General features: G+C 60.8%; 35 protein-coding genes (1 of these 35 only partly in view). 21 read left to right on the forward strand and 14 right to left on the reverse strand.

The features are described from left to right. Window positions 1–50, reverse strand: the beginning of a protein-coding gene (locus AB1462_RS21585; RefSeq protein ID WP_367247895.1) for a LysR family transcriptional regulator. The gene continues 865 nt to the left of window position 1, outside the view; only the first 50 of its 915 coding nucleotides appear in the window; the start codon lies at window positions 48–50; its stop codon lies off the left edge, out of view. A gap of 175 nt (window positions 51–225) precedes the next feature. Between AB1462_RS21585 and AB1462_RS21590 the strand changes: the two genes are divergently transcribed. Genes AB1462_RS21590 through AB1462_RS21600 form a run of 3 tightly spaced genes read left to right on the forward strand, consistent with a single transcriptional unit; the run spans window position 226 to window position 2,572 of the window. Then, entirely contained in the window at window positions 226–966 is a 741-nt protein-coding gene (locus tag AB1462_RS21590) for a 5-oxoprolinase subunit PxpA (protein WP_259193615.1), read from the forward strand. Then, entirely contained in the window at window positions 963–1,667 is a 705-nt protein-coding gene (gene pxpB, locus AB1462_RS21595) for a 5-oxoprolinase subunit PxpB (RefSeq protein ID WP_090407811.1), read from the forward strand. Before AB1462_RS21590 ends, pxpB begins: the two co-directional genes overlap by 4 nt. Then, window positions 1,664–2,572 (forward strand): biotin-dependent carboxyltransferase family protein, encoded by a 909-nt coding sequence (locus AB1462_RS21600; RefSeq protein WP_259193614.1) that lies wholly within the window; start codon window positions 1,664–1,666, stop codon window positions 2,570–2,572. Before pxpB ends, AB1462_RS21600 begins: the two co-directional genes overlap by 4 nt. 149 nt (window positions 2,573–2,721) lie before the next feature. On the opposite strand, the gene AB1462_RS21605 is transcribed toward AB1462_RS21600, so the two are convergent. The 3 genes from AB1462_RS21605 to AB1462_RS21615 form a co-directional block, all read right to left on the reverse strand. Next, complete coding sequence (locus AB1462_RS21605) at window positions 2,722–3,900, reverse strand: VWA domain-containing protein (RefSeq protein WP_367247896.1); 1,179 nt, start codon at window positions 3,898–3,900, stop codon at window positions 2,722–2,724. Further along, window positions 3,900–4,745 carry a MoxR family ATPase gene (locus AB1462_RS21610; RefSeq protein WP_003210690.1) on the reverse strand — a complete coding sequence of 282 codons (846 nt, stop codon included), beginning with the start codon at window positions 4,743–4,745 and terminating at the stop codon, window positions 3,900–3,902. The genes AB1462_RS21605 and AB1462_RS21610 overlap by 1 nt, the downstream gene beginning before the upstream one ends. A gap of 184 nt (window positions 4,746–4,929) precedes the next feature. After that, window positions 4,930–6,006: a DUF748 domain-containing protein gene (locus AB1462_RS21615; RefSeq protein ID WP_367247897.1), complete on the reverse strand. Its 1,077-nt coding sequence runs from the start codon at window positions 6,004–6,006 to the stop codon at window positions 4,930–4,932. Window positions 6,007–6,132: 126 nt separating this feature from the next. Between AB1462_RS21615 and cysK the strand changes: the two genes are divergently transcribed. Together cysK and AB1462_RS21625 are read left to right on the forward strand one after the other, a co-directional pair. Further along, entirely contained in the window at window positions 6,133–7,107 is a 975-nt protein-coding gene (cysK, locus tag AB1462_RS21620) for a cysteine synthase A (RefSeq protein ID WP_027604255.1), read from the forward strand. Window positions 7,108–7,234: 127 nt separating this feature from the next. After that, a complete protein-coding gene (locus AB1462_RS21625) occupies window positions 7,235–8,173 on the forward strand; it encodes an aspartyl/asparaginyl beta-hydroxylase domain-containing protein (RefSeq protein ID WP_259193612.1) in 939 nt (312 codons plus the stop codon). An 80-nt stretch (window positions 8,174–8,253) separates the two neighbouring features. Here the strand turns inward: AB1462_RS21625 and acnA are convergent, their stop codons facing one another. Beyond that, on the reverse strand, window positions 8,254–10,995 hold the full coding sequence (gene acnA, locus AB1462_RS21630) for an aconitate hydratase AcnA (protein WP_259193611.1): 2,742 nt from the start codon (window positions 10,993–10,995) through the stop codon (window positions 8,254–8,256). 196 nt (window positions 10,996–11,191) lie between these two features. Between acnA and rlmM the strand changes: the two genes are divergently transcribed. Both rlmM and tusA read left to right on the forward strand, forming a co-directional pair. Next, on the forward strand, window positions 11,192–12,268 hold the full coding sequence (rlmM, locus tag AB1462_RS21635) for a 23S rRNA (cytidine(2498)-2'-O)-methyltransferase RlmM (RefSeq protein WP_046490414.1): 1,077 nt from the start codon (window positions 11,192–11,194) through the stop codon (window positions 12,266–12,268). A gap of 27 nt (window positions 12,269–12,295) precedes the next feature. Further along, a complete protein-coding gene (tusA, locus tag AB1462_RS21640; RefSeq protein WP_027604251.1) occupies window positions 12,296–12,547 on the forward strand; it encodes a sulfurtransferase TusA in 252 nt (83 codons plus the stop codon). Here the strand turns inward: tusA and AB1462_RS21645 are convergent. Beyond that, window positions 12,544–13,938: an MATE family efflux transporter gene (locus AB1462_RS21645; protein WP_090407797.1), complete on the reverse strand. Its 1,395-nt coding sequence runs from the start codon at window positions 13,936–13,938 to the stop codon at window positions 12,544–12,546. The genes tusA and AB1462_RS21645 overlap by 4 nt on opposite strands. Window positions 13,939–14,107: 169 nt before the next feature. Here AB1462_RS21645 and pdxB point away from each other — a divergent pair, with 169 nt between their 5' ends. Then, the gene (gene pdxB, locus AB1462_RS21650) at window positions 14,108–15,253 is read left to right on the forward strand and encodes a 4-phosphoerythronate dehydrogenase PdxB (RefSeq protein WP_367247898.1); all 1,146 of its coding nucleotides are present in this window, start codon (window positions 14,108–14,110) and stop codon (window positions 15,251–15,253) included. A gap of 54 nt (window positions 15,254–15,307) precedes the next feature. On the opposite strand, the gene AB1462_RS21655 is transcribed toward pdxB, so the two are convergent. Next, entirely contained in the window at window positions 15,308–15,481 is a 174-nt protein-coding gene (locus AB1462_RS21655; protein ID WP_027604248.1) for a PA1571 family protein, read from the reverse strand. A 248-nt stretch (window positions 15,482–15,729) separates the two neighbouring features. On the opposite strand from AB1462_RS21655, the gene AB1462_RS21660 reads away from it, so the two are divergent. Beyond that, window positions 15,730–17,517, forward strand: a complete 1,788-nt coding sequence (locus tag AB1462_RS21660; RefSeq protein ID WP_367247899.1) for an ABC transporter transmembrane domain-containing protein — start codon at window positions 15,730–15,732, stop codon at window positions 17,515–17,517. 144 nt (window positions 17,518–17,661) lie between these two features. On the opposite strand, the gene AB1462_RS21665 is transcribed toward AB1462_RS21660, so the two are convergent. After that, window positions 17,662–19,590 carry a transglycosylase SLT domain-containing protein gene (locus tag AB1462_RS21665; RefSeq protein ID WP_315335424.1) on the reverse strand — a complete coding sequence of 643 codons (1,929 nt, stop codon included), beginning with the start codon at window positions 19,588–19,590 and terminating at the stop codon, window positions 17,662–17,664. Between the two features lie 213 nt (window positions 19,591–19,803). Between AB1462_RS21665 and AB1462_RS21670 the strand changes: the two genes are divergently transcribed. Then, window positions 19,804–21,723 carry an ATP-binding cassette domain-containing protein gene (locus AB1462_RS21670; RefSeq protein ID WP_315335423.1) on the forward strand — a complete coding sequence of 640 codons (1,920 nt, stop codon included), beginning with the start codon at window positions 19,804–19,806 and terminating at the stop codon, window positions 21,721–21,723. A gap of 137 nt (window positions 21,724–21,860) precedes the next feature. Here AB1462_RS21670 and AB1462_RS21675 read toward each other — a convergent pair whose 3' ends face one another. Next, window positions 21,861–22,301 (reverse strand): universal stress protein, encoded by a 441-nt coding sequence (locus AB1462_RS21675; protein WP_090407779.1) that lies wholly within the window; start codon window positions 22,299–22,301, stop codon window positions 21,861–21,863. A gap of 105 nt (window positions 22,302–22,406) precedes the next feature. Between AB1462_RS21675 and AB1462_RS21680 the strand changes: the two genes are divergently transcribed. The 7 genes from AB1462_RS21680 to AB1462_RS21710 all read left to right on the forward strand — a co-directional run bounded on the left by AB1462_RS21680 (window position 22,407) and on the right by AB1462_RS21710 (window position 30,882). Next, window positions 22,407–22,844, forward strand: coding sequence for a hypothetical protein (locus AB1462_RS21680; RefSeq protein ID WP_367247900.1), 438 nt, complete (start codon window positions 22,407–22,409; stop codon window positions 22,842–22,844). Between the two features lie 494 nt (window positions 22,845–23,338). Further along, the gene (gene fadB / locus AB1462_RS21685) at window positions 23,339–25,486 is read left to right on the forward strand and encodes a fatty acid oxidation complex subunit alpha FadB (RefSeq protein ID WP_065947397.1); all 2,148 of its coding nucleotides are present in this window, start codon (window positions 23,339–23,341) and stop codon (window positions 25,484–25,486) included. A 29-nt stretch (window positions 25,487–25,515) separates the two neighbouring features. After that, window positions 25,516–26,691 carry an acetyl-CoA C-acyltransferase FadA gene (gene fadA / locus AB1462_RS21690; RefSeq protein WP_026136849.1) on the forward strand — a complete coding sequence of 392 codons (1,176 nt, stop codon included), beginning with the start codon at window positions 25,516–25,518 and terminating at the stop codon, window positions 26,689–26,691. A gap of 97 nt (window positions 26,692–26,788) precedes the next feature. After that, window positions 26,789–27,025, forward strand: a complete 237-nt coding sequence (locus AB1462_RS21695; protein ID WP_010212074.1) for a DUF1653 domain-containing protein — start codon at window positions 26,789–26,791, stop codon at window positions 27,023–27,025. Between the two features lie 114 nt (window positions 27,026–27,139). Then, complete coding sequence (gene topA / locus AB1462_RS21700) at window positions 27,140–29,761, forward strand: type I DNA topoisomerase (protein ID WP_027604240.1); 2,622 nt, start codon at window positions 27,140–27,142, stop codon at window positions 29,759–29,761. 247 nt (window positions 29,762–30,008) lie between these two features. Then, window positions 30,009–30,530: a DUF6586 family protein gene (locus tag AB1462_RS21705; RefSeq protein WP_090407773.1), complete on the forward strand. Its 522-nt coding sequence runs from the start codon at window positions 30,009–30,011 to the stop codon at window positions 30,528–30,530. 118 nt (window positions 30,531–30,648) lie between these two features. Further along, the gene (locus tag AB1462_RS21710) at window positions 30,649–30,882 is read left to right on the forward strand and encodes a hypothetical protein (RefSeq protein WP_017254451.1); all 234 of its coding nucleotides are present in this window, start codon (window positions 30,649–30,651) and stop codon (window positions 30,880–30,882) included. An 82-nt stretch (window positions 30,883–30,964) separates the two neighbouring features. Here AB1462_RS21710 and sulA read toward each other — a convergent pair whose 3' ends face one another. Both sulA and lexA read right to left on the reverse strand, forming a co-directional pair. Further along, window positions 30,965–31,438: an SOS-induced cell division inhibitor SulA gene (gene sulA, locus AB1462_RS21715; protein ID WP_259193604.1), complete on the reverse strand. Its 474-nt coding sequence runs from the start codon at window positions 31,436–31,438 to the stop codon at window positions 30,965–30,967. Window positions 31,439–31,448: 10 nt separating this feature from the next. Beyond that, complete coding sequence (lexA, locus tag AB1462_RS21720) at window positions 31,449–32,057, reverse strand: transcriptional repressor LexA (RefSeq protein ID WP_003172575.1); 609 nt, start codon at window positions 32,055–32,057, stop codon at window positions 31,449–31,451. Window positions 32,058–32,320: 263 nt separating this feature from the next. Between lexA and AB1462_RS21725 the strand changes: the two genes are divergently transcribed. The 3 genes from AB1462_RS21725 to AB1462_RS21735 all read left to right on the forward strand — a co-directional run bounded on the left by AB1462_RS21725 (window position 32,321) and on the right by AB1462_RS21735 (window position 37,609). Next, a complete protein-coding gene (locus tag AB1462_RS21725; protein WP_090407767.1) occupies window positions 32,321–33,028 on the forward strand; it encodes a TetR/AcrR family transcriptional regulator in 708 nt (235 codons plus the stop codon). A gap of 136 nt (window positions 33,029–33,164) precedes the next feature. Further along, window positions 33,165–34,175, forward strand: a complete 1,011-nt coding sequence (nagZ, locus tag AB1462_RS21730) for a beta-N-acetylhexosaminidase (protein ID WP_090407765.1) — start codon at window positions 33,165–33,167, stop codon at window positions 34,173–34,175. A gap of 140 nt (window positions 34,176–34,315) precedes the next feature. Next, complete coding sequence (locus AB1462_RS21735; protein ID WP_367247901.1) at window positions 34,316–37,609, forward strand: SNF2-related protein; 3,294 nt, start codon at window positions 34,316–34,318, stop codon at window positions 37,607–37,609. 76 nt (window positions 37,610–37,685) lie between these two features. Here AB1462_RS21735 and AB1462_RS21740 read toward each other — a convergent pair whose 3' ends face one another. The 3 genes from AB1462_RS21740 to mfd are packed head-to-tail and all read right to left on the reverse strand — an operon-like array spanning window position 37,686 to window position 44,416. Beyond that, window positions 37,686–40,379: a DEAD/DEAH box helicase gene (locus AB1462_RS21740; RefSeq protein ID WP_259193601.1), complete on the reverse strand. Its 2,694-nt coding sequence runs from the start codon at window positions 40,377–40,379 to the stop codon at window positions 37,686–37,688. A gap of 9 nt (window positions 40,380–40,388) precedes the next feature. Further along, the gene (locus AB1462_RS21745) at window positions 40,389–40,955 is read right to left on the reverse strand and encodes a CsiV family protein (RefSeq protein ID WP_090407756.1); all 567 of its coding nucleotides are present in this window, start codon (window positions 40,953–40,955) and stop codon (window positions 40,389–40,391) included. Between the two features lie 11 nt (window positions 40,956–40,966). Further along, window positions 40,967–44,416: a transcription-repair coupling factor gene (gene mfd, locus AB1462_RS21750; protein WP_367247902.1), complete on the reverse strand. Its 3,450-nt coding sequence runs from the start codon at window positions 44,414–44,416 to the stop codon at window positions 40,967–40,969. Between the two features lie 340 nt (window positions 44,417–44,756). Here mfd and AB1462_RS21755 point away from each other — a divergent pair, with 340 nt between their 5' ends. Further along, window positions 44,757–46,220: a glyceraldehyde-3-phosphate dehydrogenase gene (locus AB1462_RS21755; RefSeq protein WP_259193600.1), complete on the forward strand. Its 1,464-nt coding sequence runs from the start codon at window positions 44,757–44,759 to the stop codon at window positions 46,218–46,220. Window positions 46,221–46,400 lie beyond the last annotated feature (180 nt).

The following is a 46,400-nucleotide window of genomic DNA, read 5'->3' on the forward strand; positions in this document are numbered from 1 at the left end:
CTCTTGAGCTTGGCCACCCAGACGAAGGTTTCGAGGAACTTCAAATTCATGGGATCAACTTTTTCTTATGCATGGATCGGTTTTTATTAGTTGGACGCCGCACCGGGCAAACGCCAAAAATCGAGCCATTCCACGATAAGCGCCGTTGGGGTGTCAGGACAAGTTGCGAGTTCTGCGTAAAAAATCCCACACTACAAAAAAACAAAGCCTACAGGAGCAACCACCGTGAGCCGTCTGCTATTGAATTGCGACATCGGCGAGAGCTTTGGCAACTGGACCATGGGTCTGGATGCCGAGGTCATGCCGTTTATCGATTGCGCCAACGTGGCCTGCGGCTTTCATGCCGGCGATCCGAGCATCATGCGCAAGACCGTCAGCCTGGCCCTCAAGCACGGTGTACAGGTAGGCGCACACCCGGCGTACCAGGACCTGCAAGGCTTCGGTCGCCGCTCCATGGTCTACACCCCCCAGGAAATCCAGGACCTGCTGCATTACCAGATCGGCGCGCTGGATGGCATCTGTCGTGCCCAGGGCGGGCGTGTCAGTTACGTCAAACCCCACGGCGCGATGTACAACGACATGATGGCCAACCCGGCGCAACTGCGTGCGGTGATCGAGGCCGTGGCCGCGTATGGCGACCTGCCGCTGATGCTGCTGGCGACCCGCGACAACAGCGCGGCCCAGGCATTGGGCGACGAATACGGGGTGATCCTGTGGTTCGAGGCTTTCGCCGACCGTGCCTACGACCCCAACGGCCATCTGGTTTCGCGCCAGTTGCCGGGCGCCGTGCACCATGATCCAGAGGTCATCGTCCAGCAGTCCTTGACCCTTTCCCGTGGCGAACCCCTGACCGCCAGCGATGGCAGCCCGTTGCTATTGCGCGCCAACACCTTGTGCGTGCATGGCGACAATGCCAGCTCGGTCGCCGCCGTAAAGCGTATCCGCGAGGCATTGAAGCCAGCATGAAGCCACGGATTGAAGTGGTGGCCATCGACTGCCTGATGGTGCGTCTGTTTGAGGTAATCGCCGAAGCCAATATGCCGTGGATGCTCGCTGCCACCCAGCGTTTGCGCAGTTGTTTTGGTGCAGCCTTGGTGGATCTGGTGCCGTCCTACACCACCTTGATGGTGCATTACGACCTCACTGCGTTAAGCCCGGCGCAGGCACGGGGTTTGATTGATCAGGCGCTGACCGACCTGCAACCCCAGGCCCGGGGCAGCGGTCAGTGCCATGTGCTGCCGGTGTGGTACGACCTGAGTGTCGGCCCTGAACTGACGTTGCTCGCCCAACGCAGTGGCCTGGCCGTCGACGAGGTGATCCGCCGCCACAGCGCCCACGAATACCAGGTATTCGCCCTCGGCTTCGCCCCCGGTTTTGCCTTTATGGGGCTGGTGGATGAAATCCTCGCCACACCGCGCCTGAGCACCCCACGCAAACGCGTGGCGGCCGGCAGCGTGGGCATCGCCGAGCGGCAAACCGCCGCCTACCCGGTGGTGTCCCCTGGTGGCTGGAACCTCATTGGCCGCACGCCGGCCAAGCTGTTTGACCGCGAGCGCGACGGCTACAGCCTGATGCAGCCTGGCGACACGGTGCGCTTTGAGTCAGTCAGCCACGCCGAATTTATCAATCTGGGTGGCGATGATACGCCGTTGGAGGCGCAGGCATGAGCCGCTTGATCATCGAGGCCAGCACGCCGCTGTGCCTGTTGCAGGACGCCGGCCGTTTTGGCGTGCGCCACCTGGGCGTGACCCAGGGCGGTGCGCTGGATTGGGTGTCGATGTCCTGGGCCAATTGGCTGCTGGACAATGCGCTGGATGCGCCGGTGGTGGAAATCACCCTCGGCGGCTTCACCGTGCAGGCCGAAGAGTATTGCCTGCTGGCCTTGGCCGGTGCGGATCTGGGCGCGTATATCGACGAGCGCGCCATCAGCCCTGGGCGCAGTTTTATCCTGCAAAAGGGCCAGCGCCTGCGCTTTACCCAGCCGTTCAGCGGCGCGCGGGCTTACCTGGCGGCGCCCGGCGGGTTTGATGCACCGCCAGTGCTGGGCAGTTGCGCCACGGTGGTACGCGAGGAACTGGGCGGGCCGGACGGTTTCGGCAAGGCCTTGGCCGAAGGCGGGCGCTTGGCTTATTCCGGTACCGGCGGAGCGATGAAAGTGCTGAGCGCGCAAGCGTTGCCAACCAAGGCGCCGCTGGAGGTGATTGTCGGTGCCCAAATTGGTCTGTTCAGCGGCCAGAGCCTGTTCGATGCCTTCAACACCGACTGGGCCCTGGACAGCCGCGCCGACCGCATGGGCATGCGCTTACTCGGTACGCCGTTGCAGTACCAGGGGCCGTCGCTGATTTCCGAAGGGATTCCGTTGGGTGGCATCCAGGTGCCGCCGGATGGGCAGCCGATTGTGTTGCTCAATGATCGGCAGACCATTGGCGGGTATCCGCGTCTGGGGGCATTGACGCCGTTGGCGTTGGCCCGGCTGGCGCAGTGTTTACCGGGAGAAAAGGTGAGGTTGGCGCCGGTGGTGCAGGAGACGGCGCATCGGCAGCATGTCGAGTATGTGCGCCGATTTACATAACACCGCAATTTAAAATGTGAGAGGGGGCTTGCTCCCGATAGCAGTGTGTCAGTCAACACATCAGTGACTGAACCACCGCCATCGGGAGCAAGTCGAATCGTCGCACCGCCCCTCCCACATGAGATCTCCTGCAGTATGGGGATCGGCGTTTATTTGGAGAGGAAGCGCATCCCTTCCTCAAGCCCGCGCAGGGTCAGCGGGTACATCTGATCCTCCACCAACTCCCGCACAATCCCCGTCGATGCCGTATAACCCCACGTATCCTTGGGATACGGGTTAATCCAGATCAGCTTCTTGTACTTGGCCATGAAGCGCTGCATCCACACATACCCCGGCTCTTCATTCCAATGCTCGACGCTGCCGCCGGCCTGGGTGATTTCATACGGTGCCATCGACGCATCGCCGATAAAGATCACTTTGTAATCGGCACCGTACTTGTGCAGCAGGTCCTGGGTGGAGGTGCGCTCCGAGGTGCGGCGCTGGTTGTTCTTCCACACCGACTCGTACACGAAGTTGTGGAAGTAGAAGTACTCCAGGTGCTTGAACTCGGTCTTGCATGCCGAGAACAGCTCTTCGCAGATCTTCACGTGGGCGTCCATCGAACCGCCGATATCGAACAGCAACAGCAGCTTGATGGTGTTGCGCCGTTCCGGGCGCATCTGGATATTCAGCAGCCCTGCATCGCGGGCGGTGTGGTCGATGGTGCCATCGATGTCCAGCTCTTCGGCCGCACCCTGGCGTGCGAACTTGCGCAGGCGGCGCAGGGCGATCTTGATATTGCGCGTGCCCAGTTCCACCTGGTCGTCGAGGTTCTTGTACTCGCGCTGGTCCCAGACTTTTACCGCCTTGCCCTGGCGTTTGCCGGCGTCGCCGACGCGAATGCCTTCCGGGTTATAGCCACCGGAGCCGAACGGGCTGGTGCCGCCGGTGCCGATCCATTTATTGCCGCCGGCATGACGTTCCTTCTGTTCTTCCAGGCGCTTTTTGAATTCCTCGATCAGCTTGTCCAGGCCTCCAAGGGACTGGATCTGCGCGCGTTCTTCATCGCTCAGCGAGCGTTCGAACTCCTTGCGCAGCCAGTCTTCGGGGATCAGCGCCTGCAGGTGGTCGTCGAGTTTTTCCAAACCGTTGAAATAGGCGCTGAAGGCGCGATCGAATTTGTCGAAATGCCGCTCGTCCTTGACCAGGATCGCCCGGGCCAAGTAGTAAAACTCGTCCATGTCGGCGAAGGTCACGCGCTGTTTCAGCGCGTTGATCAGGTCGAGCAGCTCGCGCACCGACACCGGTACCTTGGCGGCCCGCATTTCATTGAGCAGGTTGAGCAACATTAGCGATTACCGCGACGGCTCATGAATGCCAGACGTTCCAGCAGCTGCACGTCTTGCTCGTTCTTGACCAAGGCACCGGCCAGGGGCGGGATGGCCTTGGTGGGGTCGCGCTCGCGCAGCACCGCTTCGCCGATATTGTCGGCCATCAGCAGCTTGAGCCAGTCGACCAGTTCGGAGGTGGATGGTTTTTTCTTCAGGCCCGGCACTTTGCGCACGTCGAAGAACACGTCCAGCGCTTCGCTGACCAAGTCTTTCTTGATGTCCGGGTAGTGCACGTCGACGATTTTTTGCAGGGTGGTGCGGTCGGGGAAGGCGATGTAGTGGAAGAAGCAGCGGCGCAGGAACGCGTCCGGCAGCTCTTTTTCGTTGTTGGAGGTAATGATGATGATCGGGCGCTTCTTGGCTTTGATGGTCTCGTCGATTTCGTAGACGTAGAACTCCATCTTGTCGAGTTCTTGCAGCAGGTCGTTGGGGAACTCGATGTCGGCCTTGTCGATTTCATCGATCAGCAGGATCACCCGCTCCTCGGACTCGAACGCTTCCCAGAGCTTGCCCTTCTTCAGGTAGTTGCGCACGTCGTGCACTTTGTCTACGCCCAGCTGCGAGTCGCGCAGGCGGCTGACCGCGTCGTACTCGTACAGGCCCTGATGGGCCTTGGTGGTGGACTTGATGTGCCAGGTGATCAGCTTGGCGCCGAAGGACTCGGCCAGTTGCTCGGCGAGCATGGTCTTGCCGGTGCCGGGCTCACCCTTGACCAGCAGCGGACGCTCCAGGGTGATGGCAGCGTTGACGGCCAGTTTCAGGTCATCGGTGGCAACGTAGGCCTGGGTGCCTTCGAACTTCATCGGTCATTCCTCGAATTCATCAATGCCCGACTATACCGCGAGCCCCCGGCGACTGTGAACGCAGACGGGTTATTCAGTCTCTGAATGACCAATGTGGGAGGGGGCTTGCTCCCGATGACGGCGGATCAGCCAATGAATCTGTTGGCTGAAACATTGCCATCGGGAGCAAGCCCCCTCCCACATTTTAATCTGCGCTGGGCTTGGGCTGTTCATACCGTGCATTGAACGCCTGGATAAAACCATTGCGTAAAATCGCCAAAAAAGCGGAGAACGCGCTGACATCTTGTTGATGCACGCTGCCACTGAGTTCCACGCGGGTGGCGAACTGGTTCTTCGCCTGGTTTTTCAGCACGGTCTCGCTGGCGCCCACCACTGCCTCCCAGATTGAGCGAAAGATGTTCTTGTCCTTGTTCTCGACGTCCTGCTGCCAGTCGAAGACTTCCACATCGCGCAGCAGCGGCTTGATGTAGCCGGTCAATTGGCCTTTTTCCGCCTGGGCTTCGATTACCACATCCCCGGTGCCGGCCTTGAAGTCGAACTTGCCATAGGCCGAGGCGAAATCATTCATGCGCTTGAGCTGCAAGTCCCTGGCGCGAAAGCGAAACTCGAAGTTCTCGAAATTGCTCAGCGGGTCGAAGGTGGCGGTGGCTTCCAGCGGAGCCTGGCCTTGCAGCAGGGCCTTGCCGTCGAAGCGCGCGTCGCGTCGGCCTTTGACGTCGACCACATTGGTCAGGTTGTAGAAGCTGGCGTTGACGTCGGTCGCGTCGATCTTCACCACGGGCTTGGAGCTGAAGTTGTGGAAGGCGATCTTGCCGTTTTCGATGCGCACTTCATCGAGGGTGATGGGGGCCAACTTACTCAACTGCTCGCGCCAATCGGTGCCCTTACCGGTCTGGGAGGCTTGCTTGTTGGCGCCGCCGTCGACGAAGTTCACTTCGGGGTTGATAAACAGCACTTTGGCCACCACCGCGTGGTCGTACCAAAGAGAATGCCAGCTCACTGCCAGGTCGATCAGCTGCGCCTTGACGAACGGGACGGGCACCTTGCCGTCGACCTTGATGATCTCAAGGCCGTTGATCCGGTACGCGCCACGCCACAGCGCGAGGTCCACGTCGGTCACCTGGCCACGGTAATCGCCCATGTCGGCGAGCTTGTCATTCAGGTAGTTGCGCACCAGATAGGGCAGCGCGATGCTCACGGCGACCAGGACCACCAGCAATCCGGCAACGGTCCATAGTGGCCAGCTGTAGCGACGTTTCATGGGGCAGTTCTCCTTGCAGGTAGGAGATGGACTGCCGGGACACGCGCAACGTTCCTCTGACTGGACGCTTTGCAACACGAGGCATACCCTTGGAACCTTCCTGAAAACCGCCCAATAGGACCCGCCATGAGCCGCATTTTTGCAGACAACGCGCACTCCATCGGTAACACGCCCCTGGTTCAGATCAACCGTATCGCACCGCGTGGCGTGACCATCCTGGCCAAGATCGAAGGGCGTAACCCAGGTTATTCGGTGAAGTGCCGCATTGGCGCAAACATGATCTGGGACGCCGAAGGCACCGGCAAACTCAAGCCGGGCATGACCATCGTGGAACCGACTTCCGGCAATACCGGCATCGGCCTGGCCTTTGTGGCCGCCGCCCGTGGCTACAAGTTGCTGCTGACCATGCCGGCGTCCATGAGCATCGAACGCCGCAAGGTGCTCAAGGCCCTCGGCGCCGAATTGGTCCTGACCGAGCCGGCCAAGGGCATGAAGGGGGCCATCGACAAGGCCGGCGAAATCGTTGCCAGTGACCCGGCCACCTACTTTATGCCGGCCCAGTTCGAAAACCCGGCCAACCCTGCCATCCACGAAAAAACCACCGGCCCGGAAATCTGGAACGACACCGATGGCGCCGTGGACGTGCTGGTCGCAGGCGTGGGCACCGGGGGCACCATCACCGGTGTGTCGCGCTATATCAAGAACACGGCGGGCAAGCCGATCCTGTCGGTGGCCGTCGAGCCAATGGTGTCGCCGGTGATCACCCAGGCCCTGGCCGGTGCAGAGATCAAGCCCAGCCCCCACAAGATCCAGGGCATTGGCGCCGGGTTCGTGCCGAAAAATCTTGACCTGTCGATGGTCGACCGCGTGGAACTGGTGACCGACGAGGAATCCAAGGCCATGGCCCTGCGCCTGATGCAGGAAGAGGGGATCCTGTGCGGTATCTCCTGCGGTGCCGCCATGGCCGTGGCCGTGCGCCTGGCCGAAAAGCCGGAAATGCAGGGCAAGACCATTGTGGTGATCCTGCCGGACTCCGGTGAGCGCTACCTGTCGAGCATGCTCTTCAGCGATTTGTTTACCGAGCAAGAAAACCAGGCTTGATTTATGTCAGCCGGTCAGCCTGGGCCTTCTGCATAATGGCCCAAATGTTTATCATGGCCGGCTGTTACGTCTGGTCTCCCATCGCCGGGAGGCTGTTGGCCAGGCGCTTATTTCCAGGAGTTGCTGCATGACCTTTTCTTTGGCCGCCAAACTGTCGGTGCTGTTGCTGTTTATCGGCAGCACGCTGTATGTGCACTTGCGCGGCAAGGCCCGTTTGCCGATGTTGCGCCAGTTCGTCAACCATTCGGCGCTGTTCGCCCCCTATAACGCCTTGATGTACCTGTTTTCGGCCGTGCCGTCCAAGCCGTACCTGGACCGCAGCAAGTTTCCGGAACTGGACGTGCTCAAGGACAACTGGGAAGTGATCCGCGAAGAGGCCATGCACCTGTTCGACGAGGGTTACATCCGCGCCGCCGAAAAGAACAACGATGCCGGTTTCGGTTCGTTCTTCAAGAAGGGCTGGAAGCGTTTCTACCTCAAGTGGTACGACAAACCCCTGCCATCGGCCGAGGCGCTGTGCCCGAAAACCGTGGCCTTGGTGAGCAGCATCCCCAACGTCAAGGGCGCGATGTTCGCGCTGTTGCCGGGCGGCAGCCACCTCAACCCGCACCGTGACCCGTTTGCCGGTTCCCTGCGTTATCACCTGGGCTTGTCCACGCCGAACTCCGACGCTTGCCGCATCTTTGTCGATGGTCAGGAATACGCCTGGCGTGACGGCGACGATGTGATGTTCGATGAAACCTACGTGCACTGGGTGAAGAACGAAACCGAACAGACCCGCGTGATCCTGTTCTGCGACATCGAACGCCCGCTGAGCAATCCTCTGATGACCCGCGTCAATCGCTGGGTCAGCAAGCAACTGGGTCGCGCCACCGCGCCACAGAACCTGGATGACGAACGCGTCGGCGGCATCAACCAGGCGTATGCCTGGAGCAAGACCTTCAGCGACAAGTTCAGCGGCGTGGTCAAGCAGTGGAAGCGCAAGCATCCCAAGGCTTACCGCATTGCGCGGCCGGTGCTGGCGGTGGTGGTGCTGGTGCTGTTGTGGAAGTGGTTGTTTGGATGAAAACAGCTGCAGGTTTCAAGCTACAAGCTACAAGTTGACACCTCACTTGCAGCTTGAAGCTTGTAACTTAAAGCTCTCCTTTAGGAGCCAATCAACTGCCGCAGCACATAGTGCAAAATCCCCCCCGACTTGAAGTATTCCACTTCATTCAAGGTATCGATCCGGCACAGCACCTCGACCTTCTCGCGGCTGCCATCCTCGCGGGTAATCACCAGTGTCAGGTTCATCCGCGGCACGATCTCCGCGTCCGTGAGCCCGAGAATATCGACCTTCTCCTTGCCCGTAAGCTTGAGCGCCTTGCGGTTCTGATCCAGCTTGAACTGCAGCGGCAGCACGCCCATGCCCACCAGGTTGGAACGGTGAATCCGCTCGAAACTCTCGGCGATCACCGCCTTGACCCCCAGCAGGTTGGTGCCCTTGGCGGCCCAGTCGCGGCTGGAGCCGGTGCCGTACTCCTGGCCGGCGATCACCACCAGCGGAGTGCCGGAGGCCTGGTACTTCATGGCCGCATCGTAGATCGGCATTTTCTCGCCGGTGGGGATGTACAGCGTATTGCCGCCTTCCTCGCCGCCGAGCATTTCATTGCGGATGCGGATGTTGGCGAAGGTGCCGCGCATCATCACTTCATGGTTGCCGCGGCGTGAGCCGTAGGAGTTGAAGTCACGCGGCTCCACGCCTTGCTCGCGCAGGTAGTGACCGGCAGGGCTGTCGGCCTTGATATTGCCGGCGGGGGAGATGTGGTCGGTAGTCACCGAGTCGCCCAGCAGCGCCAGTACGTTGGCGCCCTTGACGTCTTTGATCACCGGCAGAGGCCCGGCAATGTCATCGAAGAACGGCGGGTGCTGGATGTAGGTCGAGTCTTTCTGCCACACGTAGGTCGCGGCCTGCGGTACCTCGATCGCTTGCCACTGTGCGTCGCCGGCGAACACTTCGGCGTATTCCTTGTGGAACATGCCGGTGCTGACTTGCGCTACGGCGTCAGCGATCTCCTGGCTGCTCGGCCAGATGTCCTTCAAATACACCGGATTACCCTGTTGATCGTTACCCAGCGGTTCGCTGCTGATGTCGATGCGTACGGTCCCCGCCAAGGCGTAGGCCACCACCAGCGGCGGTGAGGCCAGCCAGTTGGTTTTCACCAGTGGGTGCACGCGGCCTTCGAAGTTGCGGTTGCCGGACAGCACCGAGGCCACGGCGAGGTCGGCCTTCTGGATGGCTTTTTCGATTGGTTCAGGCAGCGGCCCGGAGTTGCCGATGCAGGTGGTGCAGCCATAACCCACGAGGTCGAAGCCAAGTTTATCCAGATACTCGGTGAGGCCCGCCGCCTTGTAGTAGTCGGTGACCACTTTGGAGCCGGGCGCCAGGGAGGTTTTCACCCAGGGTTTGCGCGTGAGGCCTTTCTCCACGGCCTTTTTCGCTACCAACCCGGCGGCCATCATCACGCTGGGGTTGGACGTGTTGGTGCAGGAGGTGATGGCGGCGATCACCACGGCGCCGTTTTTCAGGCGATAGGTCTGGCCTTCGTATTCATAGTCGGTTTCACCCACCAGGTCGGCGTTGCCCACGGCCACACCGCCGCCGCCTTCACTTTCCAGGCGGCCTTCTTCCTTGTTGGTCGGCTTGAATTGCAGGTCGAGGAAGTCGCTGAACGCCTGGCCGACGTTGGGCAGGGACACGCGGTCCTGTGGGCGTTTTGGCCCAGCGAGGCTGGCTTCGACGCTGCCCATGTCGAGGGCCAGGCTGTCGGTGAACACCGGTTCCTGGCCAGCGTTGCGCCACAGGCCCTGGGCCTTGGTGTAGGCCTCGACCAGCTTCACGGTTGCGGCCGGACGACCGGAGAGGCGCAGGTAGTCCAGTGTCACCTCATCCACCGGGAAAAAGCCGCAGGTGGCGCCGTATTCCGGGGCCATGTTGGCGATGGTCGCGCGGTCCGCCAGGGGCAGGTCGGCCAGGCCGTCGCCGTAGAACTCGACGAACTTGCCCACCACGCCTTTCTTGCGCAGCATTTGGGTGACGGTCAGCACCAGGTCGGTGGCGGTAATGCCTTCCTTGAGTTTGCCGGTGAGCTTGAAGCCGATCACTTCCGGGATCAGCATCGACACCGGTTGGCCGAGCATCGCCGCTTCCGCTTCGATCCCGCCCACGCCCCAGCCGAGTACGCCGAGGCCATTGATCATGGTGGTGTGGGAGTCGGTGCCGACCAGGGTGTCGGGGAACGCGTAGGTGCGGCCGTCCTCGTCCTTGGTCCACACGGTGCGGCCCAGGTATTCAAGGTTGACCTGATGGCAGATGCCGGTGCCCGGCGGTACCACGCTGAAGTTGTCGAAGGCACTCTGGCCCCAGCGCAGGAAGGCGTAGCGTTCGCCGTTGCGCTGCATTTCGATGTCGACGTTCTGCTCGAAGGCGTCGGCGTTGCCGAATTTGTCGACCATCACCGAGTGGTCGATCACCAAGTCCACGGGGGAGAGCGGGTTGATGCGCTGCGGGTCGCCCCCGGCCTTGGCCACGGCGGCGCGCATGGCGGCCAGGTCGACCACGGCGGGTACGCCGGTAAAGTCCTGCATCAGCACACGGGCGGGGCGGTACTGGATCTCGCGGTCGGACTGGCGCTCTTTGAGCCAGGCGGCAATCGCCTTGAGGTCGGCGCCGGTGACGGTCTTGTTGTCTTCCCAGCGCAGCAGGTTCTCCAGCAGCACCTTGAGGGACATCGGCAGCTTATCCAGGTCACCCAGGCTCTTGGCGGCCTCGGGCAGGCTGAAATAGTGGTAGGTCTTGTCGTCGATTTCTAAAGTTTTAAGGGTTCTCAGGCTATCAAGGGATGACATTACATGACTCCTTATGGTCCGCACGGCTACGGACCTGACGGGACGAACAGAGCGTTCAAACTAGCGCTGTTTTCAGTAGCTGGCTAATTACTGGACTCTATGGACAGAACCAAGGTTCCGAACTCGGCTATCATGCGCGCGTTTTCATGACAGGCATTGCGATAGCGCAACGTCAGTTGAGTCACCAGGAGAGTCGATGAACACCCTTTTTATGCACTGCCGCCCGGGGTTTGAGGGCGAAGTCTGTTCCGAGATCGCGGAACACGCCGCGCGCCTGAACGTTTCCGGCTACGCCAAGGCCAAGACGGGCAGCGCCTGCGCCGAATTTGTCTGCACCGAAGAAGACGGCGCTCAGCGCCTGATGCACGGCCAGCGCTTTGCCGAGCTGATCTTCCCGCGGCAGTGGGCGCGCGGGGTGTTTATCGACCTGCCGGAAACCGATCGTATCAGCGTGATCCTCGCTCACCTGCGTGAGTTCCCGGTGTGCGGCAGCCTGTGGCTGGAGATGGTCGACACCAATGACGGCAAGGAACTCTCGAACTTCTGCAAGAAATTCGAAGTGCACCTGCGCAAAGCCTTGTTGAACGCCGGCAAGCTGGTGGACGACCCGAGCAAGCCGCGCCTGCTGTTGACCTTCAAAAGCGGCCGCGAAGTGTTCATGGGCCTGGCCGAGTCGAATAACTCGGCGATGTGGCCGATGGGCATCCCACGCCTGAAATTCCCTCGGGACGCGCCCAGCCGCTCGACCCTGAAGCTGGAAGAGGCCTGGCACCACTTTATCCCCCGCGACCAGTGGGATGAGCGCCTGCATGGCGACATGACCGGCGTCGATCTGGGCGCAGCCCCTGGTGGCTGGACCTGGCAGTTGGTCAACCGTGGCATGCTGGTGACCGCCATCGACAACGGCCCCATGGCCGAAAGCCTGATGGACACCGGCCTGGTGCAGCACCTGATGGCCGACGGCTTTACCTTCGTGCCCAAGCAGCCGGTGGACTGGATGGTGTGCGACATCGTCGAAAAGCCGGCGCGCAACGCGGCGCTGCTGGAAACCTGGATCGGCGAAGGGTACTGCCGCGAGGCGGTGGTGAACCTGAAGCTGCCGATGAAACAGCGTTACGCCGAGGTCAAGCGCCTGCTGGAACGTATCGAAGACGGTTTCAAGGCGCGCGGCATTCGGGTGGAGATCGGCTGCAAGCAGCTGTATCACGACCGTGAAGAAGTGACCTGCCACCTGCGTCGGCTGGTGGATGTGAAGAAAACCAAGGCCCGCTAAACTGGGCGCCGGTTTCAGGAGTAGACAATGAGCGATATTTTCGACACCGCCGTTGACGGCACCCTCGACGCAACGGGCCTCAACTGCCCTGAGCCGGTGATGATGCTGCACCAGCACATCCGCGACCTGCCGCCCGGCGGCTTGCTCAAGGTGATCGCGACCGACCCGTCAACGCGCCGCGATATTCCCAAGTTCTGCGTGTTCCTTGACCATGAACTGGTGGATCAGCAGGAGCAGGCCGGTACGTACTTGTACTGGATCCGCAAAAAGGCCGATTAACCCCGCGCCTTCTCCAGGCGAATGCGCCGGCGTGCACTGCGCGCCAGGCGCACCAGCAGCATCCCCGCCGCACAGCTCAACCCCACGATCAGCCCTTGCCACAAACCGCTCGGGCCGCTGGGTTCGCCCAGCCAGTGGGTCAGCCCCAGGGCGTAACCCACCGGCAGCCCCACGCCCCAATAGGCAAACAGGGTCAGCACCATGGTCACGCGGGTGTCCTGGTAGCCACGCAGGGCGCCGGCGGCGGTGACCTGGATCGAGTCACTGAACTGGAACAGCGCTGAAAACACGATCAGCGTCGATGCCAGGTGAATGACGATGGGGTCCGGGGTGTAGATCGCCGCAATCTGCTCGCGAAACACCAGCATCAGGCTGCAGGACAGGCAGGCGTACGCCAGCGCCGTGCCCATGCCGACCCCGGCGGCGAAGCGTGCTTCACGCGCCTCGCCACGCCCCAGGGCCTGGCCGACGCGCACGGTGACGGCCATGCTCAGGGAGTAGGGAATCATGAACACCAGTGAGCTGACGTTCAGCGCGATCTGGTGCCCCGACACAACGGTGGCGCCCAGGCTGCCGAGCAGCAGGGCGATGACGGCAAAGATGCTCGATTCGGCAAAGATCGCGATGCCGATCGGTAGGCCAATCCCCAAGACGCGCTTGATCACCGACCACTGTGGCCAGTCGAAGCGCTTGAACAGTTCACTGCTTTGGTAGGCCGCCCCCCAGCGGGTCCAGGCGGCCATGCCGAGCATCATCACCCACATCGCAATCGCCGTGGCCCAGCCGCAGCCCACGCCGCCCATGGCCGGTAAGCCCAGGTGGCCGTAGATGAAGATGTAGTTCAGCGGGACATTCAGCGCCAGCCCGCACAGGCCCATGGCCATGCTGGGCAGGGTGCGGCCCAGGCCGTCGCTGAAACAGCGCAGCACGTAATACAGGGCAACGGCCGGCATCCCTGCGGCGATGCCATGCAGGTAGCCCATGGTGGGGGCGATAAGCTCGGGTTCAACCTTCATCGCATGCAGGATCGGCTCGGCGCAGAGCAGCAGCAGCGAGCCGATGATGCCGACCACCACGGCCAGCCACAGTGACTGACGCACCAACGGCCCGATTTCGCCGTAGTGGCCCGCACCGTAGCGTTGGGCGACTTTCGGCGTGGTGGCCAGCAACGTACCGGTCATCAGCAGGTACACCGGAATCCAGATCGAGTTGCCCAGGCCCACCGCCGCCAGGTCCTGGGGACTGACGCGGCCGGCCATCACCGCATCGACAAAACTCATGAAGGTGGTTGCCAGTTGGCCGATCATGATCGGCAGCGCGAGTGTCATCAGGCCGCCCACTTCCCGGCTGATGCGGGCGGGGCGGGTAAGGGGGGCAGTGGCAGTGTTCACGTACGGGTGTCCAGTAGAGAAGGGCGCAAGGCCGGCGGATTCTACGCCTTGACGCAACAGTCAGGAAAAAACCTGTGTTAGCGATTTGTAAGCGACCTGCCAGGCTATCGCCCCTCCCACATTGGTGACCGCATCCCTGTACACTGCTGATCCGCCAAAGGAGCCTGCCATGCTGATTGTTGCCGACGAAAATATCCCGCTGCTCGATGAGTTCTTCCAAGGATTTGGCGAGATTCGCCGAGTGTCCGGCCGTTCCATCGACCGCGCGACGGTTGAACAGGCCGATGTACTGCTGGTGCGCTCGGTGACCAACGTCAACCGCGCCCTGCTGGACGGCACGAAGGTGCGTTTTGTCGGCACCTGCACCATCGGCACCGACCACCTCGACCTCGAGTACTTCAAGCAGGCCGGTATCCAGTGGTCCAGCGCTCCCGGCTGCAATGCCCGTGGCGTGGTGGACTATGTGCTGGGCAGCCTGCAAACCCTGGCCGAGATCGAAGGCGCCGACCTCAATCAGCGCACCTATGGCGTGGTCGGCGCCGGTGAAGTGGGCGGGCGACTGATCGAAGTGCTCAAGGGCCTGGGCTGGAAGGTGCTGGTGTGCGACCCGCCGCGACAGATCGCCGAAGACGGCGATTACGTCGGCCTCGAGCAGATCATCGAGCAATGCGATGTGATCAGCCTGCACACGCCGTTGACCAAATCCGGCAATGGTTCTACTTGGCATCTGTTTGATCGCGACCGCCTCAGCCGCCTCAAGCCCGGTACCTGGCTGATCAATGCCAGCCGTGGCCCGGTGGTCGACAACGCCGCCCTGCGCGACGTGCTGCTTGCGCGCGAAGACCTGCAAGCGGTGCTGGACGTGTGGGAAGGCGAGCCCGAGGTGGACGTCGACCTGGCCGACCTGTGTGTGTTGGCCACCCCGCATATCGCCGGCTACAGCCTTGACGGCAAGCAGCGCGGTACGGCGCAGATCTATCAGGCGTTCTGCGCGCACCTGGGCCAGGAACAGAGCATTCAGCTGAGTGACTTGTTGCCGCAACCGTGGCTGGCCGAGGTGCACTTGAACGCCTCGACCGACCCGGCCTGGGCGCTGGCGACGTTGTGCCGCAGCGTGTACGACCCGCGCCGTGATGATGCGGATTTCCGCCGCAGCCTGGTGGGCAGCGTCGAAGAACAACGCAAGGCGTTCGACCTGCTGCGCAAGCATTATCCGGAGCGTCGTGAAATCGATGGCTTGAAGGTGCGCATTGTGAACGGGGAGTCGGCGGTGTTGGCGAGCATCGTGTCCGCATTGGGCGCGGCAACCGTTTAAACACCGAATAAAAAACCCGGCCACCTGGGCCGGGTTTGAAAGAGCGTAGGCCCTTCAGCCTTGCTGGGCAGGCTTGACCAGTCGCTGTTCCAGCTCGCGGCACGCTTGCTGGATCATCTCTTCGGTAATCTGCACTTCGCGGCCCTGGGCGTCGATCACGGAGCAAGGCAAGTGCTGCGGTTGGCGGATTACTTCAATCTTGGCATCGCTGCTATTTTGCAAGGTCATGGCCTGTCTCCTCATCAGGTTGTGTACCTACTGTATAACCCCCGAGTGACCGCGCTGTTACAACTCCTTACGAGATCACCGGTTCGAACGTCCAGTCCACCAGAAACCGTTACGGATTTCCAGCCGGGCGTTAGACCGATAGCCTCTAGGGGGCAGCATCGGTGGGCATAATTAACCTGACTCATTGTTATTCGCCCAAGTTCCCCCCATGTAAGCAGGGTCAGGTACCAACCCTTTCCGATCAGGTGATGCCCCTCATGTTCTCAGTCCGTCAACGCCGCGCGATTCGTCTGGCCAGTCGCTTTATCGCGCCCTATCGCTGGCAGGCACTGGGTGCTTTGGTGGCGCTGATCGTCACCGCCGGCATCACCTTGTCCATGGGCCAGGGCATTCGCCTGCTGGTGGACCAGGGCTTCATGACTCAGTCGCCGCACCTGCTCAACCAGTCCATCGGCCTGTTCATGGTGTTGGTGCTGGGCTTGGCCGTGGGCACGTTTGCGCGGTTTTACCTGGTGTCGTGGATCGGTGAACGGGTGGTGGCGGACATTCGCCGGCAGGTTTTCAACCACCTGATCTACCTGCACCCGGGTTTCTACGAGAACAATCGCAGTTCGGAAATCCAATCACGGCTGACCACCGACACCACCTTGCTGCAATCGGTGATCGGCTCGTCGCTGTCGCTGTTCCTGCGCAATGCCTTGATGGTGATCGGCGGCATCGTGCTGTTATTCATCACCAACCCCAAGCTCACCAGCATCGTGGTGGTGGCGCTGCCGCTGGTGTTGGCGCCGATCCTGATCTTCGGCCGCCGCGTACGCAGTTTGTCGCGCCAGAGCCAGGACCGTATTGCCGATGTAGGCAGCTACGTGTCCGAGACCCTCGGCCAGATCAAGACCGTGCAAGCCTATAACCACCAGGTGCAGGACGAGCAGCGCTTTGCCGTAACCGTTGAAGAGGCCTTCACCACTGCACGCAAACGCATCGCCCAGCGTGCCTGGTTGATCACCCTGGTGATCATGCTGGTGCTGGGGGCTGTGGGCGTGATGCTCTGGGTCGGAGGCATGGACGTGATCAGCGGGCGCATTTCCGGCGGCGAGTTGGCCGCGTTTGTGTTCTACAGCCTGATCGTCGGCAGCGCCGTCGGTACCCTGAGCGAAGTCCTCGGTGAACTGCAACGTGCCGCCGGTGCCGCGGAGCGCATTGGTGAACTGTTGCAGTCGAGCAACGATATTCAGGCGCCGGCCACGGGCGGCGTGCAGTTGCCGGCGCGCGTCAGCGGTTGCATGGAGCTGCAGAACCTGCGCTTTTCCTACCCTTCACGGCCGGACAGCTATGCCATCGACGGCTTGAGCCTGACCATCAACGCCGGCGAAACCCTGGCGCTGGTGGGCCCGTCCGGCGCGGGCAAGTCGACGATTTTCGACCTGTTGCTGCGCTTCTACGACCCCCAGCAAGGCCGCATCCTGCTTGAAGGCCAGGCGTTGACCGATCTTGATCCGCTGGACCTGCGTCGCCACTTCGCCCTGGTGTCCCAGAGCCCGGCGCTGTTTTTCGGCAGCGTCGAGGAGAACATCCGTTACGGCAACCCAACGGCCACTCGCGAGCAAGTCGAAGCCGCCGCCCGCATCGCCCACGCCCACGATTTCATCCTGCAAATGCCCGACGGCTACCAGACCCACCTCGGCGACGGCGGCATGGGCCTCTCCGGCGGCCAACGCCAACGCCTGGCGATTGCCCGTGCGTTGCTGGTAGACGCGCCGATCCTGCTGTTGGACGAGGCTACCAGCGCCCTGGATGCCCAGAGTGAACACCTGATCCAGCAAGCGTTGCCGCAGTTGATGCAAGGGCGCACCACGCTCGTCATCGCCCACCGTTTGGCGACCGTAAAGCATGCGGACCGGATTGCGGTAATGGACCAGGGCAAGCTGGTGGCGGTGGGCACGCACCAGCAGTTGATTGCGAGCAACCCGCTGTATGCGCGGTTGGCGGCGTTGCAGTTCAGCGACGCCGCAGAGGTTGCAAAAAACCAGGCCTAGCACGATCTATGTGGCGAGCGGGCTTGCCCCGCGTTGGGCTGCGTAGCAGCCCCCAAAAACTATCAGTTGCACCGCAACGACTGGCTCAGGAACGCTTCGCACTCCAACGCGGGGCAAGCCCGCTCGCCACAGGGATGTGGTGCGTCATTGGTCGTCAAAATACCGCTCATGCCAATCCACTAGTGGCTGTGGCGAGTTGAGCTTCTGCCCGTAGATCACCGAATAAGACAGCACGTTCTGCACATACTGGCGGGTTTCGTCGAACGGGATGCTTTCCACCCACACGTCGAAGCTCAGGTGGTCGGCGCCGCGCAGCCATTGGCGCACGCGGCCGGGGCCGGCATTGTAGGCGGCGGAGGCGAGAACGCGGTTGCCATTGAACTGGCTGTGCACCTGGCTCAGGTAAGCGGCGCCGAGCTGGATGTTTTTGTCCGGGTCCAGCACCTGGGCCGGTGAGGCCAGGGGGATGCTGAACTTGCGTGCTGTGTCCTTGGCGGTGCCGGGCATCAGTTGCATCAGGCCGCTGGCGCCGACGCCGGAGCGGGCGTCGTCCATGAAGGCACTTTCCTGGCGGGTGATTGCGAATACCCAGCTGGAATGCAGGCCACGCACCTTGGCTTCGCGCACCAGGGTGTCGCGGTGGGCCATCGGGAAACGGATGTCCAGGTCATCCCAGTACTGCGCCTGGCTTATGGTGCGGATCGCCGGGAAGTACCATTTCATGTCGTAGGCCAGCTTGGCCTGGGCGACCATTTCGTCACGGTTGAAGTGACGGCTGACGTGGTACCACTCGCGGCGACCATCCACCACTTGGCCACGCGCATAAAACTCAAGGGCACGCCGCACGCCGGGGGTGTTACGCACCTTGTTGACCAGCGCCTGGCTCATTACCAGCGGCTTGTTGTTCAACTGGTACGGCGCTTTGGAGCGATCTGCGGCGAGGAAACCGTAGAAATCACGCTCTCGTGACAGGTTTTTGTACAGCACCAGGGCTTGCGGGTTTTTCGGCTCGGCCAGTTCCAGGCTGCGGGCCTGCCAGTAGCGCCAGCGGTTGGTGGTGGCCAAATCCTGCGGGAGTTTGCGCGTCAGTTGGTAGGCATCTTCCCAGCGGGCCAGGCGCAACAGCAGGCGCAGGCGCCATTCGGACACAGTGTTGTCGCGCAACTCGGGGTCGTATTTGGTCATCACCTCAAGTGCGCGCGGGTCGAAGCGCTTGGCCAGGGTCAGGCCGATTTCACGGGCGATTGCCACTTTTTCGTCACGGGAGAAGTGCATGCTGCTGGCATAACCGTCGAGCAGGGCCATGGCCTTGTCCGGATCCTGGCGTGCCAGACGGCGCAGGCCCAGGCCGACGGCGTCAGACATCGCCTCGGTGGCCGGCAGGAAGCGCGACGGGTCGCTGAGCATGTCGGGCTTTTGCGCCACGTCCACCATCAAACGACCCTGGGCACTCAACGTCGGCAGGGTTTTTACCAGGCTGTTGGCCAGCGCGTAGTTGCGTGCTTCGGCGGCGAGTTTGGCGCGGTCCCAGATTTTTTGTTCGGTGAGTTGGCCGTCGGCCGCCCATTGGCCGAAGGTGGCATCACAGGCGGTCGGCTGGGATTTGCCGGTCATCCAGAGTTTTTCGGCGGTCTTGTAGCCTTCAGCTTTCAAGTTGTGGGTCAGCTGGAACTGACCATGCAGGCAGTCCAGCTCGACGAAATTGAGCTTGGGGTCGTAGTACTTTTCAAAGGTCTGCCAGTCGCCACGGTCGGCCAACCAGCGTAACCAACGCAGTTTCATCCAGTTGGCCTGGGGCAGGTCGCCGTTTTTGGCGAGGAATTGTTCGATTTCCTCGTTGCTGGCGGTCTTCAACCGGGCGGTCAGTTCGTCGTAGGCCAGGTAGGGCGTCAGCGGGTAATCGGCCAGGGCCTGGCTGTATTGCATGTAGGGGCCTGTATCGCCCTTGGCCAGGGCGCGTTTGGCTTCATCGTAATATTGACGTTGGGTGGTGAGGTCCACGGCCTGGGCGGATTGAGCGGCGGTGGCAGAAAGAAGCAGACAAGATAAAAAGTTGAAAAGGCGACTGCGCATGAGACGTCCGTGCAGAGAAATCACGACTAGCACCGGCACCGCCGACACTGATTGCCCCTAGCTTAGCCTTTTGCCAGCGGCCGGCGAAAGCTTTGCCAGTGGGTTCGTTCAAGTTCGCCGGAAATGTCCTACAGAACGTGTCGGCAGCGAAAATGCTGGCCGCATCCCACCCTCAAGTCAGGTAGAATGCGCGCCCAGTTTTTGGAGAAGCGTATGACCCTGCTCAAATTCAGCGATGTGTCCCTTGCTTTCGGCGCTATGCCGTTGTTGGACAAGGTGTCCTGGCAGATCGCCCGTGGTGAGCGGGTGTGCATCATCGGCCGCAACGGCACCGGCAAGTCCAGCATGATGAAGCTGGTAAAAGGCGACCAGAAGCCCGATGACGGCTCTGTCTGGCGCGCCCCAGGCCTCAAGATTGGCGAATTGCCGCAAGAATTGCCGGTTGCCGACGGACGGACCGTGTTCGACGTGGTTGCCGAAGGCCTGGACGGTGTCGGTGAGTTGCTTGCGCAATACCATCACCTGGCGCAGAACTGCGTCACCGAAGAGGACCTGGACAAGCTGATGCACGTCCAGCAAGACCTCGAAGCCCGTGACGGCTGGCGCCTGCAGCAATTGGTCGACAGCACCCTGAGCCGCCTGCAACTGCCGGCCGACAAGACTCTCGCCGAGTTGTCCGGCGGCTGGCGTCGTCGTGTGCTGCTGGCCCAGGCCCTGGTGTCCGAGCCCGACCTGCTGCTGCTCGACGAGCCGACCAACCACCTGGACATCGGCGCCATCGCCTGGCTGGAAGAAGCCCTCAAGGATTTCCAGGGCGCCGTGCTGTTCATCACGCACGACCGTTCCTTCCTGCAAAACCTGGCGACGCGCATCCTCGAACTGGACCGTGGCGGCCTGATCGACTGGAACGGCGACTACGCCAGCTTCCTGGTCCACAAGGAAGCCGCGCTGTCCGCCGAAGAAACCGCCAATGCCCTGTTCGACAAGAAACTGGCCCAGGAAGAAGTCTGGATCCGCCAGGGCATCAAGGCGCGCCGCACCCGTAACGAAGGCCGCGTGCGTGCCCTCAAAGCACTGCGTGTTGAGCGCAGCGAACGTCGCGAGCGTACCGGCAAGGCCAATATCCAGCTGGATACCGCCGATAAGTCGGGCAAGCAGGTCATGGTGCTCGAGAACGTCAGCTTCCATCACCCGGATGGCCCGTTCCTGATCAAGGACTTCTCGATGGTCCTGCAGCGCGGCGACCGTATCGGCCTGTTGGGCGCCAACGGTACCGGCAAGACCACCTTGCTCAAGCTGATGCTCAATGGTCTGAAACCGACCAGCGGCACCGTGGAAGAGGGCACACGCATCGACGTGGCCTACTTCGACCAGTTGCGCCATCAGTTGGACCTGGAAAAAACCGTGATCGACAACGTCGCCGAAGGCCGCGACTTTATCGACATCGACGGCCAGAGCCGCCACGTACTCAGCTACCTGGGTGACTTCCTGTTCAGCCCGCAGCGTGCACGTACGCCAGTCAAAGCCTTGTCCGGTGGTGAGCGTGCGCGCCTGCTGCTGGCCAAGCTGTTCAGCAAGCCGGCCAACCTGCTGGTGCTCGACGAACCGACCAACGACCTCGACGTGGAAACCCTCGAGCTGCTGGAAGAGGTCCTGCTGACCTTCAACGGCACCGTGCTGATGGTCAGCCACGACCGGGCATTCCTCGACAACGTGGTCACCAGCACCCTGGTCTTCGAAGGTGAAGGCAAGGTGCGTGAGTACGTCGGTGGTTACCAGGACTGGCTGCGCCAGGGCGGCTCGCCGCGCCTGTTGGGCGTGACCGAGAGCAAGTCCGGCAAGGCCGACCTGGCCTCCGCTGTGGTGGCTCCGGTGGAAACTGCCGCACCTGCCCAGGACGCTGCACCGGCGGCCAAGAAAAAACTCAGCTACAAGCTGCAGCGTGAGTTGGAAGCCTTGCCGGGGGACATCGACGCCAAGGAACAGCAGATCGCAGCGGTAGAAGCGGAAATGGCTGACGCGGGTTTCTACCTGCGTCCCGCGGCGGAAACCGCCAAGGTCATCGCTTCCCTGGAGACGTTGAACCAGGAACTGGAAGTGCTGGTGGAGCGTTGGGCTGAGTTGGATGCCTGAGTGACCTTAGGTCAGTAAAAAGCGGTTCAAATGTGGGAGGGGGCTTGCCCCCGATAGCGGTGTCTCAGCCAGTGATGTTTCAACTGACAGACTGCTATCGGGGGCAAGCCCCCTCCCACATTGGATTTCCATCGGTCTTACGAACTTTTTACCAGCTTCACCGCCAACACATCGCACGGCGCACCGTGCAGCACATCATTGGCGGTGGAGCCCAGCAGCAGCGCCAAACCGTGACGGCCATGGCTGCCGACCACGATCAGGTCGCAATGCTGTTCCTTGGCCAGGTGATGAATTTCCTGGCGAGGCTGGCCGTAGGTGAGGTGGGAGTTTTCCTTGGTCACTTCGGGGTACTTGAGGATCAGGCGGTCAAGGCGCTCCTTGGCCTGGTCGAACTGTTGTTGCTGCAATTGGGAAAGGTCCATGGGCACGTCGCCGCCAAAGGCCATGGCCATGGGTTCGACGATATGCACCAGGGACAGTTTGGCGTTGCTGGCGACGGCGAACGCTCGGGCGCGCTTGATCACTGGATCGCACTCTTCGGTCAGGTCTACGGCGACCAGAATATGTTCGTAGGACATGGGGCGTTCCTCCAGGGGACTGCAATAGATTCAGTATGGCTGCTTTCAAGCGGATAGGGTTACGTCAGGTCAAATCCGCTCATCAGAAAAATCGGGGGTACTCATATGACGGTCTGGATAGTGGTGTCAATCCTTGTTGTGGTGCTGAGCCCCCTGGCATGGCTGCGCCCATCGCGCCATCAGAGCGGGCGCATGGCCCTGCGCATGGAGGCACGCCGCATCGGCCTGACCATGCAATTGGCACCCCAGGAGTGGCCGCACTGGCTCAAGCACGAGCCGCCGAGCCCGTGTGCGCAGTACTGCCGGCCACGGCGTGGCAGCACGCCGGCCATTTGGAGTTACTGGCAGTTGGAGCCGGGCGTGTGGGTCAACCAGTGGCGCGAGGTGTGTGAGGACGAGAAGTTGTTGCCGCATTTTGCAACGCTGCCGGCCAACGTCTACAAGGTCGAGGCCGACAAGCAAATGATCGCCCTTTACTGGGGCGAGAAGGGCGAGGCGAGCGACCTGCTGGCCATTGATAAATTGCTCAAGGCCCTGGCCTGACTCTTCAGTGTTAAACGCCAGGCAATAAAAAGCCCGAAAGCATCATCGGGCTGGAGTTGGCCAGGCAGGCCGGTAAATCTGTGTTTCCCGCGTCGGATGTTCATCCAGGCGCGTTACGGTTGTCGCTAGCCTAGCGGCATATCCCGTCCTGTACAGCGTTTTCCCTTATCTTTTTCATTATTGATTTCATGAATAGTTGAATATTGACGAATCGCGGGCTTGGGGCCGGGGTTCTGAAATGACTGGAAAGTCGCGTTTTTCCTAGCCTTTCGAGCGATTGACAATTGCTCGGAATTGGATGAAGGTGGCGTACCCAAATCAAACGGGCGTATGAATTGAGCGTTTGTCTGTCAGACCGCTCATACAGAACCCGACTATCGCATTGGCGGGTGTGCCTGGCGGATTGGCCTGAGCATTGACGAAATTATCAATGTCCAACCATAGGCCAGCGTCCAATGTGTACTGTTCAGCTTCCATATCGTGGAGATCAGTTGATGATTTACGAAGGTAAAGCCATCACGGTTAAGGCTCTTGAAAGTGGCATCGTCGAACTGAAGTTCGACCTCAAGGGTGAGTCCGTCAACAAGTTCAACCGTCTAACCCTGAACGAACTGCGTCAGGCCGTAGACACCATCAAGGCTGATGCATCGATCAAAGGCGTGATCGTCTCCAGCGGCAAGGACGTGTTCATCGTCGGCGCTGACATCACCGAATTCGTCGACAACTTCAAGCTGCCCGATGCCGAGCTGGTGGCTGGCAACCTCGAAGCCAACAAGATTTTCAGCGATTTCGAAGACCTCAACGTGCCGACCGTTGCCGCGATCAATGGCATCGCCCTGGGCGGCGGCCTGGAAATGTGCCTGGCGGCGGACTTCCGCGTCATGGCGGCCACTGCCAAAATCGGCCTGCCTGAAGTCAAGTTGGGCATCTACCCAGGCTTCGGCGGTACCGTGCGCCTGCCGCGCATCATCGGTGCCGACAACGCCATCGAGTGGATTGCCGCTGGTAAGGAAAACCGCGCTGAAGACGCACTGAAAGTCGGTGCCGTCGACGCGGTTGTGGCGCCGGACAAACTGGCCGAAGCCGCGCTGAACCTGATCAAGGGCGCCATCAGCGGCGAATTTGACTACAAGGCCAAGCGTCAGCCGAAGCTGGAAAAACTCAAGCTCAACGCCATCGAACAAATGATGTCGTTCGAAACCGCCAAAGGTTTCGTGGCTGGCCAGGCCGGCCCGAACTACCCGGCGCCGGTTGAAGCGATCAAGACCATCCAGAAGGCTGCGAACTTCGGTCGCGACAAAGCCCTGGAAGTGGAAGCTGCAGGCTTCGTCAAACTGGCGAAAACCTCGGCTGCCCAGAGCCTGATCGGCCTGTTCCTGAACGATCAGGAGCTGAAGAAAAAGGCCAAGGCCTACGACGAAATCGCCAAGGACGTGAAACAGGCTGCCGTACTCGGTGCCGGTATCATGGGCGGCGGTATCGCCTATCAGTCGGCGTCCAAAGGCACGCCGATCCTGATGAAAGACATCAACGAGCACGGGATCGAGCAGGGCCTGGCCGAAGCCGCCAAGCTGCTGGTTGGCCGCGTCGATAAAGGTCGCATGACGGCTGCGAAGATGGCCGAGGTGCTTAACGGCATTCGTCCTACGTTGTCCTACGGCGATTTCGGCCATGTCGACCTGGTGGTCGAAGCGGTTGTCGAAAATCCGAAGGTCAAGCAGGCGGTACTGGCTGAAGTTGAAGGCCACGTCAAAGACGACACCATCCTGGCGTCCAACACCTCGACCATTTCCATTTCGCTGCTGGCCAAGGCCCTCAAGCGTCCGGAAAACTTCGTCGGCATGCACTTCTTCAACCCGGTGCACATGATGCCACTGGTGGAAGTGATCCGTGGCGAGAAGTCCAGCGAGCTGGCGATTGCCACCACCGTTGCCTACGCCAAGAAAATGGGCAAGAACCCGATCGTGGTCAATGACTGCCCGGGCTTCCTGGTCAACCGCGTGCTGTTCCCGTACTTCGGCGGTTTCGCCAAGCTGGTGAGTGCCGGTGTGGACTTCGTGCGCATCGACAAGGTCATGGAGAAGTTCGGCTGGCCAATGGGCCCGGCGTACCTGATGGACGTGGTTGGCATCGACACCGGCCACCACGGTCGTGACGTGATGGCTGAAGGCTTCCCGGACCGCATGAAAGACGACCGCCGCTCGGCGATCGACGCGCTTTACGAGGCCAAGCGCCTGGGCCAGAAGAACGGCAAGGGCTTCTACGCCTACGAGGCGGACAAGAAGGGCAAGCAGAAGAAAGTGGCCGACCCATCGGTGCACGAAGTACTCGCGCCGGTCATCTACGAGCAGCGTGAGGTGTCCGACGAGGACATCATCAACTGGATGATGATCGCCCTGTGCCTGGAAACCGTGCGTTGCCTGGAAGACGGCATCGTTGAAACCGCCGCCGAAGCCGATATGGGCCTGGTGTACGGTATTGGCTTCCCTCCATTCCGTGGTGGTGCGCTGCGTTACATCGACTCGATCGGTGTGGCCGAGTTCGTTGCCCTGGCTGATCAATACGCTGATCTGGGCCCGCTGTACCACCCGACCGCGAAGCTGCGTGAAATGGCCAAGAACGGCCAGCGCTTCTTCGGTTAAGTGCCCAGACGACTAGAGCGAGAATATTTATGAGCTTGAATCCAAGAGACGTCGTGATTGTCGACTTCGGTCGTACTCCGATGGGCCGCTCCAAGGGCGGCATGCACCGCAACACCCGCGCTGAAGACATGTCGGCACACCTGATCAGCAAGCTGCTGGAACGCAACGTCAAGGTCGACCCTAACGAAGTCGAAGACGTGATCTGGGGCTGCGTCAACCAGACCCTGGAGCAGGGCTGGAACATCGCGCGCATGGCGTCGTTGATGACGCAGATCCCGCACACGGCAGCCGGCCAGACCGTCAGCCGCCTGTGTGGCTCGTCCATGAGTGCGCTGCACACCGCCGCCCAGGCAATCATGACCGGTAACGGTGATGTGTTCGTGGTCGGTGGCGTGGAGCACATGGGCCACGTCAGCATGATGCACGGGGTCGATCCTAACCCGCACATGTCGCTGTACGCGGCAAAAGCCTCGGGCATGATGGGCCTGACCGCGGAAATGCTCGGCAAGATGCACGGCATTACCCGCGAAGCCCAGGATGCGTTCGGCGTGCGTTCCCACCAGCTCGCCCACAAGGCGACCGTGGAAGGCAAGTTCAAGGATGAAATCATCCCGATGAACGGCTACGACGAGAACGGTTTCCTGAAACTGTTCGACTACGATGAAACCATTCGTCCGGATACCACCCTGGAAAGCCTGGCGGCCCTTAAGCCTGCCTTCAATCCGAAGGGCGGCACCGTGACGGCGGGTACTTCGTCGCAAATCACCGACGGCGCCTCGTGCATGATCGTGATGTCGGCGCAGCGTGCCCAGGACCTGGGTATCCAGCCGCTGGCGGTGATTCGTTCGATGGCTGTGGCGGGTGTGGACCCGGCAATCATGGGCTATGGTCCAGTACCGGCGACACAAAAAGCCTTGAAGCGCGCAGGCCTGACCATCTCCGATATCGACTTCTTCGAGCTCAACGAAGCGTTCGCTGCACAGGCCCTGCCGGTGCTGAAAGATTTGAAAGTACTCGACAAGATGAACGAGAAGGTTAACCTGCACGGCGGTGCGATTGCCCTGGGCCACCCATTCGGTTGCTCCGGTGCGCGTATTTCCGGCACTTTGCTTAACGTGATGAAGCAAAATGGCGGTAACCTTGGGGTTGCAACCATGTGCATTGGTCTCGGCCAAGGCATATCCACCGTCTTCGAACGCGTCTAAGCGTTGAGTTGACGGAAGCCGGGGCCCAGTGCCCCGGTTTTTGTTTTTTGGAATTTTTAATATTTTTTTTCAACAAATTTTGTAAGGGGGCCAGAGCATGAAAGTCGAACCAGGGCTCTACCAACATTATAAAGGTCCGCAGTACCGCGTTTTCAGCGTGGCACGGCATTCCGAGACCGAAGAAGAAGTGGTGTTCTACCAAGCACTGTATGGCGATTACGGCTTTTGGGTGCGTCCCTTGAGCATGTTCCTGGAGACCGTCGAAGTTGACGGCGAGCAGGTCCCGCGCTTTGCTTTGGTCCAGGCCGAACCCAGTCTTTTTTCAGGGCAATAACGGCAGGCCGCGCAGAATGCTGCGCTTGACCTCACCTTGTTGCCACTATATATAGCGTTGCCGCGTCAGGCGCCAACTGCCTTTCACTTCTCGAATTCAGGAATTTTCCGATCCATGGGCAAATCGCTGGTCATTGTGGAATCCCCGGCTAAGGCCAAGACCATCAACAAGTACTTGGGCAACGAGTACGTGGTGAAGTCGAGTATCGGCCATATCCGAGACCTGCCCACCAGCGGTTCGGCTAGCGCCAGCAAGGAGCCTGCCGCCAAGCGCGGCAAGGCGGCTGCGGGCGAAGGCCCGGTGCTCACGCCTAAAGAGAAAGCGCGCAAGCAGCTGGTCTCGCGCATGGGTGTGGACCCGGATCATGGCTGGAAGGCCAAGTACGAAATCCTTCCGGGCAAGGAAAAGGTCATCGAAGAGCTGCGCCGGCTCGCCAAAGATGCCGACACCATCTATCTCGCAACGGACTTGGACCGCGAAGGGGAAGCCATTGCCTGGCACCTGCGGGAAGCCATCGGCGGTGATGACAGCCGCTACAAGCGCGTGGTGTTCAACGAAATCACCAAGAAAGCCATCCAGGAAGCCTTCTCCAAACCGGGCGAGCTGGACATCGACCGCGTCAACGCCCAGCAGGCCCGTCGTTTCCTCGACCGTGTCGTGGGTTACATGGTCTCGCCGCTGCTGTGGGCCAAGATCGCCCGTGGCCTGTCCGCCGGTCGTGTGCAATCGGTAGCGGTCAAGCTGGTGGTGGAACGTGAGCGTGAGATCCGTGCGTTCAATCCCGAAGAATACTGGGAAGTCCACGCCGACCTGGGCACCGCCAAGGGCGCCAACGTGCGCTTCGAAGTGGCCCGTGAGAAAGGCGAGGCGTTCAAGCCGCTGAACGAAGCCCAGGCCATGGCCGCGCTGGAGAAGCTCAAAGCCTCCAGCTACAGCATCGTCAAGCGTGAAGACAAACCGACCAGCAGCAAGCCGTCGGCGCCGTTCATCACCTCGACCCTGCAACAGGCCGCAAGCAACCGCCTGGGCTTCGGGGTGAAGAAAACCATGATGATGGCCCAGCGTCTGTACGAAGCCGGCTACATCACTTATATGCGTACCGACTCCACCAACCTGTCGCAAGACGCGGTGGCCATGGCGCGTACCTATATTGAAAGCGAATTCGGCAAGAAGTACCTGCCGGAGAAGCCGAACGTCTACAGCAGCAAAGAAGGCGCCCAGGAGGCTCACGAAGCGATTCGTCCTTCCGATGCCAACACCGAGCCAAGCAAGCTGAGTGGCATGGAACGCGACGCTGAGCGCCTCTACGAGCTGATCTGGCGCCAGTTCCTGGCTTGCCAGATGCTGCCGGCGCAATACCTGTCCACCACCGTCAGTGTGGGCGCTGGGGACTTCGAGCTGCGGGCCAAGGGCCGTATCCTCAAGTTCGACGGCTACACCCGCGTAATGCCGCAGATCGCCAAGCCCGGTGACGACGATGTGCTGCCGGACATGGCCCAGGGCGACACGTTGAAGCTGATCAAGCTCGACCCGTCCCAGCACTTCACCAAGCCGCCGGCGCGTTATTCGGAAGCCAGCCTGGTGAAAGAGATGGAGAAACGCGGTATCGGTCGTCCTTCGACCTACGCGGCGATCATCTCCACCATCCAGGACCGTGGCTACGTCGCGCTGCACAACCGTCGTTTCTATTCGGAAAAGATGGGCGACATCGTCACCGAGCGCCTGTCCGAGAGCTTCTCCAACCTGATGGACTACGGCTTTACCGCCGGTATGGAAGAGAACCTCGATGATGTGGCCCAGGGCGAGCGTGACTGGAAAAACGTACTGGACGAGTTCTACGGCGACTTCAAGAAAAAACTCGAAGTGGCCGAAAGCCCTGAGAGCGGCATGCGTGCCAACCAGCCGGTGATGACCGACATCCCGTGCCTGACCTGTGGCCGTCCGATGCAGATTCGTACTGCGTCCACCGGCGTGTTCCTCGGTTGCTCGGGCTACAGCCTGCCGCCGAAAGAACGCTGCAAGGCTACCGTCAACCTGGTGCCGGGCGATGAAATCGCCGCCGACGACGAGGGTGAATCCGAGTCGCTGGTACTGCGTGGCAAGCACCGCTGCCCGATCTGCAGCACGGCGATGGATGCCTACCTGCTGGACGAGAAGCACAAGCTGCACATCTGCGGTAACAACCCGGATTGCGACGGCTACGAGATTGAAGAGGGCAGCTACCGCATCAAGGGTTACGAAGGCCCGAGCCTGGAATGCGACAAGTGCGGCAGCGAGATGCAACTCAAGACCGGCCGCTTCGGCAAGTTCTTCGGTTGCACCAACCCGACCTGCAAGAACACGCGCAAACTGCTGAAAAGCGGTGACGCGGCGCCGCCGAAGATGGACCCGGTGAAGATGCCGGAACTCAAGTGCGAGAAGGTCAACGACACCTACATCCTGCGTGACGGCGCTTCGGGCCTGTTCCTGGCCGCCAGCCAGTTCCCGAAAAACCGCGAGACCCGAGCGCCGTTGGTGCTGGAGATCGTGCCGCACAAGGACGAGATCGATCCGAAGTACCACTTCCTGTGCGAAGCGCCGAAGAAGGACCCGGATGGTCGCCCAGCCGTGATCCGCTATAGCCGCAAGACCAAGGAGCAGTACGTGCAGACCGAAGTGGACGGCAAGCCTACCGGCTGGAAGGCGTTCTACGACGGTGGCAAGTGGAAGGTCGAGGACAAGCGCCAGGGCGCTTGACCCGTCGGATGCGCTGAAGATCCAATGTGGGAGGGGGCTTGCCCCCGATAGCTGTATATCAGTCGACATGTGTATGACTGATGCTTCGCTATCGGGGGCAAGCCCCCTCCCGCATTTGGATCTGTTTGGATCTGAAAGTCGAGTTTTGACCCGCATAAGCAGCGGTTTATTGCACTTGCAGTAGGCTCGGCTGATCCGTGACACTGTTCAGCCAGCATCACGCTTATTCGTTGTGGAGATTGCCGTTATGGCCAACGAACTCTATACCCGTACCAACCAGAAAATTTACTTCGCGGGTTTGTCCCTGGAAGCCCTTGGCCGTGCCGAGGAAGGGAAGGAGATGAACGCGATTGCGCTGGTTCAGGCTGGGCGTGAAGCCGCGTTGTTCCACCTGTATGGTGCGTTACTGGGCTTGTGTCATGAGATCGCCGGGTTCTACCGCTTGCCCCAGGCCGGTTCGCCCCGTGCGGAGATGATCATGAATCGTGAAGTGCTGGAAAGCATGGCGATCCCTGAGCTGGCCGAGCTGGTGGAAATGGCCCAGAGCCCTGACAGCTGGGTCGCGCGTCTGCTTAAGGCCCATGCGGATATGTTTCAGCCGCCCCGTGTTCCCCATGTGCCTAAGGGCGATGTGACCCAGCCCTTGATCGTGGCGGTTGCGTTGGAAGAGGAAGAGCCCAAGCCACTGAGTCGCGAAGAATTGGAAGGCTGGCGTCAGGCGCTGAAAAAGATGGCATTGCGCTTTCGTGAAGGTTTGAACGAGTGCTGAACGTTGGTCGGATTCACATGGCACCGTTCATCAAGCCGTAAAGAAACCTCCTCAGATCCTCAGCGAGGCCGGGCGGATGACTGATATAATCCCGGCCTTTCGTGGAGAACAGACTTTTATGCCGACGTCCTTTCTGGAAATTGTTGAGTTGCCTGACGGCCGAATCGAGCTGCGCCGGGCTGAGGACGAAGGTTCTCTGGTTATTCTGGATTTTTCCGAGGACGCCAAGGCGTTCCTGCAAGGCCAGCACGTGGAAGTGGCAAAAGCCATGTTGAGCGTTGGTGTGCAGATGGCAGGTCGCCTGGCAGAAGGCGAGCCGGAGAAAGAAGACGGCCCGCGCGTTCTTCACTGAGTGTGGCAGGTGGGTTCGCTGTTGTGGCAAGCCCGCTCGCCACAGCAGGCCCCACCGCAGGGATAGCCTGCGGCACACCGAACTACCCCAATCTAATATTCAAGCTCTGCGCATCGCCGGTACGTGCCGCGTTGATCAGCTGTGCCTTGGTAGTGGCATTCAGTGGGTTGAGCCAGCTCACCACGGTGTGGCTACGGCCCAGGCGCAAGGCTTCACAGGTCAACTGCTGAGCGCTTTGCGTGCCACGTGGTTGCAGCAACAGGATGCGTTCGCGGTTAAGCCCGGCGTCCCGCAGCCAGGCCTGGGTCAGGCTGGCGGGCGGGGCAATCAGCGTCAACCAGCGTGCATCCTGTTCCTCGCTCAGTTCGCGAAGGATCGGCGCCAGCAGACTCAGGCAGCTCCCGGCCGCACCGCGCAACGACAGTTCACTGAACGCCTCAGGTTCGGCGCTCCAGGGCGCCTCGACCGTTTCCTTGAGGATGGGCGCAAGGGGTTGGGCCATAAAGGCCTCGAACAGCGACAGTTGTGTGTGTTGGGGGGTGTGCACGAGCTGCATGATGCCTCCTTTAGCGGCGAATGACGCCGACGCTCAGGCCTTCGATCACCAGGTCCTGATCTTTCAGGTTCACTTCAATCGGGGCGAACTCAGGGTTCTCGGCCAGGAGCCAGACCTTGCTGCCTTCGCGCTTGAAGCGTTTGACGGTGACTTCATCGCCGATACGGGCGACGACGATCTGGCCATTACGGGCTTCGCGGGTGGTGTGGACGGCCAGCAGGTCGCCATCGAAGATCCCTACGTCCTTCATGCTCATGCCGTGCACCCGCAACAGGTAGTCCGCACGGGGATGGAAGAAGGTCGGGTTGATGTTGCAGGATTCCTCGACGTGCTGCTGTGCCAGGATTGGCGCACCGGCGGCGACGCGACCGATGATCGGCAGTGTCGATTCGTCGGCCTTGGCTTCGAAGCCAGGGATGCGAATGCCCCGCGAAGCACCGGGGGTCATCTCGATCGCGCCTTTGCGAGCGAGGGCCTTGAGGTGTTCTTCGGCAGCGTTGGGGGATTTGAACCCCAGTTCCAGCGCAATTTCCGCTCGCGTCGGCGGGTAGCCGTTGTCATCGAGGCAGCGCTTGATAAAAGCCAGAATCTCAGCTTGGCGTGGCGTCAGTTTTAGCATGTTGATCGCTCTGTCTTTTTATACAGTGACTGGGATTATATACAGTGAACTGCGCTTGGCAATCATCCTTTTCTGCGATGCCGCTGGACGGTCATTCGTTAGCTGTCCTACAAGGCAGAGATAGCGCTGCCTACAGACCTTGGAGTATGTGATTAAATAGCGATGAAATAGATGACTGCCCGGCCGGAAAGCGAACTTGCAGGCTTGACAAGACACACCCTGAAACGTATGTTTCAAACAAGTGTTTGTCAGGCGGAGTATCCATGGCCCAGTCGGAAACCGTTGAACGCATTCTCGATGCTGCCGAGCAATTGTTCGCGGAAAAAGGATTTGCTGAAACTTCATTGCGGCTGATCACCAGCAAGGCCGGGGTCAACCTTGCCGCAGTGAACTACCATTTCGGCTCGAAAAAAGCCCTGATCCAGGCAGTGTTCTCGCGCTTCCTGGGGCCGTTCTGTGCCAGCCTCGACCGTGAGCTCGAGCGCCGCCAGGCCAAGGCCGACCACAAGCCCTCCCTGGAAGACCTGCTGGAAATGCTCGTGGAGCAAGCGCTGGTGGTTCAGCCGCGCAGCGGCAATGACCTGTCGATCTTCATGCGTCTGTTGGGCCTGGCATTCAGCCAGAGCCAGGGCCACTTGCGCCGTTACCTGGAAGACATGTACGGCAAGGTATTCCGCCGCTATATGTTGCTGGTCAACGAAGCTGCGCCGCGTATTCCGCCTATCGAACTGTTCTGGCGCGTGCACTTCATGCTCGGTGCGGCCGCATTCAGCATGTCCGGGATCAAGGCGTTGCGTGCGATTGCCGAGACCGATTTCGGTGTCAACACCTCCATTGAGCAGGTCATGCGCCTGATGGTGCCGTTCCTGGCCGCCGGCATGCGCGCTGAAACCGGCGTGACCGACTCGGCCATGGCTGCCGCCCAATTGCGCCCCCGCAGCAAATCCGCGCCAGCCCCCGCCAAGGTTTGACCGCCCCGGGTGTGCGCAGCCGCTTGCATCCGCTAAGCTAGCCGCCCATGCCGAATTCAGCTATTTACTCGCAACCTGTTGTTCTCACTGCGCATGGTGAGGTCAATGGGGTGTGTGCGTTATTTAAGGAAGGTTTATGACTGCTGCCCTGCAAGGTTCTTTGATGGTCGACGTGGCGGGTACTTGGCTGACGGCCGAGGATCGCCACCTGTTGCGCCAGCCTGAAGTCGGTGGCCTGATCATTTTTGCGCGCAATATCGAGCATCCGCGCCAGGTGCGGGAACTGAGCGCGGCGATTCGTGCCGTGCGCCCGGACCTGCTGTTGGCCGTCGACCAGGAAGGTGGTCGTGTCCAGCGTCTGCGCCAAGGCTTTGTGCGCCTGCCGGCCATGCGTGCGTTGGCGGATAATCCCAATGCCGAATACCTGGCCGAGCAGTGTGGCTGGATCATGGCCACCGAAGTGCTTGCCGTTGGCCTGGACCTGAGCTTCGCTCCCGTGCTGGACCTGGACTACCAGCGCAGCGCCGTGGTCGGCACCCGTTCCTTCGAAGGCAATCCCGAGCGCGCTGCGGTGCTCGCCGGTGCCTTTATCCGTGGCATGAACAGCGCGGGCATGGCCGCCACCGGTAAACACTTCCCGGGCCATGGCTGGGCTGAGGCCGATTCCCACGTCGCGATTCCCAATGACGAACGCAGCCTGGAACAGATTCGGTCCAATGACCTGGTGCCTTTCGCACGCCTGAGCAAGCAGTTGGCGGCAGTGATGCCGGCGCACGTCATTTACCCACAGGTGGATGCGCAGCCCGCCGGCTTCTCACGCCGCTGGTTGCAGGACATCCTGCGCGGCGAGTTGCAGTTCGATGGGGTGATTTTCAGCGATGACCTGTCGATGGCCGGTGCCCATGTGGTCGGCGACGCGGCCAGTCGGATTGAAGCGGCGCTGACTGCCGGTTGCGACATGGGGCTGGTGTGCAATGATCGTGCAGCTGCTGAACTGGCTCTCACTGCGGCCCAGCGGATGAAGGTCACGCCTTCGGCCCGCATCGCGCGTATGCGTGGGCAGGCGATTGCCTCGACTGACTATAAGCAGGATCCCCGCTGGCTGGCGGCTCTGGGGGCGCTACGGGGTGCTCAACTTATTGAGTAGGTAAACAGAGTCTTTGCGCGCGTGTTTACCTGAGCGTTTAACACTCGGAAATATCAAAGTGCGGCGGCTGTAAATTCGTACCTCTGTGTAGGAGATTGCTTCGTTTTTGTGCCGATTTCGCTGGTGTAGAGTTCGTCTCCATGAATGACTTGATCACGCGCTTTATAAATTCGGACTGGCAGGAAAACTTCGACTCCCGTTCATTGGACCGGGGCTTCGGCTATGCGCAGGAAGAGCGTGTAAAGATTGTCGAGGCAGGCCCGCAGCGGATTATTGCTTGGTGCGAGGGTTCCGGGGGGAATGCCTACTCCCTGGCAATCTCCTTTGAATCAGCCGATTCCCACTCGACCCATATCGACTGCGTGTGCTCTTGCCCGGTTGCGGTGAATTGCAAACATGCAGCGGCGGTTCTTTTTACCCTGATCTCTCAGTTCGACACGCTCAAGACGCAGCGAGAGCCGGCGGGCAACCGCCTTAGCCCACACATCGAACATTGGCTGAAAAGCCTGCCCGCACCCGTCATCGAAGCTGAGACGGTGCCCAAAGGCAGTAACACGTGCCTGTTGTACAAACTCTTTGTTGATCGGTACTCAAGTGACTGGTCATTGGCGGTTTATCGGGCCCGGGTGTTAAAAAATGGCGGCTTTGCCGATATCAAGTCGCTGTACTCCCTGGAAGAGACCCTGATGCGTTCTCCAGGCTATCTCTTGGAGGTGGACAAGCGCCTCGGGAGGTTGCTCCTGGTCGGACGACCTTACGGGCGTTACGGCAGTAACTTTCCCCTGATGGGAAAAGAGGGGGTGGAAATACTGGAGGCGGCGCTTAAGACCGGGCGTCTGTTTCATGATTTCGATGACCCCCGCCCTCTTGGCACCGCCGCGGCACAGGTGGCTCGTTTCGATTGGACGGTATTGCCCAACGGTAACTACCTCCCGCAATGGCTGATCGGCGCGACACCGCTGCAGTACGTGCTGCCGCTCGAACCGCTGTATCACCTGGACCTTGCCCGGATGGAGCTGGCGCCTCTTGAGCATGGGATGGAAGAGAGTCTCGCCGTTCACCTGTGTAGCTTGCCTGAGATTCCGGCGAGCGAGGTCGCGTTGTTCAGCCACCGCGTCGGCGGGTTGGCCGCAGGGATTCCACCGCCCCAGAAGCTGACCGAGCGCGTCGTTGATACCCTTGAGCCTCAAGGCTGCCTGACGCTAGGTAGTCACGAGTCCTACAACTACCGTTCCGGCTTTCCGGAGGTTGAGCACTGCGCCGCCCTGGCTTTTCGCTACGGTACGAGTCTGGCCACCGACAAGGCTGGGAAGGAGATTTTACTGCTCAGCGGCACCGAGACCCAACGTATTCAGCGCAAGCCGACAGCCGAGAAGGCCCTGCGCAAGGTCTTGACCAAGCTCGGTTTTGCCAAGGTCAACCGAAGGACCAAGGCGCTGCCGGCGGGAACCGGCGAAATGTTTGATCTGTCGAGTGATGAAGACTGGCTGAGTCTGGTTGAAAACCGTTTACCCATCCTGCGTGAAGCAGGCTGGGAGGTGAGTATTCAGCCGGGCTTTTATTACCATGTGCAGACCATTGACCAGTGGTATGCCGAGATTGACGAATCGCCCGGTCACGAGTGGTTTGATCTTGAGTTGGGCATAGAAGTCGATGGTCAACGCCATGGCTTGTTGCCCATCATCCTGAATCTGCTGCGTCGCCAACCCAAGCTACTCGACGCCGCCTATCTGGCGGAGCGGGCTGACGACGAGCGCGTGCTGGTAAACCTGGGCACCCGTGAGAAAACCAAGGTCGCCTTGCCTTATGCGCGAATCAAGCCGTTGATGGCCACCTTGAGCGGCCTTTATCTGCGTGAACCGGAAGGTAATGCCCTGCGATTGACCGCTCCTGATGCAGCGCTGCTCAGCCATCTCGAGGGGCTTCCTCTGATCTGGCAAGGCGCAGAGCGCTTACGTGATTTCGCCAAGCGCCTGAAACACGCCACGCGCTCCCATGTGCCAGCGCCGCAGGGCTTGAACGCCGAGCTGCGTGGCTACCAGCTTGAAGGCTTGAACTGGATGCAGACCCTGCGCGAACTGGAAGTGGGCGGCATTTTGGGCGACGACATGGGCCTGGGCAAAACCTTGCAAGCCCTTGCGCATCTGCTCTGCGAAAAGCAGGCCGGTCGTTTACAAACACCCGCACTTGCGGTGATGCCCACCAGCCTGATCCCCAATTGGATGGATGAAGCTGCGCGCTTCACGCCGCAACTCAACGTGTTGGCCTTGCATGGCGCGCAGCGTCAGAGCGACTTCACGCGTGTGACCGATTACGATTTGGTGCTGACCACCTATGCGTTGCTGCCCCGAGACCTGGAAGTGTTGCAGGCGCAGCGTTGGAGCGTGCTGATTCTCGATGAAGCGCAAAACATCAAGAACCCCAATAGCAAGGCAGCCCAGGCTGCTCGGCAATTGGAGGCTGGCCAGCGTTTGTGCCTTAGCGGTACGCCCTTGGAAAACCACTTGGGCGAACTCTGGTCGCTGTTCCATTTCCTGCTGCCGGGGTGGCTGGGTGATAGCAAGACCTTCAACCGCGATTACCGCACGCCGATTGAAAAGCACGGTAATGCGCAGCGCATGCAGCACCTGACGGCGCGGATAAAACCCTTCCTGTTGCGGCGTAAAAAAGAACAGGTCGCCACCGAGTTGCCGCCCAAGACAGAAATAGTGCACTGGGTGGATTTGAGCGACGCGCAGCGCGATGTGTACGAGACCGTGCGTGTGGCGATGGACAAGAAGGTGCGTGACGAAATCAGCCGTCATGGTGTGGCGCGCAGCCAGATCATCATTTTGGAAGCGTTGCTCAAGTTGCGTCAGGTCTGCTGCGACCTGCGCTTGGTCAAGTCTGCGCCAGCGTCCAAATTGACTCGCGCGGGAGCGGGCAAGCTTGGCAGTTTGATGGAGATGCTTGAGGAATTGCTCAGCGAAGGGCGTCGAATCCTGTTGTTCTCGCAATTCACGTCGATGCTGGCGCTGATTGAGGAAGAGTTGAGGCAGCGCGACGTTGAATACTCGATCCTGACCGGTGAAACCCTCGACCGGCGCACACCGGTGAAGAATTTTCAGGAGGGCAATACGCCTTTGTTCCTGATCAGTCTGAAGGCGGGTGGCACAGGTTTGAACCTGACAGCGGCAGACACGGTGATTCACTACGACCCGTGGTGGAACCCTGCGGTGGAAAACCAAGCCACCGACCGTGCGTACCGCATCGGGCAGGACAAACCGGTGTTCGTGTACAAGATGATTGCGCGAGGCACGGTGGAGGAAAAAATCCAGGCGTTGCAATTGGAAAAAGCAGCGCTGGCCGACGGTGTGCTTGAAGGCGGCGCGAGTGCCGGCTGGAAGCTGGAGGAGCGGGATATTGAGGCGTTGTTTGCGCCGTTGTCAGGCTGAGGACCGAGTCGTCTTCATCGCAGGCGAACGCATTCCAAATGTGGGCGCTGGCTTGCCTGCAATAGCAGTCTGACAGTCAACGTTTCTCTTGCTTGTTCGGCAACGGCGCAAACAACGCCTCGATATCCTCGTTGCCCAGCTGCCAATCCCCAGTCGTACGCCCATCCAGCACACCCGCCGCCAGGTCGGATTTTTCCTTTTGCAGGTGCTGGATTTTCTCCTCCACCGTGCCTCGCGCAATCATCTTGTACACGAACACCGGCTTCTCCTGACCGATGCGGTACGCACGGTCAGTGGCCTGGTTTTCCGTGGCCGGGTTCCACCACGGGTCGTAGTGAATCACGGTATCGGCTTCGGTCAGGTTCAGGCCCACACCGCCGGCCTTCAGGCTGATCAGAAAAATCTGTAACTTGCCGCTCTGGAAATCCTTCACCGGTGTGCGCCGATCGCGGGTCTGGCCCGTCAGCAGTGCGTAGGCGACACCGCGTTTTTTCAGCTCGACTTCGATCAGGCTCAACATCGAGGTGAACTGGGAAAACAACAGGATCCGGCGGCCTTCCTCAAACAGCTCTTCGAGCATGTCCATCAGGCTGTCGAGCTTGCCCGAGCTGCTGCCACGGGTGGGCAGGGTCGCATCGTTGACCAGGCGCAGGTCGCAGCACACCTGGCGTAGCTTCAGCAGTGCCTCAAGGATGATGATCTGGCTGCGCGCCACGCCTTTGCGGGTAATCTCGTCGCGCACCTTTTTGTCCATGGCCAGGCGCATGGTCTCGTACACATCGCGCTGGGCCTCATTGAGGTCGACCCAGTGGATGATCTCGGTCTTGGGCGGCAGTTCCGTGGCCACCTGCTCCTTGGTGCGGCGCAGCAGGAAGGGTTTGATCCGGCCGTTGAGGTGCTGCAATCGCACCTCACTGGCGCGCTTTTCGATGGGGACGCGGTAGTCGCGGTTGAAGCTTTTGACGTCGCCCAACCAGCCCGGCAGCAGGAAGTGGAACAGCGACCAGAGTTCGCCCAAGTGGTTTTCCAGCGGTGTGCCGCTCAGGCACAGGCGCTGCCGGGCATTCAGCTCGCGCGCGGCCTGGGCAGCCTTGCTGGAAGGGTTCTTGATGTACTGGGCTTCATCGAGGATCAGCACATGCAAGGGCAGGGCGGCGAGGTGTTCGATGTCTTTGGGTAGCAGCGCGTAAGTGGTTAGCAGTAGGTCATAGTCTTGCAGGCTGGCGAAATGTTTCTTACGCGTTGCACCGTACAGCGCCAGCACCTTGAGTTGCGGGGTGAAGTGCGCCGCTTCGTCGAGCCAGTTGGGGATCAGGCTGGTGGGCATCACCACCATGCACGGCCGGTCCAGGCGCCCGGCGATCTTTTCACTGAGGATATGTGCCAAGGTCTGCAGGGTTTTGCCCAGGCCCATGTCATCCGCAAGAATCCCGCCCACCTCCAGTTGGCGCAGCGACTGCATCCAGCTCAAGCCTTCCAGCTGATAAGGCCGCAGTGTTGCGTTCAACCCCTCAGGCGCTGCACAGGTGAAATCCTTGATGTCCCGCAGTCGCTGGGCAAAGTTGCGGATCTTCTCGCCGCCCTCCCATTGCAGGGGCAGGTCTTCCAGCGGGTTGAGGCGAATCGCATCGGCCTTGGCCAGGCGCAGCGTGGTGGTGCCGGGCTCTTGCAGGTAGAACTCCCCGAGGGTGGCGAGCACCGGTTTCAAGCGGCCGTAGGGCAGTGCCACTTGCAGTGGGCCGTGACCGCCGTTGGGCAGGCCGGGGATATTCACCAGGATCAGCTCTTCATCGCGGCGGCGTGCGAGTTTTTCCGGGTTGAGGATTTCGGTGTGGGAGCGCATCAGGTTGAGCAGGATCGGCAGCAGGCTCAGGCGCTCACCGTTGACGATAATCCCCAGCTCCAGGTCGAACCAGTCGCGTTCCGGGCCTTCATCGACAGTGGCGTACCAGTCGTCGACGGCGCTCAGGTCAAAACCGAAGTCTTCGTCGATCTGCAGCTCCCAGCCCTCGGCCCGCAGGGTCGGCGATGCATTGAGGGTGAAGTTCAGCCAGGCGCTGTCATTGACCATCTCGAACAACTCGCCGGCGCTTTCCGGCAATGCCTTGCTCTGGCGCGTGGCGATCTTGAAACCGAGCAGGCGCAGTTGCTCGCGATAGGGCTGCTCCAGCTCGGGATGGCGCTTGATGCGCAGGCTCTGGGTTTCCTGGCGCACGATGATGTCGGCGTTTTTCTGCCCGCTGACATAGTTGCCCAAATAGTTGAACGACAGCGCCGCACGGTGCTGGATATAGCGCTGCATCTTGCCGTTGCGCGGTTCAAACGCGCTGAACTCGACGCTGGCCAGCCACAGGCGCGGCACGGGCACCACATCCTCCATCACCACCTGTGGCAACACCACGCGGTTATCCAGCACGGCCTGGAGTTTTTCCAGCAGCTCGGCATCCTGGGCCGCAGCCGGGTAGGCCAGGGTTTCCTGGACCTTGAGCAGCACCGCCGCGATGTGTTTGCAGTTGGTGTGCACCGGGCAGGTACAGCGGCTGTCCACCAGGATCAGCGCGCCCTTGGCCGATTCACGCAATGAGATGGTCTGCCGGTAAACGTTGCCCCCCGAGCCTTCGCAACTGGCGATGATGGTGCTGTCGCCGGACTCGACGATGCGCACACGGTTCTCCAGGGCGTAGCGTCGTCCGCGCTCCAGGCTTTGCTCTTTGAAGCGATTGGCCCATGAAGGGGCCAGGGGTTTGGTCAGCGGCGACGTCAGGGGCATGGCGCTGGATCAGTCCTGAATGTCGGGCGGGGGGGCGCTGGGTGGTTTGGCGGTCAGCGAAGTGATCTTGATCAGCAGTGCCAGGTGGCCGCCGTCCAGGTAGTTGAGTTGGTTGTTCTTGGTGCGCACGTCTTTCTGGCTCAGGTGTTCGCTTGCCACTACGCTGCCGTTGCTGTCGAACGTGTTGAGCCAGAAGTCCGCATCGATATCGGTGAAGCGGCCCAGTTGCAGACTCAACACACCCTCGATGGGGAACTGGCCGAACTGCTCCTGGCCGTCGGTGATCGCGATCTTCACCGGCTGCTCGCCAAGGTTCTGTTCCCAGGCCTTGTGCGCCAGTACGGTAAAGCTGTTATCGGCGTTGAGTTTGTCGACGATATTGTTCAGGCGCGGCGGGCTCATCCTGTCGCCCAGGCGCACGGCCCCGTCGTCCCAGTTTTCCGGTGCGGCGCGGCTGTTAAGCGCAGGCTCTGCATTCTGGCGTACCAGGATCATTTCCACCTGGTACGGACTGTCGGCAAATGCCGAAGGCGCGAGTACTACCAATAACAGGCTCAGAATGCGGAACAGGCGCATTGGGGCGTCCTTCAAACAGATTTCGGGATGAGGCGCTCGAACAACGCCTCCAATGTATTAAAGCGTTCTTCGGCACGTTCCATCGGCACCATGAATTTGAACAGCGTAGCCCCTTCGAACTTGTAGCGGTTGGGCTGGCCCTGGATCAGCTTGATCAGCACCAGTGGGTCCACCGGTGTCTGCGCTTCGAACTCGATACGCCCGCCCTGCGGCCCGGCGTCGACTTTCTTGATCCCAAGCTGCTCGGCCTGCAATTTGAGCAAGGTCAGGCGCACCAGGTTCTTGGTTGGCTCGGGCAGCAGGCCGAAGCGGTCGATCATCTCCACCTGCAGGTCCTTGAGGCCCTCTTCGTCGGTGGCCGAGGCGATGCGCTTGTACAGGATCAGCCGCGCATGCACGTCCGGCAGGTAGTCTTGGGGGATCAACGCCGGCAAGCGCAGGTTGATTTCCGGACCGCCGCCCAGGGGTTGATCGAGGTTCGGCTGCTCGCCCTTGCGGATGGCTTTCACCGCGCGTTCAAGCATCTCCATATATAAGGTGAAGCCGACTGCCTGGATCTGCCCGCTCTGGCCATCGCCCAGCAGTTCGCCGGCGCCGCGGATCTCCAGGTCGTTGGTGGCCAGGACAAAACCGGCGCCCAGGTCCTGGGTGTTGGCGATCGCTTCCAGGCGCTTTTCGGCGTCCCCGGTGATCTGTTGGCGGGGCGGCGTCAGCAGGTAGGCATACGCCTGGTGGTGACTGCGCCCAACCCGGCCGCGCAGCTGGTGCAGTTGGGCCAGGCCGAACTTGTCCGCCCGTTCGATGATGATGGTGTTGGCACTCGGCACGTCGATGCCGGTCTCGATGATGGTCGAGGCGATCAGCACGTTGAAGCGCTTGTGGTAGAAGTCGCTCATCACCTGTTCGAGATCGCGTTCGCGCATCTGCCCATGGCCGATGGCGATGCGTGCTTCCGGCACCAGTTCGGCAAGGTCGGCGGCGCACTTCTCGATGGTTTTTACGTCATTGTGCAGGTAGTACACCTGGCCGCCGCGCAGCAATTCCCGCAGCAGCGCTTCCTTGACCGTGCTTTTGTTCTGCTCCATGACGAAGGTGCGCACCGACAGGCGCCGCGCCGGCGGCGTGGCGATGATCGACAGGTCGCGCATGCCCGACACGGCCATGTTCAGCGTGCGCGGAATCGGCGTGGCGGTGAGGGTAAGAATGTCGACCTCGCTGCGCAGGGCCTTGAGCTGTTCCTTTTGACGCACACCGAAGCGGTGTTCTTCGTCGATGATCACCAGGCCCAGGTTCTTGATCTTCACATCGTCCGACAGCAGCTTGTGCGTACCGATCACGATGTCGATCTTGCCTTCCGCGAGGTCGGCGACGGCGGCATTCACTTCCTTGGCGGACTTGAAGCGGCTCATCACTTCCACGCTCACCGGCCAGTCGGCAAAGCGGTCGCGGAAGCTGTTGTAGTGTTGTTGGGCGAGCAGGGTGGTCGGCACCAGGATCGCCACTTGTTTGCCGCCGTGTACCGCAATAAAGGCTGCGCGCATGGCCACTTCGGTTTTGCCGAAGCCTACGTCGCCGCACACCAGGCGGTCCATCGGCTTGGGTGCGAGCATGTCGGCGCGCACCGCTTCGATGGTGGTTTGCTGGTCCGGGGTTTCTTCGAAGGCGAAGCCGGCGCTGAAGGTGGCGTAGTCGGCTTTCGGGTCGGCGAAGGCATACCCTTCGCGCGCCGCACGACGGGCATAGATGTCGAGCAGTTCGGCGGCGACATCGCGCACCTGTTCGGCGGCCTTGCGCTTGGCTTTCTGCCAGGTCTCGGAACCCAGGCGGTGCAACGGCGCGAGGGCGTCGTCGCTGCCGGTGTAGCGGGCGATCAGGTGCAGGTTCGCCACCGGCACGTAGAGCTTGGCGCCCTCGGCGTATTCCATGGTGAGGAATTCGGCGGCCTGGTTGTCGATCTCCAGGGTCTGCAGGCCGAGGTAGCGGCCGACGCCGTGGTCGATATGCACCACCGGCGCGCCTTCGCGCAGTTCCGTGAGGTTTTTGATCACCGCATCGTTGTTGGCGTCGGCGCGTTTTTCACGGCGGCGACGCTGCATCACACGCTGGCCGAACAGCGGGCTCTCGGCGATCAACGCGAGCGCCGGGTCATCCAGCAGCAGGCCTTCGTCCAATGGCGCGATGGTGATCGCCAGGCGCTCTTTGCTGGCGACAAAATCCGGCCAGCTGTCGACGGTTTTCGGCCGCAGTTTCAGGCGTTCCAGCAGTTCCAGCAGCACTTCACGGCGCCCGGCGGACTCGGCGGTGAACAGCACGCGGCCGGGGAAGTCGCCGAGGAAGTTCGAGAGTGCTTCCAGTGGTTGCGTGGCTTTGGCCTGGATCGCCAGGTCCGGCAGCGTCGCCGCCGGGAAGCGTTCGCGGCCGCTGCCGGCGTCCACATCCTGTTGGCTGGCAACTACGCGCGGCCAGTTTTTCAGGCGGGCGAAGCAGTCTTCCACCGGCAGGAACAGCTCGGCGGGCGGCAATAAAGGCCGGGACGGATCGACGCGGCGCTCTTCATAACGGTTGCGCACGTCATTCCAAAAGTTTTCCGCCGCTTGCTCGATGCCTGGCAACGAGAACACTTGGGTGTCCTGGGGCAGGTAGTCGAACAGGGTGGAGGTTTCGTCGAAGAACAGCGGCAGGTAGTACTCGATACCGGCCGGCGTAATCCCGCTGCTCAAGTCCTGGAAGATCGGGCAGCGGCGGAAGTCCACATCGAAGCGTTCGCGAAAGCGCGCCTTGAAGCGCGTGACCGCGTCTTTTTGCAGCGGGAATTCCCGCGCCGGCAGCAGCTTGATCGACTCGACCTTATCGATGGAACGCTGGTTTTCCGGATCGAAGGTGCGCAGGGTTTCGATTTCGTCATCGAACAGGTCGATGCGGTACGGCAACTTGCTGCCCATCGGGAACAGGTCGATCAGCGCGCCGCGCACGGCGAATTCGCCGTGCTCATACACCGTGTCGACGCAACGGTAGCCGCTGGCTTCGAGGCGCGTGCGCATCTGCTCCACGTCGAGCTTCTGGCCAATATCCAACACCAGGCTGCTGCCCAGCAGGAACTTGGTTGGCGCCAGGCGATGCAGGGCGGTGGTGATCGGCACCACCAACACACCGTGGGCCAGTTCCGGCAGGCGGTACAGGCTGGCGATACGCTGGGAGATGATGTCCTGGTGCGGCGAGAACAGGTCGTAGGGCAGGGTTTCCCAGTCGGGAAAATGCAGCACCGGCAAATCGGGGGCGAAGAAGCTCAGCTCCTGCTCCAACCGTTCGGCGCTTTGGCTGTCGGCGGTGAGCAGCAGGGTAAAGCGCTTGGCTGCGCTGGCAGCCTCGGCAATGGCCAGGCTCAGGGCGGCACCGGGCAGGTTGCCCCAGTGCTGTTTACCTGCCGCGGCAGGGAGAAGCGGTAGACGCAGAACGGGCACGGAAGGTTGAGCTCCAAGCGTTGCGACAAAGTCGGTAATTGTAACGGCCCGAGGTGCCGCCTGTCAGTTGCTGACTGAGCCTATTACGGTTTGTAGGAAATGTAGTGGCTAAGACAAACAAAGCAGCCTTTTGACTCATTATGTAGTGCCGTTTTGCACGGATGTTTCGGAGAGTTACGGACAAGTTGGCGGCAGTGCGCCATTGGTGGCCTTCTGAAACCCGCGTGTTTCCTGGCCTGTAGCGGGGTGGTATTTTTTTGCAAGGGCTTTTTGTTGTGGTTGGCGCATTGCTCAACGGGCGGTCGGGCGACATAATGTAGCCCCTTTTTTCAGCCCCTACATGTGGAAGGTTCCCGTGACTCAGAAGCCCGACCAGTGTCTTGGTGAATGGATCGACCGTGAAGCACTCGCAGAAGCGATGATCCCGCTTATCGGTCAGCTGTACCGCAATAACAATGTGGTGAGCTCGATCTATGGCCGCAGCCTGATCAACCAATCAGTCATCGCGATTCTCAAGGCGCATCGCTTTGCTCGCCATCGTTCTGCCGACGACAGCGAACTCTCCGTCCACGAAACATTCCCCCTGCTCAAGGCCATGAGCGAGCTCAAGCTCGGCGCGGCTTCGGTAGACCTGGGCAAGCTGGCCTACAAATTCCGCCAGGAAGGCGCCGGCCGTACCGCCGAGCAGTTCGTGCGTGAAGAAATGGCCGATGTGGTTGGCCAGCAAAACGCCGCTGCCCGCAAAGGCACCGACGTTGTCCTGTACGGCTTCGGTCGTATCGGCCGCCTGCTGGCGCGCATCCTGATCGAAAAAACCGGTGGCGGCGACGGCCTGCGCCTGCGTGCCATCGTGGTGCGCAAAGGCGCCGAGAACGACCTGACCAAGCGTGCCAGCCTGCTGCGCCGCGATTCGGTGCATGGCTCGTTCAACGGCACCATCACCATCGACGAAGAAAACAACACCATCACCGCCAACGGTAACCTGATCCAGGTGATCTACGCGAAGAACCCGACTGAGGTGGATTACACCCAGTACGGTATCAAGGACGCCCTGCTGGTGGATAACACCGGCGTATGGCGCGATGCCGAGGGCCTGGGCCAGCACCTGACCTGTCCGGGTATCGACCGCGTCGTGCTGACCGCGCCTGGCAAAGGCAAGCTCAAGAACATCGTGCACGGCATCAACCACGGCGAAATCACCGCCGACGACAAGATCGTGTCCGCCGCTTCCTGCACCACCAACGCCATCGTGCCGGTGCTGAAGGCTGTGAATGACAAGTTCGGCATCGTTAACGGCCACGTTGAAACCGTTCACTCGTACACCAACGACCAGAACCTGATCGACAACTTCCACAAGGGCGATCGCCGTGGTCGTAGCGCCGCGCTGAACATGGTCATCACCGAGACCGGTGCTGCCACTGCCGCTGCCAAGGCCCTGCCTGAGCTGGCTGGCAAGCTGACCGGTAACGCGATCCGTGTGCCGACGCCTAACGTGTCGATGGCCATTCTCAACCTCAACCTTGAGAAAGCCGCCACCCGTGAAGAGATGAACGAGTACCTGCGCTACATGGCGCTGCACTCCGACCTGCACAAGCAAATCGACTTCGTCAACTCGCAGGAAGTGGTCTCCACCGACTTCGTTGGCTCGCGCCACGCCGGCGTAGTGGACGCGGAAGCGACCATCAGCCAGGACAACCGCGTTGTGCTGTACGTTTGGTACGACAACGAGTTCGGCTACAGCTGCCAGGTGGTTCGCGTGATGGAAGACATGGCCGGGGTCAACCCGCCTGCGTTCCCGCGCTAAGCCGTTGCAGTGAATGAAAAAGCCCCGACTGGTTCGGGGCTTTTTCATGGCAGGGCTTGTGGTGTGGGTGAGGGCCTCATCGGAGCATGGGTATCTACACAACTTTTGCTCAACGCTGAACGCCCGGCAGATAGGGCTGTTGTGGCGAGCGGGCTTGTCCCGCGTTGGGCTGCGTAGCAG

The organism is Pseudomonas sp. SB113 (genome assembly GCF_040754745.1).
In the GTDB taxonomy this organism is placed as follows: domain Bacteria; phylum Pseudomonadota; class Gammaproteobacteria; order Pseudomonadales; family Pseudomonadaceae; genus Aquipseudomonas; species Aquipseudomonas grimontii.

What these genes read in the sequence shown, in the direction of transcription:
- cysK (WP_027604255.1), top strand. Translation starts at nt 6,133, where the DNA reads ATGAGCCGCATTTTTGCAGACAACGCGCACTCCATCGGTAACACGCCC.
- topA (WP_027604240.1), top strand. Translation starts at nt 27,140, where the DNA reads ATGGGCAAATCGCTGGTCATTGTGGAATCCCCGGCTAAGGCCAAGACC.
- AB1462_RS21610 (WP_003210690.1), bottom strand. Translation starts at nt 4,745, where the DNA reads ATGAAGTTCGAAGGCACCCAGGCCTACGTTGCCACCGATGACCTGAAA.
- AB1462_RS21625 (WP_259193612.1), top strand. Translation starts at nt 7,235, where the DNA reads ATGACCTTTTCTTTGGCCGCCAAACTGTCGGTGCTGTTGCTGTTTATC.
- AB1462_RS21735 (WP_367247901.1), top strand. Translation starts at nt 34,316, where the DNA reads ATGAATGACTTGATCACGCGCTTTATAAATTCGGACTGGCAGGAAAAC.
- sulA (WP_259193604.1), bottom strand. Translation starts at nt 31,438, where the DNA reads ATGCAGCTCGTGCACACCCCCCAACACACACAACTGTCGCTGTTCGAG.
- pdxB (WP_367247898.1), top strand. Translation starts at nt 14,108, where the DNA reads ATGCTGATTGTTGCCGACGAAAATATCCCGCTGCTCGATGAGTTCTTC.
- AB1462_RS21740 (WP_259193601.1), bottom strand. Translation starts at nt 40,379, where the DNA reads ATGCCCCTGACGTCGCCGCTGACCAAACCCCTGGCCCCTTCATGGGCC.
- fadA (WP_026136849.1), top strand. Translation starts at nt 25,516, where the DNA reads ATGAGCTTGAATCCAAGAGACGTCGTGATTGTCGACTTCGGTCGTACT.
- AB1462_RS21710 (WP_017254451.1), top strand. Translation starts at nt 30,649, where the DNA reads ATGCCGACGTCCTTTCTGGAAATTGTTGAGTTGCCTGACGGCCGAATC.
- fadB (WP_065947397.1), top strand. Translation starts at nt 23,339, where the DNA reads ATGATTTACGAAGGTAAAGCCATCACGGTTAAGGCTCTTGAAAGTGGC.
- AB1462_RS21665 (WP_315335424.1), bottom strand. Translation starts at nt 19,590, where the DNA reads ATGCGCAGTCGCCTTTTCAACTTTTTATCTTGTCTGCTTCTTTCTGCC.
- AB1462_RS21695 (WP_010212074.1), top strand. Translation starts at nt 26,789, where the DNA reads ATGAAAGTCGAACCAGGGCTCTACCAACATTATAAAGGTCCGCAGTAC.
- AB1462_RS21600 (WP_259193614.1), top strand. Translation starts at nt 1,664, where the DNA reads ATGAGCCGCTTGATCATCGAGGCCAGCACGCCGCTGTGCCTGTTGCAG.
- AB1462_RS21745 (WP_090407756.1), bottom strand. Translation starts at nt 40,955, where the DNA reads ATGCGCCTGTTCCGCATTCTGAGCCTGTTATTGGTAGTACTCGCGCCT.
- AB1462_RS21670 (WP_315335423.1), top strand. Translation starts at nt 19,804, where the DNA reads ATGACCCTGCTCAAATTCAGCGATGTGTCCCTTGCTTTCGGCGCTATG.
- AB1462_RS21655 (WP_027604248.1), bottom strand. Translation starts at nt 15,481, where the DNA reads ATGACCTTGCAAAATAGCAGCGATGCCAAGATTGAAGTAATCCGCCAA.
- AB1462_RS21605 (WP_367247896.1), bottom strand. Translation starts at nt 3,900, where the DNA reads ATGTTGCTCAACCTGCTCAATGAAATGCGGGCCGCCAAGGTACCGGTG.
- AB1462_RS21725 (WP_090407767.1), top strand. Translation starts at nt 32,321, where the DNA reads ATGGCCCAGTCGGAAACCGTTGAACGCATTCTCGATGCTGCCGAGCAA.
- lexA (WP_003172575.1), bottom strand. Translation starts at nt 32,057, where the DNA reads ATGCTAAAACTGACGCCACGCCAAGCTGAGATTCTGGCTTTTATCAAG.
- AB1462_RS21675 (WP_090407779.1), bottom strand. Translation starts at nt 22,301, where the DNA reads ATGTCCTACGAACATATTCTGGTCGCCGTAGACCTGACCGAAGAGTGC.
- nagZ (WP_090407765.1), top strand. Translation starts at nt 33,165, where the DNA reads ATGACTGCTGCCCTGCAAGGTTCTTTGATGGTCGACGTGGCGGGTACT.
- AB1462_RS21755 (WP_259193600.1), top strand. Translation starts at nt 44,757, where the DNA reads ATGTGGAAGGTTCCCGTGACTCAGAAGCCCGACCAGTGTCTTGGTGAA.
- tusA (WP_027604251.1), top strand. Translation starts at nt 12,296, where the DNA reads ATGAGCGATATTTTCGACACCGCCGTTGACGGCACCCTCGACGCAACG.
- rlmM (WP_046490414.1), top strand. Translation starts at nt 11,192, where the DNA reads ATGAACACCCTTTTTATGCACTGCCGCCCGGGGTTTGAGGGCGAAGTC.
- AB1462_RS21660 (WP_367247899.1), top strand. Translation starts at nt 15,730, where the DNA reads ATGCCCCTCATGTTCTCAGTCCGTCAACGCCGCGCGATTCGTCTGGCC.
- AB1462_RS21680 (WP_367247900.1), top strand. Translation starts at nt 22,407, where the DNA reads ATGACGGTCTGGATAGTGGTGTCAATCCTTGTTGTGGTGCTGAGCCCC.
- AB1462_RS21705 (WP_090407773.1), top strand. Translation starts at nt 30,009, where the DNA reads ATGGCCAACGAACTCTATACCCGTACCAACCAGAAAATTTACTTCGCG.
- pxpB (WP_090407811.1), top strand. Translation starts at nt 963, where the DNA reads ATGAAGCCACGGATTGAAGTGGTGGCCATCGACTGCCTGATGGTGCGT.
- acnA (WP_259193611.1), bottom strand. Translation starts at nt 10,995, where the DNA reads ATGTCATCCCTTGATAGCCTGAGAACCCTTAAAACTTTAGAAATCGAC.
- AB1462_RS21615 (WP_367247897.1), bottom strand. Translation starts at nt 6,006, where the DNA reads ATGAAACGTCGCTACAGCTGGCCACTATGGACCGTTGCCGGATTGCTG.